Source organism: Nocardioides ginsengisoli, from assembly GCF_039537225.1.
GTDB lineage: Bacteria > Actinomycetota > Actinomycetes > Propionibacteriales > Nocardioidaceae > Nocardioides > Nocardioides ginsengisoli.
The window spans coordinates 172,589-229,098 of the sequence record NZ_BAABAC010000003.1 but is presented as its reverse complement, the minus strand read 5'-3'; the positions used below and the strand labels follow the sequence as shown (position 1 = coordinate 229,098).

The window sequence follows — 56,510 nt, the reverse complement described above, 5'->3', positions numbered from 1 at the left end:
GCGTGCGCTCGGCGCGGGCGGCGGGCGTCGATCCGGCGAAGACGTGGGACATCGCGACCGTCGCCGTACGGCCGGGATCGGGGCGTGGCGGCCTGTGCGCGGCCGCGCTCTACCACGGCATCGTGACCGCGGCCTTCGCCAACGACATCGAGTTCGTCGTGATGATCATGGACTCCTACGCGCGCCGCCTGCTGACCGGGCTGGGTCTGCAGACGCAGGTGCTGCCCGCGACGAACACGGGGGAGTACCTCGGGTCGGCGAGCAGCACGCCGCTGTGGGCCAACCTGCACCGGATGTTCGAGCGCCAGCGCCAGGAGGACCCGGACGCCTACCGGCTCATCTACCAGGGCATCGGGCTCGACGGCATCGCGCTGCCGACCGACTGGACCTGGCACCCGCCGGGCTCGCCCCGGCGGCGCCGAGGCGAGCGCTAGCAGCGGCGGCTACGCCTCGCGCCGGTGGTCGCCCCGCATCAGGCGGGCCATCGCGAAGGAGCAGAGCGCGAGCGCGACCATGCCGAGGCCGAGGAAGGCCATCTGGTCGACGCTGAACAGGTTGATGGCCAAGATCGCGAACCAGACACCCAGCACGTCCCCGCCGAACTGCGGCATGGCGGCGACGAGCAGCCCGATGAGCAGGGTGATCACACCGATCCAGACCACGGCGGCGGACGCGCTGCCGGGCAGGATGTTGTTGGCCCAGGTCGAGAGCGTGCCCTCCCAGGTCGTGCGGTCGGTGACGATATTCGCGAACATGTCGAGTCCCCACAGGATGGGGAGGACGGTCATCGTCGCCCAGAGAGCCACGCGGCTCTGGTGAGCGGCGTCGATGCTGCCGAAGTGCACCAGGTCGTGCATCTCCTCACGCATCTCGTGGGTCATGGTGTCCCACGCGTGGGTGCTGGCCATGGTCGGCCCCTTTCTCGAGCGGTCCCGTTGTAAGGGACATCAAGATTGACGGTAGACCTGGCGCGATCTTTCGACAAGACTCGTGTCTGCTAGAAGATCGGGAGAGGGGAGCGGCCATGGAGGAGACCTTCGGACGACGGGTGGCCCGCGTCGGCACCCTCGCCGATCCGGTACGACGTGCGCTCTACCGCTTCGTCGCCGAGCAGCCCGGCGCGGTGAGCCGCGACCAGGCCGCGACCGGGGTCGACGTACCGCGGCACACGGCGAAGTTCCACCTCGAGAAGCTGGTCGACGAGGGCCTGCTGGTCACCGAGTTCCGCCGGCTCACCGGCCGCACCGGCCCCGGCGCCGGCCGCCCCGCCAAGCTCTACCGCCGGGCGCATCGCGAGCTGACCGTCAGCGTCCCGAGCCGCCGCTACGACCTGGCCGGGCAGGTGCTGGCCGACGCGGTCGAGCGCAACCTCGGCGGGACGCCGATGCCCGCCGCGCTCGCCGACGCGGCGCAGGCGGCGGCCGACGCGGTCGCCGTCGAGGGCGGCTTCCTCGACGCGCTGGCGCCGCTGGGCTACGAGCCGCGCCCGGCCGACGACGGCGGTGCGGCGCTCACCAACTGTCCGTTCGACCGGCTCGCGGCCGACCACCGGGGGCTGGTCTGCGGCGTCAACCGGACCTTCCTCGCCGCGCTCGCCACCCGGTGCGGCGCCGAGACCGAGCAGGTCGATCCGGAGCCGGGCTGCTGCGTGCGGGTCGCGCGACACGGCTAGCCGATCGCGACACCGCAACCCCTCCGAAACAGCCCGCCACTAGGCTGCGGCCATGGGTAAGCAAGAGGACTTCGTTCTCCGCGCTCTCGAGGAGCGAGACGTCCGGTTCGTGCGGCTGTGGTTCACCGACGTGCTCGGGTTCCTCAAGTCGGTGGCGGTCGCGCCGGCCGAGCTGGAGGGCGCGTTCTCCGAGGGCATCGGCTTCGACGGCTCGGCCATCGAGGGCTTCGCCCGCGTCTACGAGGCCGACATGCTCGCGCTGCCCGACCCCACGACCTTCCAGATCCTGCCGTGGCGCAGCATGGAGGGGCCGGCGACCGCGCGCATGTTCTGCGACATCGTGATGCCCGACGGGTCCGCGTCGTACGCCGACCCGCGCAACGTGCTCAAGCGGACGCTGAGCAAGGCGGCCGACCAGGGGTTCACCTTCTATACGCACCCCGAGATCGAGTTCTACCTGTTCAAGGACGAGCCGCAGCCGGGCGTCGAGCCGGTGCCGATCGACCGCAGCGGCTACTTCGACCACGCCGCCCACTCCCACGGCTCCGACTTCCGCCGCGAGGCGATCACCATGCTCGAGGCGATGGGCATCTCGGTGGAGTTCAGCCACCACGAGGGCGGCCCGGGCCAGCAGGAGATCGACCTCCGGTACGCCGACGCGCTCACCACCGCCGACAACATCATGACCTTCCGCACCGTGATCCGTGAGGTCGCGCTCAACCAGGGGATCTGGGCGACGTTCATGCCCAAGCCCTTCACCGAGCACCCCGGCTCCGGCATGCACACCCACCTCTCGCTCTTCGAGGGCGACCAGAACGCCTTCTACGAGGCGGGCGCGGAGTACCAGCTCTCCAAGACCGGGCGGCAGTTCATCGCCGGCATCCTGCGCCACGCCAGCGAGATCAGCGTGGTCACCAACCAGTGGGTCAACTCCTACAAGCGGATGATGTTCGGCGGCGAGGCGCCGTCGTACATCTGCTGGGGCCACAACAACCGCTCGGCGATGGTCCGGGTGCCGATGTACAAGCCGCTCAAGGGCCAGTCGACCCGGATCGAGCTGCGCTCGGTCGACTCCGCGTGCAACCCCTACCTCGCCTACGCCGCCGTCCTGGCCGCCGGGCTCAAGGGCATCGAGAACGACTACGAGCTCCCGCGCGAGGCCGAGGACGACGTGTGGGCGCTCACCGAGCGCGAGCGCCGCAGCCTCGGCATCGAGCCGCTGCCCAAGAACCTCAACGACGCGATCACCATCGCCGAGCACTCCGAGCTGCTCGCCGAGACGCTGGGGGAGCAGGTCTTCGACTACTTCCTGCGCAACAAGCGGGCGGAGTGGGACGAGTACCGCGGCCAGGTCTCGGTCTTCGAGCGCGACCGCATGCTGCCGGTGTTGTAGGGCACCAGGGACGAGCGTGAACCGCGCCAGCCAGCGCACCGAGCTGCTCCGTCTCGGCTTCGTCGACCTCGATGCGGCCCAGGCAGGGCTCGAGCAGATCGGTGCCGGGGCGGGCGAGCTGCTGCCCTATCTCGGGCAGAGTGCCGACCCGGACGCCGCGCTGCGGGCGCTGTGCCGCCTCGCCGACGCCGTCGACGACCGGGCCGAGTTGCTCGACGCCGTCCGCGACGACGAGGGTACGGCGATGCGCCTGCTCCGCGTCCTCGGCGCGAGCGCCGCGCTGGCCGACCATCTCGGCCACCACCCGGAGCAGTGGCGCGAGCTGACCGACCCGACGCTCGGGTCGACCCGGCCCGCGGCCTGGGCGATGCGCGCCGCGCTGCTCGACGCGGTCGCCGGGAAGCCGGACCGGGAGGCGGTCGACGCGCTGCGCGTGGAGTACCGCCGCCAGCTGCTCCGGCTCGCCGCGCGCGACCTGGCCCACGACCTGGCCGTCGACGACGCCGCGGCCGAGCTCGCCGATCTCGCCGCCGGCACGCTCGACGCAGCGCTCGTGGTGGCGCGCGAGCGCATCGGCGCCGACGCGGACGCCGTCCGGCTGGCGGTCGTGGCGATGGGCAAGTGCGGCGGCCACGAGCTCAACTACGTCTCCGACGTCGACGTGATCTTCGTGCACGAGGTCGTCGATCCGGACGCCGACGACCAGGCGCTCGCCTCCGCCGCGAGGGTCGCGGCCCGGCTCGCGGCGCAGTTGATGCAGGTCTGCTCCGACCACACCGCCGAGGGCACGATCTGGCCGGTCGACGCGGCGCTGCGCCCCGAGGGCAAGGCCGGTCCGCTCAGCCGCACGATCGCCAGCCACCGGGCCTACTACGAGCGCTGGGCCGAGCCGTGGGAGTACCAGGCGCTGCTCAAGGCGCGCGCGGTCGCGGGCGACCTCGACCTGGGCCGCGCGTTCGTGGCGATGGTGCAGCCGATGGTCTGGTCGGCGGCCGATCGCGAGGGCTTCGTCGACGCCGCACGCGCGATGCGACGGCGGGTCCTCGATCACATCCCGGCCAAGGAGGCCGACCGCCAGCTCAAGCTGGGCGCGGGCGGGCTGCGCGACGTCGAGTTCGCGGTCCAGCTGCTGCAGCTCGTGCACGGCCGCGCCGACGAGCGGATCCGGCCGCCGACGACGCTGAGCGCGCTGGCCCGGCTCACCGAGAACGGCTACGTCGGCCGCGAGGACGGCGAGTCGCTGCACCGGGCCTACGCCTTCCTGCGCCAGCTCGAGCACCGGATCCAGCTCCACCGCCTGCAGCGCACCCACGTCGTACCGTCGGACGAGGCGGCGCTGCGCCGGCTCGGCCGCAGCCTCGGCTTCCTCAAGGAGTCGGAGAAGCGGCTCGACGACACCTGGGGGCACCACCGGCGCGAGGTCAGCCGGCTGCACCAGAAGATCTTCTACCGGCCGCTGCTGTCCGCGGTCGCGCGGATCGCGTCCGACGAGGTGCGGCTGTCGTCGGAGGCGGCCGGGGCGCGCCTCGCCGCCCTCGGCTACGCCGACCCGCAGGCCGCGCTGCGCAACCTGGAGGCGCTGACCGCCGGGGTGTCCCGCACCGCCGTCATCCAGCGGACGCTGCTGCCCGCCATGTTGCAGTGGTTCGCCGAGTGCCCCGACCCCGACGGCGGGCTGTTCGGCTTCCGCCGGATCAGCGAGACCCTCGGCCGGACGCCGTGGTATCTCTCCACCCTGCGCGACGAGGGCGAGGTCGCCGAGCGGCTGGCCCATCTGCTCGCGACCTCCCGCTACTGCACCGACCTGCTGGAGCGCGAGCCGGCCGGCGTCCGGCTGCTCGCGGGCGACCTGGCGCCGCTGGCGTCGGAGGCGATGCTCGAGGAGATGCTCGCGACCGCCCGACGTCAGGACGGCGCGGAGAAGGCGGTCCGCGCGGTACGCGCCGTACGGCGTCGGGAGCTGCTGCGCATCGCCGCCGGCGACGTCCTCGGCCTGGTCGACGTGGCCGACGTCGGCTTCGCGCTGACCCGGCTCACCGACGCCACCTTGGAGGCGACGCTCGAGGTGACCGCGCGCTCGGTGGCCGCGCAGCGCGGACTCGAGGAGCCGCCGACCCGGCTGGCGGTGATCGCGATGGGGCGCTACGGCGGCTTCGAGCTGTCCTACGGCAGCGACGCCGACGTGCTCTTCGTGCACGACCCGGTCGAGGGCGCCGACCCGCAGGCGGCGTCGTCGTACGCGCGGGCGGTGGCGGAGGAGCTGCGCCGGGTGCTCGGCGCGCCCGGGCCCGACCCGGCGCTCGTGGTCGACGCCGACCTGCGTCCGGAGGGGCGCAACGGCCCGCTGGCGCGGACCCTGGAGTCCTACGCCGCCTACTACGCGAAGTGGTCGCACGTCTGGGAGGCGCAGGCGCTGCTGCGCGCCGACGCGGTGGTCGGCGACGCCGGGCTGCGGGAGCGGTTCACGGCGCTCATCGACCCGCTGCGCTATCCCGAGGGCGGGCTGACCGACGAGGACGTCCTCGAGGTCCGCCGGATCAAGGGGCGCGTCGACAAGGAGCGGCTGCCGCGCGGCGCCGACCCGGCGCTGCACCTCAAGCTCGGGCGCGGGGGACTGGCCGACATCGAGTGGACGGTCCAGCTGCTCCAGCTGCGCTACGGCGCCGAGATCGAGGGGCTGCGGACCGCCCAGACGCTGGCCGCGCTGACCGCCGCGGCCGAGGCCGGGCTGATCGCGCACGAGGACGCCGAGACGCTCGGCGCGTCGTGGCGGATGGCCTCGCGGGTGCGCAATGCGCTGCTGCTGGCGCGCGGTCGGCCGGGCGACCAGTTCCCGCGCGGCACGCTGGAGCGGCGCGCGGTCGCCGGGATCCTCGGCTACCAGCTGTCCGAATCGGACAGGTTGCTGGACGACTATCTACGCGCCAGTCGGCGGGCGCATGCCGTCGTCGACCGGGTGTTCTGGGAGTGAGAGCGGCGTCATCACCGTTCGGGTGCGACGCTCCTTCGCCCAAGTCGCCCGAACGTGCGCTCGGTATGCCATGATGGGCGCAGTCGGGCCGCGACCGACCCCCCCCAGAGGTCGCGGCCCGGCTGCTTTTTTGCACCCTTGATGTGATTGACTTAGGTAATGCAAACCTTAGTTCGGACGCCGGGCCGGCCGGCCGCCGTCCTCGTGGGGGTGGGCGTGCTGCTCCTGGCCGCCGTCGCGCTGAGCCTGGCGCTGGGCGTCCGGGGGATCGCGCTCGGTGACACCTGGCATGCCCTCGTCGACCCGGTCGCGGGCAAGGTCGACCATGAGGTGATCCGCGGCCAGCGGGTGCCGCGGACCGTCATCGGCGTCCTCGCCGGCGCCGCGCTCGGACTCGCCGGCGCGCTCAGCCAGGCGATCACCCGCAACCCGCTGGCCGACCCCGGCCTGCTCGGCCTCAATGCCGGCGCATCGCTGGGGATCGTGATCGCGGCGACGGCGTTCGGCGTGCTCAGCCCGATGGGCGCGATCTGGTTCGCCTTCCTCGGCGCCGCGATCGCCGCGGTCGTCGTCTTCGCGATCGGGCACGGCCGGCCGGTGCAGCTCGCGCTCGCCGGGGCGACCGTGTCGGCGCTCCTCGTGCCGGTCTCGAACCTGCTGCTCTTCCGCGACCTCGATGCCTTCAACCAGCTGCGGTTCTGGGCGGTCGGCGCGCTCGCCGGACGGGACGCCGACGCCGTCGCCGCGCTGTGGCCCTTCCTGCTGGTGGGCGTGGTGCTCGCGGGCTTCGTCGCGCACCGCCTCAACGGCCTCGCGCTCGGCGACGACGTCGCGGCCGCGCTCGGGCAGAGCGTCGCGGCCACGCGGGTGCTGTCGGGTGTCGCGATCGTCTGCCTCGCCGGTACGGCGACCGCGCTCGCCGGCCCGATCGCCCTCGTCGGCCTGGTCGTCCCGCACGCCGCGCGGCGGCTGGTCGGCACGGACCACCGCTGGGTGATCCCGCTGTGCGCCCTGCTCGGGCCGATCCTGCTCGTCGCCGCCGACGTCATCGGCCGGCTGGTCAAGCAGGACGAGCTCGAGGCCGGCGTCGTCGCCGCCCTCATCGGCGCGCCGGTGCTCGTCGCCGTGGCGCGCGGCCGACGGGTGGCGGGCCTGTGACCGCGCTGCCGGTGGCCTCGGCCGGCGTCGCCCGGCTGCGGAGACTGCGGCGCCGCCAGCGGGCGCGGGCGTCGGCGGTGGTGGGCGTCGGCGCCGTCGCGTGCCTGGCGCTGGTGCTGGTCGGGCTGAACCTCGGGATGGCCGGCGTGCCGCCGCAGCGCGCGCTGCCCGCGATCTTCGGGGTGGGCGACCGGTTCGACCTGCTCGTCGTACGTCAGCTGCAGCTGCCGCGCGGGCTCGCCGCGGTCCTCGCGGGCGCGGCGTTCGGGCTGGCGGGCGCGCTCTTCCAGTACACGCTGCGCAACAGCCTCGCGAGCCCCGACATCCTCGGCATCTCCGGCGGCGCCTCGCTGGGGGCGATCACCGCGATCGTCGGGTACGGCGCCAGCGGGCTCGCCGTCACCGGGTCGGCGCTCCTCGGCGGACTCGGCATCGCGGCCGCGATCTGGCTGCTGGCCTGGCGCGGGGGACTGCACGGCACCCGGTTCGTGCTGGTCGGCGTCGGGCTGTCGTACGTCTGCGCGTCGCTCGTCTCGTGGCGGCTCTCGGAGGCGGATCTACGCGAGGGCGGGACCGTGCTGCTGTGGACGGTCGGCAGCGTCTCGGACATCCGCAACGAGATGCTCGGCCTCCTGGCGCTCGGCGTCGGCGTGCTCGGCGTCCTCGCGTTGGTCGCGGGGCGACAGCTCGCGCCGCTCGCTCTCGGCGACGAGCACGCGCACGGCCTCGGCGTCGCGCCCAACCGGGCGCGGGCGCTCGCCCTGCTCGCCGGCGTCGGCCTGGTCGCGCTCGCGACCGCGGTCGCCGGGCCGATCGCCTTCGTCGCCCTGGTGGCGCCGGCGATCGCCCGCCGGCTGGTCGACGACGGGGGGCCGGCGCTGCTGCCGTCGGCCGCCGTCGGCGCCACCCTCACCCTCGCGTCCGACGTCCTCGGACAGCTCGCGCCGTTCGGTCTCGCCGCCCCCGTGGGCGTGGTGACCGGCCTGGTCGGCGCGCCGTACCTCCTCTGGCTGCTTGCCCGCAGCGAACGAAAGGCCACCGCATGAGCACCGCGATCACCGCGTCCGGACTGTCCCTCGGCTACCGCGGCCGGACCGTCATCGATCGGCTCGACCTGGCGCTGCCGCCGGGGAAGGTGACCGCGATCGTCGGGCCCAACGCCTGCGGCAAGTCCACACTGCTGCGCGGACTGGCCCGGCTGCACCCGCATCTCGCGGGGACGGTGACCATCGACGGGCAGGACATCGGCCGGCTGCCGCGGCGCCGGCTCGCGCGGCTGGTCGGGGTGCTGCCGCAGTCGTCGATCGCGCCGGACGGCGTCCGGGTGGCGGAGCTGGTCGGGCGGGGCCGGTTCCCGCACCAGGGCTGGTTCGGTCGGCACTCGAGCGACGACGACGCCGTCGTCCTGCGGGCGCTGGAGGCGACCGGCGTCGCGGACCTCGCCGAGCGGCGGCTCGAGGAGCTGTCGGGCGGCCAGCGGCAGCGGGTCTGGATCGCGATGGTGCTGGCGCAGGAGACCAGCGCGGTGCTGCTGGACGAGCCGACGACGTACCTCGACGTCACGCACCAGCTCGAGCTGCTCGACCTGCTCGCGGACCTCAACGCCGAGCGGGGGACCACGGTCGTCATGGTGCTGCACGAGCTCAACCACGCGGCGCGGTACGCCGACTACATGGTCGTGATGTCGGCCGGGCGGGTGGTCGCCGAGGGCGCTCCGGGCGACGTCCTGACCGTCGCGTCGGTGCGCGACGCCTTCGGCCTGGACGCCGAGGTGATCTCGGACCCGGTGACCGGCGGGCCGCTCGTCGTACCGAAGGGGCGTCCGCGGACCGGGGCGCTCGCCATCCTCTGATCGTACTTGATTAGGATAGGCTCACCTAACCAAACGAGATGAGGAGAGACGCGTGCGCACCACACGTGCCTTCCGCCGGCTGACCGCGATGGTCGCCGGCGCGGCCGCGGTCATGGCCCTGGCGGCCTGCGGCCAGGAGAACGACGACAAGGCCGAGGGCGGGACCACCACCGTCAAGGCGACGGACAGCTTCCCGATCACGATCGAGAACGCCTACGGAAAGACCGTGATCAAGGAGGAGCCGACGCGGGTCGCGACCTGGGGCTGGGGCTCCACCGAGGCCTCGATCGCCGCCGGCGTCTACCCGGTCGCCGTCGCCGAGCAGATCTGGACCGTCGGCAAGGGCAACCTGCTGCCGTGGGTCGAGCAGGCCTACGACAAGGCCGGCGTCGCCCACCCGACCCTGCTCGCCGACGACGGCTCCGGCGCGACCGTGCCGTACGACGAGTTCATCGCCGCCAAGCCGGACCTGATCCTGGCGCCGTACTCGGGGCTCACGCAGGAGCAGTACGACACCCTCAGCAAGATCGCGCCCGTCGTCGCCTTCCCCGACGGCCCGTGGACGACGCCGTGGGACGAGACGATCAAGATCACCGCGACCGCACTCGGCCGCAGCGCCGAAGGCGACCGGATCCTCGCCGACATCGACGACTACTTCGCCGCCGAGCGCGCCGAGCACCCGGAGTTCGAGGGCAAGACCCTGGCCGGCATCTGGGCCGAGCCGAACAAGCTCTCGCTCTACACCGCCCGCGACCCGCGCATCGGGATCCTCACCAAGCTCGGCTTCCAGGTCGCGCCGAGCGTCGACGAGCTCGACACGTCGGACGGCGGGTTCTTCTACGAGATGAGCTATGAGAAGGCGGACCAGATCGACGCGGAGGTGGTGATCACCTACCACGAGACGCCGGAGTCGGCGGCCGCGATGCTGAAGGACCGCAAGGCGCTGGCGATCCCCGCCCTCGCCCGGGGTGCGGTGGCGCAGATGGTCGGGCGGGAGAACGTGTCCTCCGTGTCGCCGCCGACGGCGCTGAGCTTCGCCTGGGAGAACGGGCTGCCCGCGCTCGTCGACAAGCTGGCGGCGGCGGTCGAGGGCGCCGAGGGCTGACGTTCGCCGACCCGGCAGAAACTGGCTCGCGAAACGCACCGACCCGGCAGAAACTTCTGCCGGGTCGGTCATCGGCGGGGATGGCATCAACCAGGTTCATCGGATCCGCGCCGATCAGCCCCGGGCCGCCCTCTCGTGGCTGGTCGTGCTGGGTTCGTGACTCAACCATCCACCGTTCGGGCGAAATCGGCGCTTCGAGGTCGATTTCAGCGCGAACTGTGGATGGTTCGGTGCCCGCCGGCCCGCGCCCCCGCAATTCCCGGGGCCGAAGGGATGCGATGGGCGACCGAACCGCGATGATGGAGCCATGACCAGCTTCGCTGAGCCCGTCGTCCTGCGCCGCGGGGGCACCGCGGCGGATGCGCCCGTCGTCGTCCTGCTGCATGGGCGCGGTGCGGATGAGATGTCGATCATGGCGCTGGCCGACCACCTGCCGGCCGGCCCCGAGTACGTCGCCGTGCGGGCGCCGATCGCCGAGGGCGGGGGCTTTGCGTGGTTCGCCAACCGGGGGATCGGGCGGCCGGTGGCGGAGTCGCTGGCCGAGACGATGAGCTGGTTCCGGGAGTGGCTCGACGCCGAGCTCCCGGCCGGCCCCGACGGCCGGAAGGTCGTGCTGGTCGGGTTCAGCGGGGGAGCGGCGTTCGCGGGCGGCCTGATCCTCTCCGACCCGAGCAGGTACGCCGGCGTCGCGATCCTCTACGGCACCTTGCCCTTCGACGCCGGGGTGCCGATCACCCCGGGCCGCTTGACGGACACGCCGATGTTCGTCGCGCAGGGCGAGACCGACACGGTCATCCCGCGCGAGCTCCTCGACGCGACCTGGCACTACCTGACCACTGACGCCCACCCGAGGACGGCGACCTGGCGCGAGCCCGGCGGTCACCTGCTGACGGCCGAGGCGGCGGCGGCCCTCAACGCGTGGCTCACCGCCGTCCTCGGCTGAGTGGGCTGAGTGGGCTGAGTGGGCTGAGACGGCCGAGTCGGCTGGGGTCAGCGGTCGCCGTCGGGGTAGATGCTGCGGGTCTCGGCCCGCTCGTAGGTGCGCGGCAGGTGGTCGCGCACGTAGATCTTCGGCAGCGCCTTGGCGACCGACAGTGCCACGTAGATGACCGTGTTGATCGCGACGAAGGCGGCGAGGACGCCGAAGGCGTGCGTGCGGACGAGGGACTCCGGGAACAGGATGCCCAGGGTCGAGACGAGGGTGCTCATGCGTCCACCTTCACGCCGGTCGGGGTCTGGACGACGTGCTTCCACGTGGCGGTGCGACCGAGGGACATGTCGACGATCCCCTTCAGGTAGACCAGGTCGAGGTAGAGCGCGTAGGCGAGCTCGGGGAAGAGCGTCGCGGCGAGCAGGCGGGCGCGCCAGCCGCCCCGCCACACGGTGACGATCCGTTCGACGGTGAAGACCAGGCCGGTGCCGAGCCAGAACGGGAACCACACCCACGTGTCGAACGACAGCGCCATCAGCGCCATCAGCAGCAGGTAGGCGCCGAGCGCGATCACGCCGTAGCCGATGCCGAGCTGCTGCGCCCAGTACCGGAAGGTCGCGGGCCGCATGCCGTACTCGCCGAGGTTCTCGAGCGCCCCGCGCTGCCAGCGCAGCCGCTGCGCCCACAGCGAGCGCCAGGTCGGCATCACCTCGGTGACGACGGTGCAGTCGGACGGCGAGATGACCAGGCCGCCGAGCGTCTTGAGCGCGAGCGTGATCTCGTTGTCCTCGGTGAGGACGAGGGTGTCGTAGACGTCGCCGGGTACGCCGGGCAGGATCCGGCCGCGCTCGGCCGCGACGGTGCGCAGCGCGCGCGGACGGAAGACCGTCGCGGTGCCGGTGAGGACGAACACGCGGCCGCGGCGGCGGCGGAGGTCGCGGGCGTAGCGCGTGTACTCGTTGCGCTGGAACTGCCCGATCAGGCCCTTGCCCTCCTCGCCGTAGAAGAGGCCGCCGATCGCCATCAGGGCGCGGTCGGAGATCATCCGGCGGACGGCGGACTCCAGGAAGCCCGCGTCGAGCACGGTGTCGGCGTCCATCACCATGACCAGGTCGTTCTCGCCCTGGGTGGGCAGGATCCGGGACAGCGCCTGGTTGAGGCCGCCGGCCTTCTTGTGCACGTTGTCGACCGTCTCGAAGACCTCGGCGCCGCCGAGGCGGGCGAGGTCGGCGGTGTCGTCGGTGCAGTTGTCGGCCACGACGATGACCCGCTCCGGCGGGCGCGACTGCGCGAACAGCGACGCCAGGGTGGCGCGGATGCTGGCCGCCTCGTTGTGGGCCGGCACCAGCACGGTCAGCGTGACGTTGCCGTGGAAGACGCCGCGCGTCTCGGCCATCACGTGCTTGGGCGACAGGGGCAGGCCCTCGCCGTCCTCGCTGCGCCGGGCCCGGTTGGCGATCCGCCGCTCGAGGACGGCGACGCCGGCGGCGAACAGCAGCGCCAGGCCGGCCGCGGCGGCGAGCGTCGGCATGCTCGGCGCCTCGGTGTCGTACAGCAGGTGCCAGGCGCCCAGAACCAAGCCGTCGGCGGGCTGGTCGGACTTGCCGGGAGTACCCGACACCGACCACCACAACAGGGCCGCTCCCACGGCCGCCGTACCGAAGATGAGCAGTCCCACTGCTCGTTGCAATCCGCGCACGTGCGCTCCTCCCACAGATCTCCCGAGATGGACCATAGGGGTGATGCGGGGCCGACCGTGCTTCTTCGGTCGACACCTGACCGATCGACAGCGGGACCCAGGACGTACGTCCCGAATGTCTCCGATCCGCACGGGTGGTGCCGAAGGGAGGGTCACGCCCGGTCTGCTGCCGGGTCGCAGGTCCGGGACGGAGGTGGGATGAAGACGCGAGCGAAGGGCCTCGCGGTGCGACGCACCATCCTGGACGCCGTCCCGTTCAGCGTGATCGTCACCGACGTCCGCGGCCGGATCCGCGACGTGAACCCCGCGGCCATCGACCTCCTCGGGTACGACGCCGACGAGCTCCTCGGCGCCCCGCTGACCGCCATCGACGGCATCGAGCGCGCGCGCTACCACGACGGGACGCCGGTCCTGGTCGAGGTGACCGGCGACGACGCCGAGTGGGTCTACCGCCGCCGCGACGGGACGCTCGCGCCCGTGCAGGAGTCCGTCGTCCCGCTGGAGGACACCGAGACCGGCGAGCCCGGCTTCCTTGTCGTCGCCTACGACATCACCCACCGGCTGGAGGCGCGGCAGCGCGTCGAGCACCTGGTGACCCACGACAGCCTGACCAACCTGCCCAACCGCACTTTGCTCGTCCGCCACCTCGAGCGGGCGCTGGAGCGCGCGTCGGCGGAGGACAGCCAGTTCGCGCTGGTGCTGCTCGACCTCGACCACTTCAAGCGGGTCAACGACTCGCTCGGTCACCACATCGGCGACGAGCTGATCCTCGTCGTGGCCGAGCGCCTGCTCGCCTGGACCCGCTCCGGCGACCTGGTCGCGCGGGCCGGCGGCGACGAGTTCGTCATGGTGCTGCACGACATCCGGCCCGGGCCCGAGCTCGACCGGCGCCTGGAGCAGCTGATGGTCGACGTCCTCGCTCCCGTCATCGTGCACGGCTACGAGCTGGTCGTCACCGGCAGCGTCGGCGGCACCTGCTTCCCGGTCGACGGCGCCGACCCGGTCACCCTGCTCAAGCACGCCGACATCGCGATGTACCAGGCCAAGGGCGCCGGCCGGAACGTGCTGCGCTGGTTCGAGCCCTGGATGGTCGAGGAGAACGACGGCCGGCTCGCGCTGTCGGCCGCCCTCCGGCAGGCGCTCGAGGTGGGCGAGCTCTCGCTGGCCTACCAGCCGCAGATCGACCTCGCGACCGGCGAGGTCGTCGGCATCGAGGCGCTGGTGCGCTGGATGAGCCCGGTGCTCGGCCCGGTGCCGCCCGACCAGTTCATCCCCGTGGCCGAGGACGGCGGCCTGATCGTCCCGCTCGGCGGCTGGGTGCTCCGTACGGCGTGCCAGGGCCTGGCGCGCATCCAGGAGGAGCTCGGCCAGCCACTCCGCCTGGCCGTCAACGTCTCGCCACGCCAGCTGCGGGGGAGCGCGTGGCTGGAGGAGGTCGCCGCGGCCGTCGTCGCCGCCGGCATCGAACCGTCCCAGCTGGAGGTCGAGATCACCGAGGGCCTGCTGCTCGAGGACCGCGGCGACGTCGTCGACATGCTCGACGCGCTGCGCTCGATCGGCGTGACGATCGTGGTCGACGACTTCGGCCGTGGCTACAGCAGCCTCGCCTACCTGACCCGCTTCCCGATCGACAAGATCAAGATCGACCGCTCGTTCATCCAGGAGATCACCCGCGCCGACACCGACGCGGCGATCGTCGACGCGATCATCGTGATGGCGCACGCGCTCGGCATGACCGTGGTCGCGGAGGGCGTCGAGACCGAGGTCCAGGAGCGCTACCTGCGCGAGCGCGGCTGCGACGAGGTGCAGGGCTACCGCTACAGCCCGGGCGTCCCCGCCGACACGCTGCCGATGGTGGCGCGGGCGCTCTCGCGCCAGCAGTCCTCGTAGCTCTTCGACAGCCCCAGCACCGCCGTCCCGATGAGACGAGGGACGAGGGGGACGGGTCAGACGAGGGGACGGCGCAGCCGGCGGCGCAGCCGCATGTCGGCGAGCCACAGGTTGAACGGGAAGATCCGCAGCGGCCGGGGGAGCAGCCGCTCGAAGCGGCGCTGCTTGCGCGGGCTCCAGGCCAGCCCCATCGCCTCGCGGAACAGCGGCGGCAGGAAGCCGGTGGTCACGAAGACGAGGAAGGGTGCGAGCAGGCGGAGGGACCGCGGGAAGTTCTGCAGCGTCGTCAGCCGCATCAGGTACGACGCCACGGCCGGGTCGATGTCGACCGGATCGCTCGAGCCGGTGCCGCTGCCGACCGGCCCGCTGGAGGAGCGGGTCGACGTCGCGGTGACCTGGTTCCTCGGCTCGATCACGCCGGAGCGCGCGACCTACCTGACGGTCCAGGCGGCCGAGGGCGTCGGTGAGGACGCCGAGGTGCGGGCGATCCTCGACGACGCCCAGGACCTCGCCGCCCGGCGGGTGCTGCAGATGGTGGGTGTCGACCCCGAGGGTACGGCGGCGCTCGCCACCGTCCGCGCGTACGGCGAGCTGGCGCGCGGCGCGATCCGCGAGTGGACCCGCGGCGGGGCACTCACCCGCGACCAGGCGCACCTCCTGCTGCGGGAGGCGCTGCTGGTCATCGTGCGGAGCGTGCTGCCGCGCCTGTGAAGGTCCGTGCGCGGGCGGCGCGCTTGGTCTCGTACATCCGGTGGTCGGCCCGCGCCATCAGGCTGCGCGGCGTGCTCGACCGGTCGGAGACGGCGCAGCCGACGCTGGCCGTGATCCGGTCGTACGGCGCGTCGCTGGCCAGACCGTAGGGCCGGGCGACGGCGCGGCGGATCCGCTCGGCGTACATCTCGAGCTCGGCGGGGTCGCCGACGTCCGGGCACATCACGACGAACTCGTCGCCGCCGAGCCGCGCGACGGTGTCGGTGGGCCGGGTCTCCTGGACCAGGCGCCGGGCGATCTCGCCGAGCAGCAGGTCGCCCTCGTCGTGACCCCAGGCGTCGTTGACCAGCTTGAAGCCGTCGAGGTCGAGCATCAGCACGCCGACGGTGCCGGGGGCGCCGTGGGCCAGGGCCGCCTCGAGGCGCTGGTTGAGCAGGGTGCGGTTGGCGAGGCCGGTCAGCGGGTCGTGCAGCGCGAGGTGGCTCAGCTCGGCGATGAGGGCGTTGCGCGAGTCGCGGAAGAGCGCCATCGCCAGGACGACGAGGGTCAGGCTGCCGACCATGCCCTGGGCGAGGACCGCCTGCTGCTCCGGCGGCAGGCCGTGCAGCGCGCCGCGGTCGAGCAGCGTCGCGGCGACGATGGACGCGCCGCCGATGCCGGTGAACACGGTGCTGGTGGTGGTCGAGTAGCGCAGCGCCACCCACAGCGCCGGCAGCATCACGGCGAAGGCGATCGGATGGCCGGGGTTGAACCAGTACACCCGGCCGAAGACGACGGCGGTGACGACCGCGCAGGCGAGGGTCTCCGCGATCCACGCGCCGGTCCACCGCGGACGGCGCCACTGGGCGTCGCGCAGCCGGAGCACGATCGCGACCCCGGTGAGCGCGGTGACCCCGTTGCGCACCGCGAAGAGGGCGAACGTCTCGGGCAGGTCGCCGTGTCCGACAGAGGCGAGGAAGGCGATGGAGAGCGTCGCGGCGACGACGGTCCCGGCGCTGACCGCGACGACCAGCCGGGCCAGATCGGCCGGCTCGCGCAGGACGACGCTCGGGCGCCCGCGGGCCAGCACCTCGCTGGTGACCGCGGCCAGGGCCATGTTGACCCCGGCGAACCACACGGCGACGGCCGGCTCGGCGTCCGTCCCCAGCACCACGGCGATGTTGACGCCACCCATGAGCAGCCAGTTGACGGCGGCCCGGCGGCGCGACAGGCCGCGGAGGTAGAGCGCCCAGAGAACGCCGACCGCGGCGGCCGGCCAGACGAGCGAGATCTGCGACTCCTCCAGCCGGGTGGCGCGGCCGAGCAGCACTGCCGCGGCGTCGGCTGCCGCGAAGCCCACCGCAGGGAGTCCTGCGTGGACGAAGCGACGTACCACGGCGGTGCTCCTATCGGTCTTTCCGGGGACAACGGTCTCATCGACCGGAACACGGGAGATCGAAGGAGTTCTGCCCGGGGCGCTCGGCCCCGGGCAGCGGTCAGCACTCGATGACGTTGACGGCGAGACCGCCGCGCGAGGTCTCCTTGTACTTCGTCTTCATGTCGGCCCCGGTCTCCCGCATGGTCTTGAGCGCCTTGTCGAGGCTGACCTTGTGGGAGCCGTTGCCGTGGATCGCCAGGCGGGCCGCGTTGATCGCCTTCACCGACGCGATCGCATTGCGCTCGATGCACGGGATCTGGACCAGACCACCGACCGGGTCGCAGGTGAGGCCGAGGTTGTGCTCGATGCCGACCTCGGCGGCGTTCTCGACCTGCGGGGGCGTGCCGCCCAGCACCTCGGCGAGCGCGCCGGCCGCCATTGCGCAGGCCGAGCCGACCTCGCCCTGGCAGCCGACCTCGGCGCCCGAGATGGACGCATTGGTCTTGGCCAGGATGCCGATCGCCGCACCCGTGAGCAGGAAGCGGACGATGCCGTCGTCGACCTGCTCGGGCGGGCGGCCCGTCGCGACGAAGCGCACCCAGTAGTGCAGGACGGCGGGCACGATGCCGGCCGCGCCATTGGTCGGCGCGGTGACGATCCGGCCACCCGACGCGTTCTGCTCGTTGACCGCCAGCGCGAACAGGTTGACCCAGTCGATGACGTCGAGCGGGTCCTCGCTGCCGCGCTCGCAGAGCTTGGCGTAGAGCTCGGGGGCCCGCCGCGGGACCTTGAGCCCGCCCGGGAGGACGCCCTCCTGGTGGCAGCCCTCCTCGACGCACTCGGCCATCACCCGCCAGATCTCCAGCAGGCCCGCGCGGACGTCGGCCTCGCTGCGCCAGGTCAGCTCGTTGGCCATCATCACGTCGGACACGCGCATGCCCTCGCGCTCGCAGACCGCGAGCATCTCGCCGCCCGTGGTGAACGGGTAGGGGAGGACCGTGTCGTCGGCGACCACGCGGTCGGCACCGGCCGCCGCCTCGTCGACGACGAAGCCGCCGCCGACGGAGTAGTACGTCCGCGCGCGCAGCTCGGCGCCCGCGTCGTCGTAGGCGGTGAAGATCATGCCGTTGGGGTGGGCAGGGAGCGACTGACGCCGGTGCATGACGACGTCGTCGTCCTCGAAGTGGACCACCTTCGCGCCGGCGAGGTTGAGCTCGCGGCGCTCGAGGATCGCCGCCACGCGGGCGTCGTACGTCGTGGTGTCGGTGGTTGCCGGGTCGTCACCCTCGAGTCCGAGGATGACGGCCTTCACCGAGCCGTGGCCGTGGCCGGTCGCGCCGAGCGAGCCGAACAGCTCGGCCTTGACGCGCGCGACCCGAGGGAGCTCGCCGTCGGTGGCGAGCCCCTCGGCGAAGATGCGCGCGGCACGCATCGGGCCGACCGTGTGCGAGGACGACGGCCCGATGCCGATCGAGTAGAGGTCGAAGACACTCAAAGCCATGAGGATCAGGCGCTCCTGAGTTCCATAGCTCGACGGTACAACCGTCCGGCACGGTAGGAGGAGCGCACGAGCGGTCCGGAGAGTACGCCGCTGAACCCGATCTCCTCGGCCTCGGCCTCCAGCTCGACGAACTCCTCGGGCTTGACCCACCGCTCGACCGGGTGGTGCCGGACCGACGGCCGCAGGTACTGGGTGATCGTGACCAGCTCGCAGCCCGCCGCGTGCAGGTCGCGCAGCGCCTGCGACACCTCCTCGCGGGTCTCGCCCATGCCCAGGATCAGGTTCGACTTCGTCACCAGGCCGAAGGCGCGGGCCTGGGTGAGGACGTCGAGCGAGCGCTCGTAGCGGAAGCCGGGGCGGATCCGTTTGAAGATCCGCGGCACCGTCTCCACGTTGTGCGCCAGCACCTCGGGCCGCGACGCGAACACCTCGGCCAGGAGCTCCGCCCGGCCGTTGAAGTCGGGGATCAGGTTCTCGACACCAGTGCCGGGATTGAGGTCGTGGATCGCGCGGACCGTCTCGGCGTACAGCCAGGCGCCGCCGTCGGCGAGGTCGTCACGGGCGACGCCGGTGATGGTGGCGTACTTCAGGCCCATCGTCCGCACCGACTCCGCGACCCGCCGGGGCTCGTCGCGGTCGAGCGGCTGGGGCTTGCCGGTGTCGATCTGGCAGAAGTCGCAGCGTCGGGTGCACTGGTCGCCGCCGATGAGGAAGGTGGCCTCCTTGTCCTCCCAGCACTCGAAGATGTTGGGGCAGCCGGCCTCCTCGCACACGGTGTGGAGGCCCTCCGACTGCACCAGCTTCTTCAGCCCGCGGTACTCCGGGCCCATCTTCGGCTGGACGCGGATCCACGACGGCTTGCGCTCGATCGCCGTCTCGGCGTTGCGCACCTCGAGCCGGAGGAGCTTGCGCCCCTCCGGCACGACGGCGGTCACGAGAGCTCCGGGTAGAGCGGGTGTGCCGCGGCGAGGGCCGCGACGCGCTCGCGCAGCTTGGCGGCCACGCCCTCGTCGTACGACGGCTTGAGCGCCTCGGCGATCACGTCGGCGACCTCGGCGAAGGCCTCGGCGCCGAAGCCGCGGGTGGCGAGCGCCGGCGTGCCGATCCGCAGGCCCGAGGTCACCATCGGCGGGCGCGGGTCGAACGGGACGGCGTTGCGGTTGACGGTGAGGCCGATCGAGTGGAGCCGGTCCTCGGCCTGCTGGCCGTCGAGCTCGGAGTCGCGCAGGTCGACGAGCACCAGGTGGACCTCGGTGCCGCCGGTCAGGACGGAGACGCCCGCCTCGACGACGTCCGGCCGGGTGAGCCGCTCGGCGAGGATGCGTGCGCCCTCGAGCGTGCGCTCCTGGCGCTCCTTGAACTCCGGCGAGGCGGCCATCTTGAAGGCCACCGCCTTGGCCGCGACCACGTGCTCGAGCGGACCGCCCTGCTGGCCGGGGAAGACCGCGCTGTTGATCTTCTTCGCCAGCTCGGCCTTGCTGAGGATGACGCCGCCGCGCGGGCCGCCGAGCGTCTTGTGCGTCGTGGTGGTGACGATGTCGGCGTGGGGGACCGGGCTCGGGTGCAGGCCCGTGGCGACCAGGCCGGCGAAGTGGGCCATGTCGACCATCAGGTAGGCGCCCACCAGGTCCGCGATCCGGCGGAACTCGGCGAAGTCGAGCTGGCGCGGGTACGCCGACCACCCGGCCACGATCAGCTTCGGCCGGTGCTCGAGCGCGAGCCGCTCGACCTCGGCCATGTCGACCCGGAAGTCGGTGTCGTCGACGTGGTAGGCGACCACGTCGTAGAGCTTGCCGGAGAAGTTGATCCGCATGCCGTGGGTCAGGTGACCGCCGTGCGCGAGGTCGAGGCCGAGGATCGTGTCGCCCGGGTCGAGCAGGGCGAACATCGCGGCGGCGTTGGCCTGCGCGCCGGAGTGCGGCTGCACGTTGGCGGCCTCGGCGCCGAAGAGCTCCTTGACCCGATCGATCGCGAGCTGCTCGATGACGTCGACGTGCTCGCAGCCGCCGTAGTAGCGGCGGCCGGGGTAGCCCTCGGCGTACTTGTTGGTCAGGACCGAGCCCTGCGCCTCCATCACGGAGACGGGGGCGAAGTTCTCCGACGCGATCAGCTCGAGCGTGCCCTGCTGCCGGGCCAGCTCGGCGGTGATCGCCGCGTGGACGTCGGGGTCGAAGCTCGCGAGCGACTCGTCGAGCATCCGCTGCTGGCTCATCAGTCCTCCAGGAGGGCTTGGTAGCCGGCGGCGTCGAGCAGCTCGCCGGTCTCGGTGACCTTGACGACGAACAGCCAGCCCTCGCCGAACGGGTCGCTGTTGATCAGGCTCGGGTCGGCGTCGACGGCCGCGTTGACCTCGACGATCTCGCCGGTGACGGGGGCGTAGAGGTCGCTGACCGACTTGGTCGACTCGAGCTCGCCGCAGGACTCGCCGGCGGTGATGGTGGCGCCGACCTCGGGGAGGTCGACGTAGACGACGTCGCCCAGGGCGTCGGCGGCGTAGGCGGTGACGCCGACCTTGGCGTTCTCACCGTCGACGGCGATCCACTCGTGCTCGGCGGTGTACTGGAGGTGCGTGGGGTTGCTCATGATGGTCTCCTGGAAGTCTCAGCGGTTGCGGTTGTAGAAGGGGAGCCCGACGATCTCGGCGTCCTCGAGGGTGCCGCGCAGCGACACGGCGAGGCGGGTGCCGACGGCCGCGAGGGACGGCGGCACGTAGGCCATCGCGATCGGCCTCTCCAGCGTGGGGGACGGCGACCCGCTGGTGACCTCGCCGACCTCGGCGCCGGTGGCCGGGTCGACGACGGCGTAGCCGGCGCGGGGGGAGCGGCGGCCCGACGAGACCAGCCCGACGAGGACCCGCTGCGGGCCCTCCTCCTTGCGCCGCGCGAGCGCGTCCTGGCCGACGAAGCCGTCGGGCTTGTCGAGGACGACGACTCGGCCGAGGTTGGCCTCGAAGGGTGTGATGTCGCGGTTGAGCTCGTGCCCGTAGAGCGGCATGCCCGCCTCCAGGCGCAGCGTGTCGCGGCAGGCGAGGCCCGCGGGGATCAGGCCGTGCGCCTCGCCGGCCTTGCTGAGCGCGGCCCAGATCGCGGCGGCGTCGGCGGGACGGCAGTAGACCTCGAAGCCGTCCTCGCCGGTGTAGCCGGTGCGGGCGAGCAGCACGTCGATGCCGGCGAGCGTGCCCGCGTCGATGGCGTAGTACTTCAGCGACGGCACGTCGAGCTCGGTCAGCTCGGCGACGATCGCCGCCGAGGCCGGGCCCTGGACGGCGAGGAGCGCCCACTCGGCGGAGGTGTCGCGGACCTCGACGTCGTACTTCTCGGCGCGGGCGGCGATCTCGGGCGCCACGACCGCGACATTGCTCGCGTTGGCGACGACCATGAAGTGCTCGTCGGCGAGGCGGTAGACGACCAGGTCGTCGATGATCCCGCCGTCCTCGGCGCAGATCATCGAGTAGCGCGCGCGGCCCACGCCGATCGCGGACGGCCGGCCGACCAGCGCGAAGTCGAGGGCGGCGCCGGCGCCGGGGCCGGTCAGCTCGATCTCGCCCATGTGGGTGAGGTCGAAGAGCCCGGCCTGGGTGCGGACGGCGCGGTGCTCGGCGGTCTCGGAGCCGTAGCGGACCGGCATCTGCCAGCCCGCGAAGTCGGTGAACGACGCACCGAGCTCGCGGTGCACGTCGTGCAGCGGGGTGAGCCGCGGGGTCCCTGAAGGGGTCGTGGTCATGTGGGAGGCTTCCTCGTGGAGAGCACGGCTGACGCCGCACTCGTGGCTGGGTTGCCTCCCCGCTCTGTCATCGCTACCTGAGAGCTTCACCGTCCGGTCGGACGGCTTGCACCGTGGGTGCGGGCCGGTGGATCCGGTCCGACTTTCCAGAGTTCGCCTCGTCCCAGCGGTCAGGGGTGCCTGAGAGATTCTTGGGGAGATTTGCTCCTTCGGCGCTCCGTCCTCGTGGGTCGGAGACTCTCCCGCTGGGGTTCGAACAGCGCGATGTGGAGTTGTGAGGGGGAGCATACGGCATCCGGGCGTCCGCGCACGTACGATCTGCCGGTGCATCACCCCGACCCCGCGCCGCTGACCCGGATCGACCCCGACGAGCTGGCGATCACCCTGAAGGTCCTCGCGCAGGTCCCGCAGCTCGACCCCGACCACGACGACGTGCGCACCATGAAGCGCGCCGCGTCGTACATGTACAAGCTGATCAAGAAGCAGCGGCGCGCCGAGATCCGGATGGAGCGGCAGCGCCACGACCAGGACATCATCGAGCTCACGGCGACCGGGTCGAAGATGCGCATCGACGACGAGACCGCCGGCATCCCGCTGGTCTCGACGGCGAAGGGGGCCTTCGCGGGCGAGCTGCTCACCGCGCGCGGGTGCTACATCTGCAAGGAGGACTTCACCCTTGTCGACGCCTTCTACCACTGGCTGTGCCCGCGCTGCGCCGCGATGAGCCACGCCAAGCGCGACCAGCGCACCGACCTCACCGGCAAGCGTGCGCTGCTGACCGGCGGCCGGGCCAAGATCGGCATGTACATCGCGCTGCGGCTGCTGCGCGACGGCGCGCACACCACGATCACGACCCGCTTCCCGAAGGACGCCGTACGGCGGTTCGCGGCGATGGACGACTCCGCCGACTGGCTGCACCGGCTCAAGGTCGTCGGCATCGACCTGCGCGACCCCACCCAGGTGATCGCACTGACCGACGACGTCGCCGCCGACGGACCGCTCGACATCATCATCAACAACGCCTGCCAGACCGTACGACGGCTCCCGGGCGCCTACTCCCACCTCATCGACGGCGAGAACGCGGCCCTGCCGAGCGCGGAGTCACTGGGCGTGAAGGCGCTGCCCGAGATGGTCACCTTCGACCGGATCTCCGAGGCCCACCCGGCCGCCATCGCCGGCGCGCTGTCGACCACCGCGGTCGCCCACCACGACGGCGAGTCGGCCGAGGCGGCGCTCGCCGCCCACAACGCGGCGTCCCTGACCGCGCTCGCGCTCAAGGCCGGCAGCGCGTCGCTCGAGTCGCACCTCGCCGGCACGGCGATCGACGCGGGCGGCCTGATTCCCGACGTCCAGACCAACAACTCCTGGACCCAGGTGCTCGACGAGGTCGACCCGCTCGAGCTGCTCGAGGTGCAGTTCTGCAACTCGATCGCGCCCTTCCTCATCAACTCGCGGCTGCGCCCCGCGCTGCGGGCGGCCGTGCAGGCCGGCGCGCGCCGCGCCTACATCGTCAACGTGTCGGCGATGGAGGGGCAGTTCTCCCGTCGCTACAAGGGCGCCGGCCACCCGCACACCAACATGGCCAAGGCCGCGCTCAACATGATGACCCGGACCTCGTCGGGCGAGATGTTCGAGACCGACAAGATCCTGATGACCGCCGTCGACACCGGCTGGATCACCGACGAGCGGCCGCACCACGAGAAGCTGCGCATCGCCGCCGAGGGCTGGCACGCCCCGCTCGACCTGGTCGACGGCGCGGCGCGCGTCTACGACCCGATCGTGCGCGGCGAGGCCGGCGAGGACCTCTACGGCTGCTTCGTGAAGGACTACGAGCCCTCTCCCTGGTGATCCCTCACACACCGCACCTTGTGTTGCGGTGCGTCACGGGTGGACGATGCGGGACGCAGATCGCGCCAGCCACTCGGGGCCGGCGCTCACCGAGGAGGGTGTGCATGACCCAGGTGGAGGGCGCCCATTCGGCGCTGGATGCGGAGCAGGTCGGCTACAAGCAGACGCTCGGCCGACGACACGTCCAGATGATCGCGATCGGCGGCGCGATCGGCACGGGGCTCTTCCTCGGCTCGGCGTCGCGACTGCACAGCACCGGACCCGCGCTGCTGTTCAGCTACGCCTTCGTCGGCGTGATCGCCTACTTCCTGATGCGGGCGCTGGGCGAGCTGGTGCTGCACCGGCCGACGTCCGGCGCGTTCGTGTCCTACATGCGGGAGTTCTACGGCGAGGGCGCGGCCTACATCACCGGCTGGATGTACTGGCTCAACTGGGCGCTGACCGGCATCGCGGAGCTGTCCGCGGTCGGGCTCTACATGCAGTACTGGTTCCCCAACCTGCCGGCGTGGATCACCGTGCTCATCGCGCTCGCGGTGGTGCTGGCGATCAACCTGCTCTCGGCGCGGGCGTTCGGCGAGTTCGAGTTCTGGGCGGCGATCCTCAAGGTCGCGGCGATCGTGGTCTTCCTCGTCGTCGGCCTGGTCGTGGTGGTCGGGACGTTCGACATCGGCGGCCACCAGGCCGGCGTCCAGAACCTCTGGAGCAACCCGGGCGGCTTCTGGCCGGCGTCCGGCGGCTTCAACTGGTACGGCCCGATTCTGGTGATGTCGGGCGTGATCTTCGCCTACGCCGCGATCGAGATGGTCGGTGTCGCCGCGGGCGAGATGGAGGACGCCCAGCGTGAGGTGCCGAAGGCCGTCAACGCGGTCATCATGCGGATCGGCGTGTTCTACTGCGGGTCGATCCTGCTGCTGGTCTGCATGCTGCCGACCTCGGAGTTCGTCGCCGGCATCAGCCCGTTCGTGACGGTCTTCGACCGGCTGGGGCTGAACTGGATGGGCGCCGCGATCCAGGTGATCCTCATCGTCGCCGCGATGTCGAGCCTCAACTCCGGGCTCTACTCCACCGGCAGGGTGCTGCGCAGTCTCGGCATGTCCAAGCAGGCGCCCGGCTTCACGCTCAAGATGAGCGCCTCGGGCGTGCCGTGGGCGGGCATCGCGATGACCTCGGTCGTCTACGTCTTCGGCGCGCTGCTCAACGCGCTGGCGCCCGACGCCTTCGAGATCGCGCTCGAGGCGGCCGCGATCGGCGTGATCTTCACCTGGGCGTCGATCTTCCTGTGCCAGATCCGGCTGCGGCGGCTCACCGACCGGGGGGTGATCCCACCGAGTCCGTTCCCCGCGCCCTGGTCGCCGTGGACGTCGATCGTCGGGCTGGTGTTCCTGGCGCTGGTGGTCGTCGGCATGGCGATCTCGGGGTGGCAGGCGTCGCCATACTTCTGGCACAAGACGAACTTCATCGTCGTGGTCATCGGCATCCCGGTGATCGCGCTGGTGCTGTGGGTCGGCTGGCTCGTCGTCCGGCCCAATGTCGTCGCCGACACCGGCGGGCGGATGCAGTCGGTGTGGACCGACGACGGCCCGCGGTACGTCGACGAGGAGCCGTTCCCGGTCGGCGGGGAGATCGAGGCATGAGGACCACCGTCATGCGGACCGCGCTCGCGACCGCGCTCGCCGTCCTGGCGACGACCCTGGCCGCGTGCGGCAGCGACGGCGAGATCAAGTCGCCTGACCTGGTCAAGGGCGCCCACGCGGGCGGCAAGCTCACCATCGGCATCTCCTTCGACGAGCCCGGCGTCGGCTTCAAGGACGGCGACACCTACCGCGGCTTCGACGTCGACACCGCGACCTACGTGGCCAAGGCGCTCGGCGTCGCCGCGAAGGACATCACCTGGGTGCGCGCCGACCCCGAGGACCGGGCGCGGCTGCTCGAGAGCGGGGAGGCCGACCTGATCGTCGCGACCTACTCGATCACCGACCAGCGCAAGCAGGAGGTCTCCTTCGCGGGGCCCTACTTCGTCGCCCACCAGGACCTGCTGATCCGGCGCAACGACACCGACATCACCGGGCCGGAGACGCTCAACGACCGCACCCTGTGCTCGGTGACCGGTACGACGTCGTCCGACTACGTCCGCGCGCACTACAAGGGCCACATCACGCTCAAGGAGTACCCGCGCTACTCCCAGTGTGTGAGCGCATTGCTCGCCGGCAAGGTCGACGCGGTCACCACCGACGACCTGATCCTCGCCGGCTACGCCGCCGAGAGCCGCTACAAGGGCAAGCTCAAGGTCGTCGGCAAGGGCTTCACCGACGAGCGCTACGGCATCGGCGTCAAGAAGGGCGACCAGCAGCTCGTCGACCAGGTCGACGAGGCGCTGAAGCAGTACGTCGACGACGGCTCGTGGGAGGCGGCGCTGAAGCGGTCGGTGGGCGACTCGGGCTACGACATCCCCGGCCCGCCGACGCCGGGCACCGCCTGACCCGTGACCGTGGACGTCCTGGCGACCCTCGCGACGACGCCGCCGTTCGACCAGCTCACCGACGCCGAGCGCCGCGACCTGGCTCGCGGCGCCCGCGTCGAGCAGCACGCCGACGAGGTGGTGCTGCTCGACGCGTTCACGGCGATGCCGCGGCACGTCTTCGTCATCGTGTCGGGGAAGGTCGACCTGTGGGTCGAGCCGGAGGGCCCGTCGGAGGCGCCGGACCTGGTGCTCGGCCCGGGTGACGTCTTCGGGCTCGACGCCACGCTGACCGGGCGGGCGATCGGGCCGCTCGCGGTGTCCTCCGGTCAGGTGCAGGTCATCCGGCTCTCGGCCGCGAAGGTCTCCGAGCTGCTCGCGGGCGACCGGCCCGTCGTCGTACCGGACCGTCTGGCCGGGCCGCCCGCCTCGGAGTCGCCGGCCTATGTCGTCGTCGACGAGCTGGTCATCAGCGAGCCGGTGATCGTGGCGCCGGCCGACCGGGTCATCGACGTCGCGCGCACGATGACCTCGGCCAACCACGGCTACGCCGCCGTACGGCTGCCGCAGGGGTGGGGGATGATCACCGACCGGATGCTGCGTGAGCGGGTGTTGGCGGGCGACGTCCGCGCCACCACGCCGGTGGGCGAGCTGGTCGTCGCGGAGACCCCGAACCAGGTCGTGAGCGGGTCGTCGGCCGCGGAGGCGCTGATCGTGCTGCTCGACCGGCGCGCCGACTATGTGCTCGTCGTCGACCGCGACGGCTCGCTGCGCGGCTCGGTCGAGCCGCGGGACTTCATGGTCTCCTCGACCACGGCGGGGGTGTCGCTGCACGAGCAGCTGCGCCGCGCGGGCAGCGTGGAGGAGCTGCAGACCCGGGCGCGCGGGATCCCCGGCGTCCTGGCGACGCTGCTCGACGGCGGGCTCGCGTCGGGCAAGGTGATCACGGTCCACACCGCGATGCTCGACACGACCGTACGACGCATGGTCGAGCTGATCTTCGCACGCCACCCCGCCCTCGACCCGGATGCCTTCACCTGGCTCTCGCTCGGCAGCAACGGTCGCGGCGAGGCGGTGCCGAGCTCCGACATCGACTCCGCGGCGGCCTTCGACGACGCGGTCACGGCCGACGACATCGTGCGCTACCGGCTGGCCTTCGGCGAGATCGCCGACGCGCTCGCCGCAGCCGGCCTGACCGGCGACCAGCACGGCGCCACCGCGGCCCGGCCGCTGTTCTCGCGGACCAACGCCGCTTGGCGCGCGGCGGGGGAGCAGTGGCTAGCCGCGCCCGCCAGCAACAACGGCGCGATGATGACCTCGCTGCTCGTCGACGGCCGCCCGATCTACGGCGACCCGGGGCTGCCCGCGGTGGCGCAGGTGTTCGCGGGGCTGCGCCGCCACCCCGGCACGATGCGGCTGCTGCTGCAGGAGTCGCTCTCGCGGCGCGCCCGGATGCGCGTGATCCGCGACCGGCGCGACTTCGACCTCAAGTCCCACGCGCTGCTGCCCATCGTCAACCTGGCCCGCTGGGCCGCGCTCAGCGTGGGCTCCTCGGCGCTGCCGACGACCGAGCGGTTGCGCGCCGCGTCGGGGACGACGGTCCTGCCGACCGCGCAGGCGCTCGCGCTGGTCGAGGTGTTCGAGGTGCTGCAGCGGCTGCGGCTGCGCCACCAGCTGCGGCAGATCGAGCAGGGCGAGGCGCCCAGTGACCGGGTCGACCTGCAGGCGGTCTCGGCGATCGACCGCAGCATCATCAGCCGCGCGGTCCGCGAGATCGCCGCCGTCCAGCGCCGGATGGACAATGTCGCGCTGTACGACGACCCGGAGTCGTGGGGCCGATGACGATCGCGGTCATCGGCGATGTGGGCGGCCACGCCGCAGCGCTCAGGGACGAGCTCGCGCGGCTCGGCGTGCCGGACGACGGCCGCGGGCCGATCCCGGCCGACCTGACCGTCGTCCAGGTGGGCGACCTGGTGCACCGCGGGCCGGACTCGGAGGAGGTCGTCCGCCAGGTCGACGGCTATCTGCGACGCCAGCCGGGGCGGTGGGTGCAGCTGATCGGCAACCACGAGGCCCAGTACGTGCGGCCGCGGGCCTTCCAGTGGTCGCCCGCGCTCGACCCGTCGGCCTCGGACCGGGTGCGGTCCTGGTGGCGTGAGGGGCTGATGCGCCCGGCGGCGGCGCTCTCCGTCGACGGCGAGTCGTTCGTGGTCACGCACGCCGGGATCACGGCGCCCTTCTGGCGCGACGTACTGGGCGCGCCGACGTCCGCCGCGGAGATCGCGGCCGCCCTTGCGGCGCTGGCGCGCGCCGACGCCCCGGCGCTCTTCCGGGCCGGTTGCATGCTGCAGGGTCGCGACGCCGACCCGCTCGCCGGGCCGCTGTGGGCCGCCGCGGCGACCGAGCTGACGGCGTCCTGGATCGGCGCGGAGCTCCCCGTCAGCCAGGTCCACGGGCACTCGTCGGCGTACGACTGGGAGTCGAAGGCATGGCGCCTGCCGGCCGACCTGGTGGCGGACGCGCGCCTCGACGAGGACGCGAAGCACGTGACCGTCGTCCTGCCGGGCGGGCGGATCGTGGGCGTCGACCCGGATCACCGCGCCACGGCGCGCACGCCGTGGAGGGCGTGGGTTGTGTCTGGAGGGGTGCTGGTCCCTGCGGGTTGAGGTCCGCGCGGTGCCAGGTTTGGTTATCGATGGCGTGGTGGCGCGTCGCTGTGGTTGAGGTGGGTGGTTGCGGCTCGCTGTCGGCCAGCGGTTGTTGCCGGTACACCCCTGTCCAGCGGTGGGTAGGTGAGTGCGCTGCTTTCGTGACTCATGTTCGGAGTGGGTGGGGGTGGGTGCCGCGGTGGTCGACCTGCCAGGTGAAGCCGTTGGGGCTGGTCCACTGATAGGTGCCCGGCTTCGTGACCTCGTAGCGCCAGTGGCTGTGGGTCTTGGCGCGGTGGTGGCGCCGGCAGAGCGGGACGAGGTTGCAGGGGCAGGTGGGGCCGCCTCGGCCGTGCGGTCGCGCATGATCAAGGTCGCACGAGCGGGCTTTGCGGCCGCAGTGGGGGAAGCGGCAGGTGTGGTCGCGGAGCTCGACGCTGGTGCGGTGGCGGTCGGGGATCTCGTACGACGTCACCGGGATGTGCTCGGCGAGGTCGATCACCGGTCGCACCACCACGGTGGTCGCCGATCCCAGCCATTCGCGGACCTGCTCGGCGCTGATGGGCCGGTCGTTCCACCGGGCGACGGGGTTGTCGCCCGAGAGCGTGGTGTCGGTGATGTGGACGTTGATCGTCGCTCGCCGAGCCGGCGCACCCTCCAGATCAAGCATCAAGTCGGCCCGGGCCAGTTCGCCGACGGCCTGGGAGCGGCGGACGTCGAGGGAGGCCGCGCTGCCCAGGCTCCCCAGCAGCGTGGCGCGGCGGGCGATGGCGTCGTCGAGGTCGTGGGCGTCGGCGGCGTCGAGCAGGCCGGAGATGGACGCCTGGCCGTTGCTGTTGGGCTCGTCGATGTCGACGTAGCGCTGGTCGGCCGCGGCCGCGCGCTCGGCCTCGGCGCGATCGGGGTCGAACCGGAGGATCGCCTCGGCGATCAGCCGGTCGAGCTGGGCCCAGCCGACGCCGGAGGCGTTGAACAGGTTGCGATCGACGAACGCAGCCGCCTCGGCGGAGAGCGGGCCGACCATGTCGGAGATCCGCTCGGCCCGCCACGGCGCCAGGCGTCCGGCCATGACGGCGGCCCACACGTGGGGCAGGCGCCAGGCGCAGCCCACGATCCGCCCGACGTAGGCGCGGCCGCCGTCGGGCGAGCGACCGAGGACGGCCACGAGCTCCATGAGCGCGAACTCCGAGACCAGCGGGGCGCCGTCGCCGGCCAGGGGCAGGCCGGTGTCGATGAAGCCCTCGCGGACCGTGGCCGCGCCCTCGACGCCTTCGACGATGTTGTCTTCGGCCCAGGTGACGATGTCGGCCCACTCGCGGATGAGCGAGGCGTGGCGGACCTCGGCCTCGGCGCGCAGCCGGGTCAGCACCGGGGCGGTGCTGGTGGCGGAGGCGGTGTCGCGAGGCATACCCCTACCCCAACATGTTGAGCCCCTCGTGGCTAGGTACCTGGGTAGGAATTGCCGCACTTTTTCCGCAGAAAACCAGGCGAATCCAGCCACTGCCCGCCTCGCTTCGCCCGCTCGCGACGCGACCGATGGCCCGGCATGACCTAGGGTCGTGACCATGGCCGAGGAGATCCCCGCGATCGCGCCCGACGTACCTCCGACCGGCGCCGGCTGCGTCGACTGCGACGCGGCCGGCGGGTGGTGGGTCCACCTGCGGCGATGCGCGGCGTGCGGCCACATCGGCTGCTGCGACAGCTCGCCGGCGCAGCACGCGTCGGCGCACTTCCGCGGGAGCGGGCATCCGATCGTGCAGTCGTACGAGCCGGGCGAGGACTGGTTCTGGGACTACGCCAGCGAGGACTACTACGCAGGCCCCGAGCTCGCCGCTCCCACCAGCCATCCCGACGACCAGCCGGCGCCGGGGCCGCGCGGGCGGGTGCCGCAGAACTGGCGCGAGCTGATCCACTGATGCTGCCAGCGTTGCTCCTGGCGCTGGTGGTCGCGGTGACGCCGTCGCCTGCGCCTCCCACGCCGCTGCCGGGTGGCGTCGACGTCGACTACCAGCTCGGCGGCGCCGTCGCGCCCGCCCCCAACGTCGGGGTCGTCGTCCGCGACCGCCGGGCCGCGCCCGCTCCCGGCCGCTACAACGTCTGCTACGTCAACGCCTTCCAGACCCAGCCCGACGAGAGCCGCCTCTGGCGCCGCCACCGCGCCCTCGTCCTGCGCGACGGCGGCCGCCCGGTCGTCGACTCCGCGTGGGGCGAGTGGCTGCTCGACATCCGCACGCCGGAGCGGCGGCAGCGGCTGGCCCGGATCGTCGAGCGCTGGATCGACCGCTGCGCCCGCGACGGGTACGACGCCGTCGAGCTCGACAACCTCGACTCGTTCACCCGCAGCCACGGCCTGATCCGGCCCCGCCACGCCCGCCGCTACGCGCGGCTGCTCACGGCGCGCGCCCACGCCGCGGGCCTCACTGTCGGCCAGAAGAACTGGGCCGAGCTCGACGGGCGGCGGATCGGCTTCGACTTCGCGGTGGCCGAGGAGTGCGGACGGTACGACGAGTGCGGCGCCTACGTGGCGTCGTACGGCGACCGGGTGCTCGTCATCGAGTACCGCCGCCGCGACTTCCGGCGCACCTGCGCGGCGTACGGCGACCGGCTCGGCGTCGTGCTGCGTGACCGCGACCTGACGCCACGAGGCGTCCGCTCCTGGTGCTGACCAGCTCAGACGAGGGTGACCTCGACCGGGACCGGATGGCGCAGCGTATGCCCGACCGGTGAGCTGGCCAGCACCTTCGCGTGGAGCTCTTCGAGCGCCGTACGCGGTGCGGGGGAGTCGATGGTGACCGTCGCCTCGATCCGGTCGAAGCCGGCGTGGCCCTCGGCGAGCCCCAGGAAGACCTGGAGGTCGAGGTCGCCGCGCAGGTCGACGCGGAGGTCGCGCAGCTCGATGCCGGCAACGGTCGCGTTGGCGGCGTAGCCGACCGCGAGGCAGTTGCCCAGCGCGCCGAGCAGCTGCTCGACGGGGTTGGGCGCCGTGTCGCCGCCGCCGAGGGCGGGCGGCTCGTCGGAGGGGATGGGCGCGAAGCCGCGGACCGTGGCGGTGGAGGTGAAGGCGCCGTCCCAGGTCACGTGCGCGGCCCAGGTCGTCCGGGCCCGGGCGGGCTCGTCGCGGACGGCGGCGACGAGGCCGCCGACGGCGTCGAGGTCGACGCCGTTGAGCTGGGTGCGGAGGGAGGTCATGGCATTAACTCTAGTGATTCGCTCATATTCGGGAAGGGGGTTCGCGAGACGCTCGCGCGGTGCCCGGCGAGACCTTGCGCGGCCCGGTGGCCCTTGTGCGATCCCACGACGCGGCCGGCCCGGATTGGAGGTTCCGTCGATCCCGCCCGCCCTGTGAGCACGCTCACCATGGAGCGAACCTGCTGACTGCACGAACAGTCAGGAGCCGACCAAGGAGCAGCCATGGCAGCGAACCCCGACGTCTCGACCGCGATCGAGCAGCACGGCGTCGACACCATCCCGGACGCCGACCGGAACGGCCGCCCGCGCGACGTCGTCGGCATCCTGGTCGGCTCCAACCTCTGCCTCGGCGTCGTCATCTTCGGCTGGCTGCCCGCGACGTTCGGGCTGAGCTTCTGGGAGAGCGTGACCGCGCAGGTCTTCGGCACGCTCGCCGGCTGCCTGCTGGTGGCGCCGCTCGCCCTCGTCTCCTTCCGTACGGCGACCAACCTGTCGACCAGCAGCGGCGCGCAGTTCGGCGTCCGAGGCCGGCTGATCGGGTCGGCGATCGGCCTGCTGCTCTCGCTCGGCTATGCCGCCCTCACCGTCTGGACCGGTGGCGCGGCGGTCGTCGGCCCGCTCCAGCGGCTGTTCGGCACACCGGACGGCGACGGCGCGTACGCGGTCGGCTACATCGTGCTCGCGGTCGGCGCCGTCCTGGTCGCCGTGTTCGGCTACCGGCTGCTGACCCGGCTCAGCTCGTTCCTGGCCGTGATCATGACCGCCCTGATGCTCGCCGGCGTGATCGCCTTCGCCCCGACCTTCGACCCGGCTCCGGTGCTCGGCAGCGGCTACCTGCTGGGCAGCTTCTGGCCCACCTGGCTGCTGGTCTTCGTCGCCGTCGGCATCTCCGGCCCGATCGCGTTCATCACCCTGCTCGGCGACTACACCCGCTACGTCTCGCCCACCCGCTACTCGCAGCGGCGGGTGCTCGTCGCGTCGACCGGCGGCATGGTGGCCGGCGTCCTCATCGCCCAGCTGTTCGGGACGTTCACCGCGTTCGCCACCCGCAACGCCGACGACTATGTCGGCGGCCTGGTCGCCGCGGCGCCCGCGTGGTTCCTGGTCCTGCTGCTCATCAACGGTCTGCTCGGCACGGTCGGCAACGCCGGCGTACTGCTCTACTCGATGGGCCTCGACCTCGACGCGATCGTGCCGAAGGTGAGCCGCGTCCAGTCGACCACCGTCGCCTGCCTGGTCTCCACGGTCCTGGTCTTCGTCGGCTACTTCCTCTGGGACGCCGCCGACGCGGTCACCGCCTTCGTCCTGCTGATGACCGCGGCCGGCACGCCGTGGGCGGTCATCACCCTGATCGGCTTCCGCCGCTCCCGAGGGCTGTACGACGGCGACGCGCTCCAGGTCCTCAACCGCCGCTCCCGCGGTGGCGCCTACTGGTACACCCACGGCTTCTCGATCCCCGCCGTCGTCTCCTGGGCGATCGGCACCGCGGTCGGGCTGCTGTCGGTCGACACCACCATCTGGCACGGCCCGCTCATCGAGCTGACCGGCGGCATCGACGTCAGCCCGCTGCTGGCCGGACTCGCGGGCGGCCTCGCCTACCTGGTGCTCGGCAACGACAAGGCGCCGGTCGAGCCGGCCGCGCCGGAGGGTGCCGCCGCCGAGGCGTCCGCTCTCCTACGATGAGCCCGTGCTGGTCGAGGAGCTGGTCCGCGACCCCGAGCTCGAGCTGCGCGTCGAGGTCGAGGGCAACCTCGGCCTCCCCGTGCGCTGGGTCCACATCATCGAGGTGGCCGACCCCGGCCGCTTCCTGCGCGGCGGCGAGGTGGTCCTCACCGCGGGGGTGTGGCGCACGAGCGGCCTGACCGCCGAGCAGTACGTCGCCCGGGTGGCCGAGGCCGGCGTCGCCGCGCTCGGCTACGGACTGGTCAGCGCCGACGAGTCCTGGCCCGACGACGTCGTCGTGGCCGCCCGCGCCCACGGACTCACCTGCTTCGTCGCCCCGGTCTCCACGCCCTTCGTGGCGATCGTCGAGCGCTTCGTCGCCACCAAGCGCAGCGAGTGGGAGGCGCCGCTGCGCCGCCAGCTCGACCACCACGCGGCGATGGTCTCGGCGTTGCGGGCCGAGCGCGGCGTCGGCTCGGTGCTGCGGGTGCTGAGCCGGCTGCTCGGCCGGCCGGTGGCCCTGCGCGCGCAGGGGGCGGTCCACGGCGAGCGGCCCGAGCCGTCGTACGAGGTGGCGGTGATCGGCTCCGGCCTCGCCGACGCCTCGCTGCTCCTCCCCGAGGAGATGGCCGACCTCGACGTGGGCCTGCAGGCGGCGGTCTCGACCGCGATGCCCTTCCTCGCGCTGGAGCTCGAGCGGGAGCGGGCGATCCGCGCGACCGAGCAGCGCTATGCGCTGGAGGTCCTGGACTGGATCGAGTCCGGCGTCGGCGACCGGGCCGCCATCGTCCAGCGCCTCGAGCTGCTCGGGATCCCGGCCGACGCGGCGGTCGCCGCGCTCGTCGTCCGCGGGATCGGGGTCGCGGACGTCGAGGCGCTGGTCGAGCCCGGCAGCCTCGTGGTCGAGCGGCCGGGCGAGGTGGTCGTGGTGGCCGCGCAGCCGCCGGCCGTCGTACCGGAGGGGCTGACGGGCTATGTCGGCGTCGGTCGCCGCGGCCCGGCCGACGACCTGCGGGTGAGCATCCTCGAGGCGCGCAAGGCGGTCGAGACGCTGGAGGCGCGCGGCCGACCCGGGTGGCTCTCGCACGACCAGCTCGCCAGCCCGACCCTGCTGCTCGACCTGCAGGACCCGGCCCTGCTGCGCGCCACCGGCGCCGCCGTCCTCGGTCCGCTCGTCGCGGCCGACGCCGAGCGGGGGAGCGACCTGCTGCACACGCTGACCGCGTTCCTCGACCACGGCGGCCGCTGGCAGGAGACCGCCGACGCGCTGCACGTCCACATCAACACGCTGCGCCACCGGCTCAAGCGGGTCGAGGAGCTCACCGGCCGCAGCCTGGCGTCGACCGCCGACCGGGTCGACCTGTTCCTCGCGCTGCGCGTGCACCGCTGAGGCGGGCGGTCAGAGCTGGTGCTCCGGCACCACCGCGACGGTGGTGTGCGCCCGCTCGACGACGGCGGAGGCGATCGACCCGGTGACCAGACGCCCGACCGAGTCGAGCGGATGGCGGCCGACGACGACCAGGTCCCAGGCGGCGGAGCGGCCGCCGAGGACCTCGTCGACGAGTCCGTGCGTGACGCGCAGGGCGACCGGGACGTCCGGGTACTTCTCGGAGAAGCCCGCGACGGACTCGGCGAGCAGCAGGTGGGCGTCGTCGCCCTCGCCCAGGTCGAGGTCGTCGACTCGCACGTTGCGCAGGCCGGCCACGGCCGCGACGACGTCCCACACGCAGTGGACGACGGTGAGCGGCAGGCCGCGTCGCGACGCCTGGTCGAAGCCGAACGCGATGACCGACAGCGACTCGGGCGTCCCGTCGGCGCCGACGATGACGCCCTCACCGACGTGGTCCTCGGCGCGCGGACGGCAGACCACGACCGGGCACAGCGCCAGCCGGCTGACCGCCGCGCTGACCGAGCCGAGCAGCATGCTGCGGACGGTGCCGCGGCCACGGGAGCCGAGCACCACCAGGTGCGCCTCGCGGGAGAGCTCGACCAGGATGCCGCGCGGGTCGCCGGCGGCGGTGAGGCCGGTGACCTCGACGTCGGGCGCGGCCGTGCGGACCCGCCGTACGGCCTCGGTGTTGATGCGGTGGACGTCGCCCTCGTCGGCGGTGACCACGACGACGGGACGGCCCTCGAGGCCGGCCTGCTCGGCGGCCCAGAGCAGCGCGCGGTCGGCGTGCTTCGAGCCGTCGGCGGCCACGACGATGCTGCCGGGGGTGACGGGGTGGGCCATGACGTCAGCTCCTCGATGTCGGGTCGGGCGACGGATCCGACTGGGGGACGACGGCGACCACGGTCCGCGCGCGCTCGACGACGGTGGTCGCCACGGCGCCGGACAGCAGCCTCAGGACGGTGTCGACCGGGTGCCGGCCCACGACGACCAGGTCCCAGGCGCTGCTGTCGGCGGCCAGGCACTCCTCGGGCAGCCCGCGGGCGAGCAGCTGCTCGACGCTCACCTCGGGGAACTTCGAGGCCATGCCCGCAACGCTCTCCGCGAGCAGCAGCCGCTGCTCCTCGAGCCCCTGCGTGTCGGCCGACACCTCGACGGGCAGGTGGGCCGTGGCCAGCTCGTCCCACATCGCGTGGACGACGGTCAGCGGCAGCCGGTGCAGCGACGCCTGCTGGAAGGCGAACTCGATGACGGGCAGCGACTCCGCCGTCCCGTCGGCGCCGACCAGGACGCCGCGGTAGGGCTCGCCGGTCCGGCGGCGCTCCGGGCGGCAGACGACGACGGGGCAGGCGGCGTCGCGGCTGACGGCCGCGCTCACCGAGCCCAGGACGGTGCTCCTGAAGACGCCACGGCCGCGTGAGCCGAGCACGATCAGGTGCACCCGGCGGGAGAGGTCGACGAGGACCTGGCGCGCGTCGCCGACGCGCACCGCGGTGGCTACGTCGAGTCCGGGGTGGAGGTGCTCGGCGACCGCCCGGGCAGCCTCGGCGACGGCGCGGGCGTGGTCGACCAGGTCCGGCGTCACCACCGGGACGCCGGGTGACCCGGTCGCCGTCACGATGGTCAGCGGACGACGCTCGAGGAAGGCCTGCTCGGCGGCCCAGCGCAGCGCGCGGTCGCCGTCCTCGGATCCGTCGGCGCCGACGACGATGCTGCCCGGGTCGATCTGCTCAGTGGTCATGGCCCCAGCCTCCTGTCGCCGGCGGCCGGGCGACACGGGCCGCGGCCCCGGAACCGGCGGGACCTTCGGCCCCTGCGCCCAGGCCGGGAGTCAGCTCGGGAGTCAGCTCGGGGGTCAGCTCCACGGTGCGGTCGACCAGGTCGAGGCCGGCGTCGGCGTGGGTGATCCACAGCACCGAGCGGCCGCGCCGTCCGGTCAGGAGCTCACGGGCGAGCGCCACCGCGGTCGCGTGGTCGAGATGGGCGGTCGGCTCGTCGAGGACGAGGACCGGCTGCTCGGCGAGCAGCGAGCGGGCGACGCCGATCCGCGCGCGCTCGCCGCCCGAGACGGCCGCATGGCCGGCGCCGACCCAGGTGGCCAGGCCGTCGGGGAGGCTGTCGAGCCAGGGACCGAGGTGGGCGCGCCGCAGGGCGTCCTCGACCTCGGCGTCGGTGGCGCCGGGGCGGGCCAGCCGGACGTTCTCGGCCACGGTGGTGGCGAAGACGTGCGGGTGGTCGTCGACCAGGCCGACCCGGCGGCGTACGTCGTCGAGCGAGAGGTCGTCGAGCCGCTCACCGCCGAGCCGGGCCTCGCCCGCGCTGGGATCGAGGAAGCGCAGCAGGACGGCGGCGACCGTGCTCTTGCCCGAGCCCGACGGACCGACGAGAGCGATCCGGTCGCCCGGCGCGAGGTCGAGCGAGACGGGTGCCGTCTGGGGAGCCCGCACCTGCCAGCGCGCCCGCATCGCGTCGAGCACGACGTCGTCGCCGACGGTGGTCCGGAGTCCGGGGCGGTCGGCCACCGCGGGCTCGACGCGCTCCAGTGCACGCAGCCGCTCGTCCGCGGCGGCGGTGCGGACCGCGAGGACGCCCGCGTCGGCGCAGGGGAGCGCGACGTCGGTGAGAGCGAGCGGCAGCAGCACGAGCAAGGCCATCACCGGGCCCGACACGCCACCGGCGGTGAGCGCGGTCCCGGCCACGGCCGCGCCGCTGCCGAGCAGCAGCAGGCCGCGGGCGGCCGTCAGCCATGCCGCGCCGACGGAGCTCGCCCGCCCCATCCGGGCGCTCGTCGCGGCGACCTGGTCGGCGACGGGAAGGGTCCGCTGCCACATCCGCAGCTCGTCGGCGACCTGGACCGCCTCGACCACCCGCGTCGAGAGCTCGGCCCGCAGCCCGACCAGCGCCTGCTCGGCGCGCCGCGCGCCGTGCCGGCTGACGAGGAACGCGACGCCGGCGAGCGTGCCGTAGGCGGCGACGATCAGGCCGGCCACCGGGTGCAGCAGCCCCGCCACCGCGGTCGCGAGCAGGGTCACCAGGGCGACCTGGACCAGGGGCAGCCGGACCCGCAACTGCCGGTCGACCACGCTGTCGACGTCGTCGACGATCGCGCTCAGGGCGTCGCCGCGGCGGTGGCCGAGCCGGGCCGGGACCAGGGGGACCAGCGCCTCGTAGACCTCCACCCGCCGCCGCGCCAGCAGGCGCAGCGCGGCGTCGTGGGAGCGGAGCCGCTCGACGTACCGCAGGACCGGACGGGCCAGGCCGAACGCCCGGACCCCGACCACCGCGACCAGCAGGGTGAGCACGGCCGGACGGGTCGACGCCTGGACGATCAGCCAGCCCGCGGTGGCGGTCAGCGCGACGCCGGACGCGGAGGCGAGGGCGCCGATCACCGCGGCGCCCGCGAGCGTACGGCGCGCTGCGGACGTGGCCTCCGGTGCGATCTCCGGCGCGGCGGGAGCGGCGGGCGCGGCCGGAGCCACCGACCGCGTGGACGGCGCGGGCGACGGCAGCGGCGCCGCCAGCTCCAGCCGTCGGTCGGCCAGCGCGACCAGCCGCGTCCGGTGCGCCACCACGATGACACTGCTGCGCCGGCCGAGCCCGGCGATGGTGTCGGCGATCACCTGCTCGGTGAGGTCGTCCAGGTGCGCGGTCGGCTCGTCGAGCAGCACCCACGGCCGGTCCGCGAGCACCACCCGCGCCAGGGCGAGGCGGGCGCGCTCGCCGGCGGAGAGGGTGGTGCCGTCCTCGCCGAGCGGGGCGTCGAGACCGCCCGGCAGCGCCCGCACCCGCTCCTCGAGCGCGACCTCGCGCAGCGCCGCCCAGATCCGCTCGTCCGAGGCGTCGGGCCGGGCGAGCCGGAGGTTGTCGGCGATGCTGCCGGCGACGAACTGCGGCTGCTGCGGCAGCCACGCGATCTGCGCCTGCCAGGACGGTCCACCGACCACCACGCCGCCGGACGCGATGGTGCCGGTGGTGAGCGGCCTCAGGCCGGCGACGGCCGCGAGCAGGGTGGACTTGCCGCAGCCGGACGGCCCGGTCAGTGCGGTGATCCCTCGTGCGGGGACGAGCGCGGAGACGTCCCGCACCGCCGGCACGCTCCGGCCGGGATAGGTGACGCCGACACCGTCCAGCACCAGGGGCAGGTCGCGCGGCGCGGCGGCGTCCACCTCGTCCGCCGGTACGGCGAGCAGGTCGTGGGCCGCCTCGAAGGTGGCCGCTCCTTCGGCGGCGGCGTGGAACTCCGCGCCCACGCGCCGCAGCGGCCAGTACGCCTCCGGCGCCAGCAGCAGGACGACGAGTGCGGTGTGCAGGCCGAGCCCGCCCGCCGCCAGGCGGACGCCGACCGTGACCGCGACGAGCGCGACCGAGAGCGTCGCCACCAGCTCGAGCACCGCGGACGACGCGAACGCGATCCGCAGCGTCCGCAGAGTCGCGCGCCGGTAGCGGTCGGTGATCGCGGCGATCCGGCGGCTCTGCGCGTTCGCGCGCCGGTAGGCGACGAGCGTCGGCAGCCCGCGGACCACGTCGAGGAAGTGGCCCGACAGCGAGGCCATCGCCCGCCACTGCTCCGCCGCGCGGTCGCGGGTGGCCAGGCCGACGAGGGCGCCGAAGACCGGCACCAGCGGGAGCGTGGCGAGCACGATGCCGGCGCTGAGGAGGTCCTGGGTGGCGATCGCGACGACGGTCAGCGGCGGCAGCACGGCGGCGACGACGAGGGTGGGAAGGTAGCGGGTGAGGTAGGGCTCCGAGGCCGCGACGCCGCGAGTCACCAGGACGGCGAGCTCGCCGTCGTCCGTCCTGCCGGGGCGCTCCAGGAGGGCGCGCAGCAGCCGGTGTCGCAGCACCGTGCCCACCGTCGCGGCCGCCCGGGTGGCGCAGAGATCGCCGACCGCGCCCGCGACCCCGCGCAGCGCGAGCAGGACGACGACGGCCAGCCCCCAACCGAGCACGTCGGCGCCACGCAGCACCGCGACGATCAGCCCGGTGACCGCCCATGCCTGGGCGATCACCAGCAGCCCGCCGGCCACCCCGGCGGCGACGACGCCGCCGAGGGCGGCCCGCGCCGGGACGAGGAGCCGGCGCAGCCTCGGGTCCGCGGGCCTCATCGCGCCGACGCGAGCTCTGCGGTGGGGATGTGGTGCGTGGCGATCCGCTTGCGGAACACCCAGTAGGTCCAGCCCTGGTAGAGCAGCACCAGCGGCGTGAAGATCACCGCGGTCACCGTCATGATCCGCAGCGTGTACGACGTCGCGGCCGCGTTGGTGGTCGTCAGGCTGGCCCCGTCGGCCAGCGTGGTCGGCATGACGTCGGGGAAGAGGGCGAGGAAGAGGCCCGCGACGGCGAGCGCGATCGCGACGAAGGTCCCGACGAAGGCCCAGCCTTCGCGGCCGGCCCGGGCCGCGAGTCCGCCGCCGACCAGCGCCACGGCGGCGACGACGAAGGCGACCGCGGACCCGACGGATCCGTGCTGCGCCTGCGTCCAGCCAAGGAAGGCGACGGCGAGCACCGCGGTCACCGCGACCGCCCGGACGCCCAGGCGACGGGCCCGGTGCCGGATCTCCCCGTCGGTCTTGAGCGCGATGAACAGCGCGCCGTGGGTGACGAAGAGCGCGAGCGTGGTGAGCCCGCCGAGCAGGGCGTAGGGGTTGAGCAGTCCGACCAGCCCGCCGACGTACTCGAGGTTCCGGTCGATCGGGACGCCGCGCACGATATTCGCGAACGCCACGCCCCACAGCACGGCGGGCACGAGCGACCCGACGACGATCACCTGGTCCCAGCGCCGCTTCCAGCGGTCGTCGGGGCGCTTCGCGCGGTACTCGAAGGCGAGCCCGCGGACGATCAGCGCCACCAGGATCACCAGCAGCGGCAGGTAGAACCCGCTGAACAGGGTGGCGTACCACTCGGGGAAGGCGGCGAAGGTGGCTCCGCCGGCGACGAGCAGCCACACCTCGTTGCCGTCCCAGACCGGGCCGATCGTGTTGATCATGACCCGGCGCTCGGTGTCGTCGCGGGCGAGCACCGGCAGCAGCATGCCGACGCCGAAGTCGAAGCCCTCGAGGGCGAAGTAGCCGATCCAGAGGACCGCGATGAGGATGAACCAGACGGTGGTGAGCTCCATGACGATGTCTCCTCGCGGTCAGTAGGCGAAGGCGAGGGGACGGTCCCCGCCCTGGTCGGCCCCTGCGGGGACGTCGGGCGGCAGCTCCTCGGCGCCCTTGCGGATCCAGGTCAGCATCAGCCGCACCTCGACCACCGCCAGGACGCCGTACACGGCGGTGAGGGTGAGCAGCGAGATCCACGCCTCGGTCGTCGTCAGCCCCGGTGACACCGAGTGCTCGGTCGTCATCAGGCCGAAGACGGCCCACGGCTGGCGGCCCAGCTCGGTGAAGATCCAGCCGAAGGAGTTGGCGAGCAGCGGCAGGAACGGCAGCGCGATCGCGGCCGCCAGCACGGCCCGGCCCTGGGGTGTCCGGCCCCGGCGGGTCACCCACAGCACCCAGGCGGCGACGGCCATGCCGGCCATGCCGAGGCCGATCATCAGACGGAACGTCCAGTAGGTCAGGGGGATCACCGGCGTGTAGTCGCCGGGGGAGTAGTAGGTCGCGCCGGGGTCGGCGCCGTAGGTCGCGCGGTACGTGGCCCGCAGGTCGTCGATGCCCTTCACCTCGCCGTCCGTCGTGCCCGTGGCGAGGAAGGAGAGCAGGTCGGGGATCTTGACCGAGAAGGTCTCGTGCCTGCCGTCGAGCGTGCCGAGCTGGAAGACGGAGAAGGCCGCCGGCGCCTCGGTCGCGTAGAGGCCCTCCGCGGCCGCCATCTTCATCGGCTGGACCTCGGTCATGACCTTGCCCTGCAGGTCGCCGCTGACGACGACGCCGAGCGCAGCGACCAGGACGATCCAGGCCCCGGTGCGCACGGCGGGCCGGTAGACGGCGCGGTCCTCGTCGGTGCGCGCGCGGCGCAGGTGCCACAGCGCGATGCCGACGACGAACGCGGCGCCGGTCAGGTAGGCCGACAGCACCACGTGCGGGAAGGTGACCAGCTGGACCTTGTTGAAGAGCACCGCCGCGAAGTCGTTCATCTCCGCGCGGCCGGTGTGCGGGTTGAAGGCGTAGCCGACCGGGTGCTGCATCCACGAGTTGGCGGCCAGGATGAAGTACGCCGAGAACAGCGTCCCGACGTGCACGAGCACGATGCAGGCCGCGTGCAGCTTGGCCGGCAGCCGGTCCCAGCCGAAGATCCAGAGGCCGAGGAAGGTCGACTCCAGGAAGAAGGCGAGCAGGCCCTCGATCGCGAGCGGTGCCCCGAAGACGTCGCCGACGAAGCGGGAGTAGTCGCTCCAGTTCATGCCGAACTGGAACTCCTGCACGATGCCGGTCACCACGCCGATGGCGAAGTTGATGAGGAAGAGCTTGCCGAAGAACTTCGTCAGCCGGAGCCAGCGCTCGTCGCGCGTCCGCAGCCAGGTGATCTCGTAGCCGGCGATGATCGCCGACAGTCCGATCGTGATCGGCACGAACAGGAAGTGGTAGACGGTCGTGATGGCGAACTGCCATCGGGCGATGTCGGTCGGGTCCACGAGGGCTCCTGGCAGAGGTGGGAGGCTGACGCGTCCACGCTAGGGACGGCGCCACCGGCCCACCCACGGCCGGATTCCCCGTGCTGACGGGACTTTCGGCCCCCGGATGACGGACGTCAGACCTGCAGGACGTCGGCGAGCGGCCGCCGCGGCGTGCGCGGCAGCCCGCGTCGCCCGATCGCCTGCCAGCCCACGCGGAGCAGCAGGTGCGGCTCGAACGCGCGGCCGAGCACGCTGCGGCCGATCTCCCTGCGGATGCTCTCCACCTCGATCGGCTGGCTCATCGGGACGACGGACATCCCGGCGCGCGTGGCCTCCAGCCAGATCGCGCTCATCGCCTCGCCGGTGCGCAGCCAGCTGCCGACGTCGTCGCCGTGGCCCCCGAGCACGATGACCCGGTCGCCGCCGTGCAGCACCAGCCGGGTGTCCTCCAGGACGCCGGGGCGGAAGCGCGAACGCGCCTGGAGCGGCTCGGGGTCGTCGGGCAGCAGGTCGAGCGGGATGCCCTCAGGAGTGGCGCGGTCGATCCAGCGGTCCTGCTCGTCCTGCCGGTCGCGGTCGATCTCGAGGAACGTCAGCGCCCGGTTGGCGAGCAGCTCGAGCCGGAACCGGTCGCCGTCGTCGACGAGGGCCTGCGCACGCACGCCCCACGGGGCGGCCAGCCGGCACAGGTCCTCGAGCCGGTCCTGCGGGACCGGCCACGCGGTGAACCGGCGCCGGTCGGTGCACCGGGTACGCAGCAGGTCGATGTCGCCGCGCTCGATCGCGTGGTGGCCGCGCCGGGTCACGACGACGTCGGCGAGCAGGGTCTCGTCGGGGTCCGGGGGCAGCCGGACGACGGTCGTGTCCCAGCCGAGAGCGCGCGCCGCGAACTGCAGGTGGTGCAGCGCGGCGCCGCAGCTGATCGTCAGGTTGCGGCCGCGCGGGTCCTCGGCCGGCAGCCGGCGCCGGAGGTCGGCGCTCAGCGAGAGCCGGCCGCCGTCGTACCGCCACCGCCAGGGCTGGGTGTTGTGGACGCTCGGGGCGAGGCAGGCGAGCGACACCAGGCGCTCGACCACTGCGGTCGGCGCCGCCTCGATCTGGGACAGCCGGGGTGTGCTCATCGTCGCCTCCTGTGCCACTCGGCGTCTCCAATGTGCGGGGTAGCCGGTGGGTGCGACAGGGCCGAAGGTCCTTTCCTGGAAGGTGTCCGGTCCCGGTCCGTTGCGGGGCCGCCCGGGGCTACCGTGGATCCCGTGAGCGACGTGACGGGCGAGACCTCGCCGCAGATCCGGGTCTATCTCCTCGACGACCACGAGATGATCCGGCGCGGCATCCGCGACCTGCTGGAGACCGAGCCCGACATCGTCGTGGTGGGGGAGTCGGACTCCGCCCAGGAGGCCGCCCGCCGGATCCCGGCCCTGCGGCCCGACGTCGCCATCCTCGACGGCCGGCTGCCCGACGGCTCCGGCATCGACGTGTGCCGTGACGTCCGCTCGCAGGACCCGTCGATCCGGGCGCTCATCCTGACGTCGTACGACGACGATGACGCGCTGTTCTCGGCGATCATGGCCGGCGCCGCGGGCTACGTGCTCAAGCAGGTGCGCGGCAACGACCTCGTCGACATCGTCCGCCGCGTCGCCGCCGGCCAGTCGACGCTCGACCCGTCGGTGACCGCGCAGGTGCTGGAGCGGATCCGTACCGGCCCGCCGGTCGACAAGCAGCTGGGCTCACTCACCGATCAGGAGGGCCGGATCCTCGAGCTGATCGGCCAGGGGATGACCAACCGGCAGATCGCCCGCGAGATCCACCTCGCCGAGAAGACGGTCAAGAACTACGTGTCCTCGCTGCTCGCCAAGCTCGGCATGACCAGCCGCACCCAGGCGGCGATCTACTCGGTCAGGAACGCGCCGCGCTCGGACGGCTGACCCGCCGTCCCGCCACCTGCCGCGGCGTGATCCGCAGCCCGAGCGTGCGCGGCCCGGTCACCCACGGCGTCGGCGCGTCGGAAGCGATCCGGTCGCGGGTGCAGCGACCCTGGACGAGCACGCTCCAGCCCTCGTGCGCGAGCCCGTCGAAGTCGTCGACCTCGAACGCCACGTCACGGTCGGCGCAGTCGCGCGCCATCAGCGAGTACGGCGACGTGCGGATCACCAGGTCGCCGTCCTCGACGGCGAAGTTGACCGGGATCACCGAGACGCCCTGCGCCCCCGACCACGCGATCCGGCCCACCGGGCGGGAACGGAGGTGGTCCCAGCACTCGTCGTCGCTCAGCGTGATCAGCCTTCCGGGCTGGACCTCGGACATCGGCATCGGGACCACCTCCTCATCGGGGACGTCTCCATCCTCGGCACGCGCGCCGCGTGGGGGCAGGTCCGTGGGTCCCGGGTCCTCGGGCCTTTGTGCCCGTGCCGTCCCGCCGGACCGGCCCGATGCCCTAGCGTGGCGCTCGTGAACCTCGACGAGGTCGAATTCGAAGAGCTCGTCCGCGCGGTGCTCGACCGGATGCACGGCGCGCTCGACCAGCAGGCCAGGCTGCAGCTCCTGCTCGACGCGGTGGTCACCATCTCCGCCGACCTGAGCCTCGACGGCGTGCTCTCCCGGATCGTCGCCATCGCGTCGCGCCTCGCGGACGCCCGGTACGCCGCGCTGGGCGTGCTCAGCGCCGGGCGCCAGCGCCGGCTCCGCACCTTCGTCCACCACGGGATCTCCGACGAGCTGGCCGCCGAGATCGGCGACCTGCCCACCGGCCACGGCCTGCTCGGCCTGATCATCGACCGGCCGGAGCCGCTGCGGCTGCACGACATCGCCGAGCACCCCGAGTCCTACGGATTCCCGCCGCACCACCCGCCGATGAGCTCCTTCCTCGGCGTCCCGGTGCGCATCCGCGACCGCGTCTTCGGCAACCTCTACCTGACGGAGAAGGCCGGTGGCGGCGACTTCACCGCCGAGGACGAGGAGATCGTCGTCGCGCTCGCGGCCGCAGCGGGCGTCGCGATCGAGAACGCCCGGCTCTACGAGGAGGCACGGGTCCGCGAGCAGTGGGCGCGCGCGACGGCCGAGATCGCGCCCGCGCTGGCGACCGCCGACCCCGACCGGCCGTCGTACGGCGTGCTGCTGGAGCGGGCGCGCGAGATCGCCCGTGCCGACGCCGCCTGGGTGTCGGTGGGCGAGGACGACGGGCCCGACGAGCCGCTCGACGGCCCGGTCCTGGTGGTCCCCTTCTCGCCGTCGACCGGGCTCGCGGGGACGCTCTCCCTGGGGTGGCGGGCCGAGCACGAGGACCGCTTCCACACCCTCGACGCGCAGCTGGTTACGACCTACGCCGAGCAGGCCGGTCTCGCGCTCCAGCTCGCCGAGGCGCGGGAGGACCAGCGCCGGCTCGCGGTCTTCGAGGACCGTGACCGGATCGGGCGCGACCTGCACGACCTGGTGATCCAGCGGCTGTTCGCGGTCGGGCTCGGGCTCCAGGGCACGACCCGGATGGTCGAGAAGCCGGAGGTGGCGGCGCGGCTGGAGCAGGCGGTCGACGACCTGGACGCGACGATCAAGGACATCCGGCGCGCGATCTTCGGGCTGAGCAGCCTCGAGTCCGACGGCGACGTCCAGGCCGAGGTGACCCGGCTCGTGGACCGGGCGGCGTCGACGCTGAAGTTCCGTCCGTCGCTGACCTTCGAGGGGCCGGTGCGGACGCTCGTCCCGGACGACGTCGTACCGGACCTGCTGGCGGTGCTCGCCGAGGGCCTGTCCAACGCCAGCCGGCACGCCGACGCGCGGTCGGTCGAGGTGGTCGTCGCGGCCGGCGACCGGATCGTGCTGACCGTGCGCGACGACGGCCGGGGCATGGCCGACGACACCGTGGAGAGCGGGCTCGCCAACATCCGCGCCCGCGCCGAGCAGCGCGGCGGGACGCTCGTCATCGACTCCGGTGCGGGTCGGGGTACGGCGCTGGTGTGGTCCGTGCCGCGCGCAGCGTCGCCCCGATGACCGCCCGCGTCTCCGCCGGGTCGATCACGTCGTCGATCTCGAACACCCGTGCCGCGTTCAGCGCCGCGGCGTGCGTGCGCTGGACGGCGGTCAGCTCGGCGACCCGCGCCTCGCGCGCCTCCTCGGGCAGCGCGGCGAGCTCGTGCGCCATCGCCAGTCGGACCGCGCCCTCCAGGCCCATCGGCCCGAGGTGGGCGTCGGGCCAGGCGACGGTCAGCAGCGGGCGCTGGGTGCTGCCGCCGAGCATCGCCTGCGCGCCGAGGCCGTAGCCGCGGCGCAGGACGACACCCACCAGCGGCTGGGTGAGCCGCGCCCCCGCGGTGACCATCCGCGAGGCGTGCCGGACCAGGCCGGTGCGCTCCGCGTCCGGCCCGACCATGAAGCCGGGGGTGTCGACCAGCGACACCACCGGCAGCCGCCAGCGCTCGCACAGCTCGAGGAAGTCGGCGGCCTTCGCAGACGCGTCGGACGTCAGCGCACCCGCCAGGTGGGTGGACTGGTTGGCGACGATCCCGACGGCGACGCCGTCGATCCGCGCGAGCGCGGTGACCAGCTCGGGCGCCCAGCCGGCGCGGAGCCAGGTGACGCTGTCGGTGTCGGCGAGCTGCTCGACGACGGGGCGGACGTCGAAGGCCTCGCGGTCGTTGGCGGGGAGCATCGCGCGCAGCTCGTCCTGGTCGCCGCCTTCTCCGCCGGAATGGGGCGGCTCGAGATACGACAGCAGCTGCCGGACGACGGCGACCGCGTCCTCCTCGTCGTCCACCACGACGTCAAGGACACCGTTGGCCGCCTGCACCTCGACCGGGCCGATCTCCTCCGGCGCGAACTGTCCCAGCCCACCGCCCGCGATCATTGCCGGCCCGGCCATCCCGAGGTTGGCGTCGGGCGTCGCGACCCGCAGGTCGGCGCACCCGGCGAGGACCGCATTGCCCGCGAAGCAGCGCCCCGACACGACCGCGATCCGCGGCACCACGCCCTCCAGTGCACCCCACAGGGCGAAGGACCCGACGTCGAGCCCCGACACGACGGGCAGGTCGACGTCGCCGGGACGGCCGCCTCCGCCCTCGGTGAAGAACACCGTGGGCAGCGCCATCCGCCGGACCAGCTCGATGAGACGGTCGGACTTGCGGTGCCCGCGCATGCCCTGCGTGCCGGCCATGACCAGGTAGTCGTAGGACAGGACCGCGACCGGGCGCCCGTCGATGCGCGCCGTCCCGCCGATGATCCCGTCGGCCGGCGCCTCGACGACCAGCTCGGCGAGGTCGCGCCGCTGCTCCTGGGCGGCGGTGACGAAGCGCCCGTACTCGACGAAGGAGCCCTCGTCGACGAGGTCGGCGATGTTCTCGCGCGCCGTACGACGCCCGCGACCGTGCCAGCGCGCCACCTTGTCGGGCCGCGCCGCGTCGGTGGTGAGGAAGCGGCGCGCGAGCACCTCGGTCAGGCCCCGTGCTGGCTCGTCGGTCACCCGGCCATCATGGCGCAGCGGGGCCCGGGTCCCCGTGGCGATGGACGACCTTCCACCCGTCCGGCTCACGGCGATAGACCTGCGTGACGCGCAGGCTGTAGGTGCGGTCGACGTCGTCGACCCGCGCCCGGGTGTGCTCGCGGTGCACCGTGTAAGCGAGGTCGCCGCTCACGTCCGCCGCGACCAGCTCGATGTCGGCGTCGATGCTCGCGCCGAACGTCGCGGCCAGCCGCTCGAACACCTCGCGGACGGCGGCGGGCCCGCTCGCGTCGTACCAGGCGCCGAAGAGGGTCACCGGATCCCGGCGAGCCCAGGTGCGGTCGCGTGGTCCCGCGTCGCCGCCGTGCAGCGCGACCTCGGCGGGCCGCCAGGTCGTCGCGAACCAGTCGAGGAACTCCTCGCGTGCGTCCATAGCGGCATCACAGACCCGCGCCCGGGCAGTCGTCAAGGGTCTCAGGCTCGCCCCGCCGACGCCGGGTCGCCGGTCAGCACCCGCAGCGCCAGCTGGGTCGTCGCGTCCATGTTCAGGTGCCCGACCACCCGCTCCACGCGCGCGATGTCGAGCGGGAGCAGCCCCGGCGTGCCGGGGATGTCGGGCGTGAGGCCGAGGTCGAGGTCGGTGCGGCCGGCCATCATCCGCACGTTGAAGTCGAAGGTGTCGCGCGCACCCGGCGCGCTGAGCCGCTTGACGACGGTCGCGCCGATCCGGCGGCCGCCGGTCTCGGCCGCCCAGGCGTCGAGCGCCGCGATCACCGAGCGGCCCTCGTCGTGCTCGACGTCGGCCCAGATCTCCTGCATCGAGCCGACCTCGGTGAGGAGGGTGGCGGCGGTCTTCTCGCCGATGCCGGGGACGCCGGGCAGGTTGTCGCTCGCGTCGCCGCGGACGGCGGCGTACTCGAGGTAGCGCTCGGCGGGCACGCCGTACATGACCTGGAGACGGGCCGGGCTGAGCAGCGGCGAGCCGTTGATCCCGCCGTCGATGAGGCGCAGCACCTGCGTGTGCTCGCTGATGTGGGCGAAGGAGTCGCGATCGGACGTGATGATCACGCAGTTCCAGTCGTTGCGCCGCGCCCACTCGGCGGCCGAGGCGTTGACGTCGTCCGCCTCGAGGCCCGGGGGAGTCAGCGTCGCGAGGCCGAGCGCGTCGAGGAGCGCGCCGGCGCGGTCGAGCTGCTCGACCAGCTCGGCGTCCTTCTCCGCCCGGCCCGCCTTGTAGTCGGGATAGGCGTCCCGGCGGTAGGACGCCGTCCGGTCGTCGAGCCCGAAGATCACGGCGTCCGGTGCGAAGGCGTCGATCGACTCCAGGATCTGCCGCAGCATCCCGTGCAGCGCCCACGCCGGCCGCCCGGAGCGGTCGCGGTGCCGCGTGTGGGCGCGCGCGTGGTGGTTGCGGTGGAGCAGGGACGGCGCGTCGACGGCGAGCAGCAGCCGGCGCGGCCGGTCGGGGACGGCGTGCATCAGGCCTCGCGGCCGTAGAGCGGCGAGTCCTTGCGGGAGACGACGTCGAAGCGCTCGGCGGCGGACAGGGCGCGGAACGGGTCGAGCATCTCGAGACCGTAGCCGCTCACCTCGACTCCGTCGAAGGCCGGGACGACGGAGTGCACCACCTGGTCGTCGTAGACGTGCAGGAGGGTGAACGTCTGGTGGGCGTCGACCCCCGACAGCAGCCGCCGGTCCGGCGCGAGCTCGGAGGTGTAGCAGGTCGCGGACGCGACCGAGACCGGGACGCCGGCGAAGGTGGAGTACGACGTGAAGTGGAAGTGCCCGCCCAGGATCCCGCGGACGTCGCTGCCCGCGACCAGCTCCGCCAGCCGCCGCTGGTCGTGCAGCTCGATCAGCTCGGCCAGCCGCAGCATCGGCACCGGGATGGGCGGGTGGTGCAGCGCGAGCAGCGTCCCGTGCGGCGCCGGCTCGGCCAGGACGTCGGCCAGCCAGGCGAGCTGGTCGTCGGACAGTTCGCCGTGGTGCCAGCCGGGGACGCTGGTGTCGAGCGCGACGATCCGCAGCCCGGCGACGTCGTGGACCCGGTCCTGCGGGGCGTCGCTGTCGACGTCGAACAGCCCGCGCGCATAGGCCCGCCGGTCGTCGTGGTTGCCCATCACCCAGACCACCTCCGCGCCGAGCTCGGCGGCGACCGGCTCGACGATCTCCCGCAGCCGCGCGTACGCCTCGGGCTCGCCGCGGTCGGCCAGGTCGCCGGTGAACACCAGCGCCTGCGGGGCAGTGGGGACCCGCAGCAGCCGTCGCAGGGCGCGCTCGAGATGGGCGGCGGTGTCGATCACGCCGTACTGCAGGCGGTCGGCGAGCAGGTGCGGATCGCTGAGGTGGGCGACCACGTGGGTCGGGTCCGGGTACTGGCCGAGGGGCTCCACGGCAGAAGCGTAGGCGCGCTAGGCTTCGAACATGCGTTCGGTACGACGGGCGGCCGAGGCCCAGGAGGCGCTCCCGCTCGACCTGCCCGCGCCCGAGCGGGCGGCCAGGCGCCCGACGCCCGCCCCGACGCCCACCGCGAAGGGCGCCACGAAGGACGCCACGAAGGACGATCGTGGCGACCACCGGATCCGGCTGCGCAACGACGCCCTGGCCTCCCGCGGCTGGCCGGCCGGCACCGAGCTGCTGGTGTCGGCCGACCGCCGTCCGCGGCGCGGCGAGGTGGCGCTGGTCCGCGAGGGCGGACGGCTCAGGATCGGCGTGCTGGAGGTGCAGTTCGGGCGGTCCGTGCTGCGCACCGACCACGGCGCCACCCTGCTGGGGTCGTCGGCCCGGATGGTCGGCGTGGTCACCGTGGCCGGGGCGCCGCTCGAGGGGATGCCGATGGCAGTCTTGGGTCCATGAGCCCCGACCTGCTGCTGTCCCGCCGCGACGTCGACTTTCTGCTCCACGAGTGGCTGCGGGTCGCCGAGCTGTGCGAGCGGCCGCGCTATGCCGAGCACGGGCGCGAGACCTTCGACGCCGTACTCGAGCTGTCGGCGGAGCTCGCCGCCGAGCACTTCGCGCCGCACAACGCGCTGAGCGACGAGAACGAGCCGCGCTTCGACGGCACGACGGTGACGATCATCCCCGAGGTCGGGAAGGCGTTGAAGGCGTTCGCCGACGCCGGTCTGATCGGCGCCGGGATGGACGAGGAGGTCGGCGGCGGGCAGCTGCCGCGCGTCGTCCAGCAAGCGTGCTTCGCGTGGTTCCAGGCCGCGAACATCGCCACCTCGGGCTACCCGATGCTGACCATGGCCAACGCCAACCTGCTGCTCGCCCACGCGTCGGCCGAGCAGGTCGAGCGCTTCGTGCCGCCGATGCTCGACGGGCGCTGGTTCGGGACGATGTGCCTCTCCGAGCCGCAGGCCGGCTCGTCACTGGCCGACGTCGCGACGCGGGCGGTGCGCCAGCCCGACGGGACGTTCCGGCTGTTCGGCAACAAGATGTGGATCTCCGGCGGCGACCACGAGCTCGGCGACAACATCGTCCACCTGGTCCTGGCGCGGGTCGAGGGCGCCCCGCCGGGCGTCAAGGGGCTGTCGCTGTTCGCGACGCCCAAGTACGTCGTCGGCGCCGACGGCGAGCGCGGCGAGCGCAATGACGTCGTCCTGGCCGGGCTCAACCACAAGATGGGCTTCCGCGGCACCGTCAACACGGTCCTCAACTTCGGCGAGGGCGTCCACCGGCCCGGGGGAGCGCCGGGCGCGGTCGGCGAGCTGGTCGGCGACGAGGGCCGCGGCCTCGCGGTGATGTTCCACATGATGAACGAGGCGCGGATCGGCGTCGGCGCGGGCGCCGTCGCCCTCGGCTACACCGGCTACCGCCGGGCCCTCGACTACGCCCGCACGCGCGTCCAGGGGCGCCCCCTCGGCGCCAAGGACCCCGCCGCCGGCCCGGTGCCGATCGTCGAGCACGCCGACGTGCGCCGGATGCTGCTCGCCGCGAAGTCGTACGTCGAGGGCGGCCTCGCCCTCGTCCTGCGTGCCGCGCTCCTCCTCGACGACCAGCTCACCCACCCGTCCAACGACGAGCGGGCGCGAGCGGGCGCGCTGCTCGACGTCCTGACGCCGATCGTGAAGAGCTGGCCCTCCCAGTGGTGCCTGGCCGCCAACGACCTCGCCATCCAGGTCCACGGCGGCTACGGCTACACCCGCGAGTACGGCGTGGAGCAGCTCTACCGCGACAACCGCCTCAACCCCATCCACGAGGGCACCCATGGCATCCAGGCCCTCGACCTGCTCGGCCGCAAGCTCGTGATGGACCGCGGCCGCGGCCTCCAGGTCCTCGTCGACGCGATCCGGGCGACCACGGCCCGGGCTCGCGCCACCGACCACGCCGACCTGACCGACGGGACCGACGTGACCGCCTATGCCGACGCCGTCGACGCCGCCCTCGACCGGCTCGCCGCCGCCGTCGCGACCGCCTGGGAGTCCGGCGAGCCCCGGACCTCCCTCGTCAACGCGGCGAGCGCGCTGGAGGCCGCGGGGCACGTCGTCCTCGCCTGGGTGTGGCTCGACCAGCTGGTCGCCGTGGCCGGCAAGGCGGGGGAGTTCTACGACGGCAAGCGGGCGGCCGGGCGCTACTTCCTCACCCACGAACTGCCGAAGGTCGGCCCGATGCTCGACCTGCTGGCGAGTGGCGACCAGCTGTTCAACGAGGTCGACCCGGGCTGGTTGTAGATCTCGCCGATGGTGGCGCCGTCGGCGGTCTTGATCAGCTCGACGTGAGTGGTGCCGCGGCCGGTGACGACGCGGGCGAGTCCGTGGGGCGTCTCCCAGCGGTAGGCGCCCTTGCCGAGTTGCCTCATCTTGTAGGCGAGGTGGGTCTTGGTGCGGTGTTCGCGGCGGGCGAGAGGGCGCGTCGTTGTGGTCGCCGGTCTGGCCGGGTGGGCCGTTCTGCTCGTAGGGGGTGGGGAAGACGTCGCGGGTCGTGCGCAGGAGGGTGCGGTGTCGGCACGCGGTGGGGTGCTCGTAGCCGTTGACCGCGTGGCCATGGTTGAGGTCGATCACGGGTTGGAGGGTGATGTCGCGCCCCTGCAGGAGTGCTTGGACCTGTTCGAGGAGCAGGGGGCCGATCCCTTCGGCGCGGGCGACGCCGTCACAGGTGCCGCCGAGGACGTCCGCGTGAAGGTGGATCACGATCGTGGCTGGCTTGCGCCGCGGCTTCGGCTGCTCGGGCTTCGGCTGGTCGGGCTTCGGCTGGTCGGGCTCGTCGGGGCCGCGGAGCAGGCGGAGCGCGGGGGCGGGGTCGGCGAGCAGCTCGGCGGCTTCGGCACGGAGCTGGTCGACCGTCTTGACGTCGTCGTCGGTGTCGTGGGTGGGGGAATGTTCGGCGGCGAGGAGCTCGGCGAGGTGGTGGATGGTCTCGTGGATGTTCTCGGCGCCGGCTGTGGAGAGTCGCAGGGTGAGGGCCTGGACGTCGGCTTCGGCGGTGAGCTCGTCGACGCGGTCGCCGGGTCGTTTGCGACGTAGCCAGACGCCCTTCTTGGCGGCGTCGTCGCGGATGCGTTGGCGGTGGGCGTCGGGGTCGGCCTCGATGACCTTGGCTTCGGCGATCGTGAGCAGGCGCGCGGGGGACTCGTCGGCGGCCTGAGCGACGGCGAGGTCGACGAGGGTGGCCTGCTCGCTGGCGAGCTTGCGCGACATCGAGGCGATCTTGCGGGCGACCCAGACCTCGACGTGCAGGTCGCGGACCGCAGTCCAGAGGTGGGGGAGGCGGTGGCGCAGGTCGAGGAGGTCGCCGGCGCGGTGGGTGGTGGCGATGACGCCGGCGTGGGCGGCGATGGCGAACTCGGCGAAGCACAGCTCGGACAAATCGGACGGCGTGGGGTTGGGTCTGCGGATCGATCGAGTGGAGGTCGCACCAGGCGAGGAGTCGCTCGGCGGCGGCGACGTCGGCCTGGCGTCGGGTGAGCACGCCGGACTCCTCGGCGGCCAGGACGGCTGCGGGGGAGAGATCGGCGGACTTCACCCACCCATGGTGCTCGAACATATGTTCGAATGCCAGCGTGGTGGCCTGGCTGCCGTCAGGCTCTGCGACGCGTCAGCACCCACGTCCGCGCCTTCTGCAGCCGCGGCATCAGGCCGTACATGACGATCGGGACGGCGATGGTCGCCAGCACGAGGGTGCGCGGCACCGTCGACAGGGAGTGCAGCCAGTCCGACAGCGTCAGGTTGAGGACGGTGAGTGTCGGGAACACGCAGAGCCAGATCATCAGTGCGAGCTGGTGCTTGGTCGGCGGGCCGATGGGACGGGCGTTCGGTTCGGTCACGGGGGATGCCTCTTCTCTTCGCGGGTGAGGGGACGAGCGTGCGACGCGCTTCCCCAAGACGGCAACCTTTGTTGCCGAAAGAGGGAAGCGTGCGGTTCGATGGAAGCGTGGCCGAGCCGAATGCACGCATCGCCGCGGCGCTCGACGAGGTCGGACCCCGTCTGCGTCGGCTCCGGTCGATGCGCGGCGTGAGCCTGACCGACCTCGCCCAGAGCACCGGCATCTCCAAGAGCACGCTGTCGCGCCTCGAGACGGGGCAGCGCCGGCCCAGCCTCGAGTTGCTCCTCCCGCTGGCCCAGGCGTACGGCGTACCGCTGGACGAGCTGGTCGGCGCGCCCCAGGTCGGCGACCCGCGGGTCCACCTGAAGCCGCACCAGGTCAACGGTCGGACCGTCATCCCGCTCAGTCGCCGGCCCGGCGGGGTGCAGGTGTGGAAGATCGTCATCCCCACCTCGAAGAACCAGGTCGAGCCGAAGGCCCACGAGGGCTATGAGTGGCTCTACGTCATCAGCGGCCGGCTGCGGATCGTGATCGGCCAGCACGACCTCGTGCTCGGCCCCGGCGAGGTCGCCGAGTTCGACACCCGGGTACCGCACTGGTTCGGCAGCGACGGCGAGGTGCCGGCCGAGGTGCTCTCCGTGCTGGGCAAGAGCGGGGAGCGGATGCACGTCCGCGCGCGGCCCAGGGCGGGAGAGCGCTCCCCGCGATAGGCCGCAGGCTCGATTCAGATCTGTTCGGTCCCTCTGACATGCTTGCCACCCCGCGCGCGCCGCGGGACTAGCAGTACGCACCACGAGCACGACGACCAGGGGACCCATGAGCGAGATCGCCGCCGAGCTGGCGCGGGTCAAGGGCGCCTTCGCGCAGCCCACGCTGACCCTGCTCCACCAGCGCCAGGCGCCGGTCGTCATCACGATCTTCCGGGCCGCCTTCGGGCGCAACAACCGGCCGATCCCGACCGCACGGCTGCACACCCAGGTCGAGGAGCACCTGGCCGAGATCCGGCAGGCGGGCGAGACCGATCTGCCGACGGGCAGCGGGCGCGACATCTGCCAGCGCTGGATGCGGGGGCAGTGGCTGGTCCGCTCGCTCGACGAGCGGGGCGACGAGGTCTACACGCTCACCTCGCACGCGCAGCAGGCGCTCGAGCTGGTCAAGAACCTGGCACGCGACCGGGCGACGCTCAGCGAGCACCGGATCACCACCATCTTGAGCACCGTCCGCCGCTTCAACTCCGAGGCCAACCCCGACCGCAGCGCCCGGGTGAGCCTGCTCAACGACGAGATCGCGCGGCTCAAGTCCGAGCGCGACCGGCTCGTCGACGGCGCCGAGATGATCAGCGCGACCGAGGACTACATGTCCGAGGGCTTCACCGAGCTGCTGTCGCTGATCTCGGCCCTGCCGAGTGACTTCGCGCGGGTCGAGGAGCGGTTCGCGACGATCCGCGGCGAGATCCTGGCGGCCTTCCGCGCCGAGGACCGGCCCGCGGGCGACGTCATCGACGACTACCTCGCACGCGCCGACGCGCTGATGACCGCCACCCACGAGGGGCGGGCCTTCGAGGGGGCGTTCGCGCTGCTGCGCGACGACGCGCTCGTCACCCAGCTCCGCGAGGACCTCACCGCCCTCCTCGAGCACCCGCTCTCCGAGGGCATCCTCGGCGAGGGCGACCGGTCCGAGCTGCGCGGCACGGTCAAGCTGGTCCGCGACGGCCTCGACCGGGTCCTCGCGCAGCGCAGCCGGGTCACGGCGACGCTCAAGGAGTACATCGTCTCCCACGACGCCGCGCGCGACCGCGAGCTCGAGCAGACGCTGCGCCAGGTCGAGTCCGAGCTGATGGGCTGGATGGCGATCACCGGCCCGCGGGCCACCCACGACGTGGCCCTGCTGCCCGGGCGAGCCGGTCTCGACCACCTGCGCGAGCGCTTCTACGACCCCGCCGACGACGTCCTGCCCGACCCGATCGAGGCGGCCGACCCCGCCGCCGCGCCGTCGCTGTCGCTGTCCGAGCTGATGGCGCAGGGCGGCCCGCAGCTGGCCTCCCTGCGGCAGCGGCTCGACGACGCGCTCCACGACCTGCTCCCGGCCGGCTCCCTGGGCG

General features: G+C 73.0%; 51 protein-coding genes and 2 riboswitches (2 of these 53 running past the window's edge). Of the genes, 27 read left to right on the top strand and 24 right to left on the bottom strand.

All coding sequences use genetic code 11. The features are described 5' to 3' along the window. Window positions 1–434: the 3' portion of a hypothetical protein gene (locus AB4880_RS01095; protein ID WP_367917350.1), read on the top strand. 271 nt of this gene lie to the left of the window's left edge; the window shows 434 of its 705 coding nt (coding positions 272–705); the start codon falls outside the window, past its left edge; the stop codon is at window positions 432–434. Window positions 435–443: 9 nt separating this feature from the next. On the opposite strand, the gene AB4880_RS01090 is transcribed toward AB4880_RS01095, so the two are convergent. Then, window positions 444–908 carry a hypothetical protein gene (locus tag AB4880_RS01090; RefSeq protein ID WP_367917349.1) on the bottom strand — a complete coding sequence of 155 codons (465 nt, stop codon included), beginning with the start codon at window positions 906–908 and terminating at the stop codon, window positions 444–446. Between the two features lie 116 nt (window positions 909–1,024). On the opposite strand from AB4880_RS01090, the gene AB4880_RS01085 reads away from it, so the two are divergent. The 8 genes from AB4880_RS01085 to AB4880_RS01050 all read left to right on the top strand — a co-directional run bounded on the left by AB4880_RS01085 (window position 1,025) and on the right by AB4880_RS01050 (window position 11,094). Next, complete coding sequence (locus tag AB4880_RS01085; RefSeq protein WP_367917348.1) at window positions 1,025–1,672, top strand: helix-turn-helix transcriptional regulator; 648 nt, start codon at window positions 1,025–1,027, stop codon at window positions 1,670–1,672. A gap of 52 nt (window positions 1,673–1,724) precedes the next feature. Then, window positions 1,725–3,065 (top strand): glutamine synthetase family protein, encoded by a 1,341-nt coding sequence (locus AB4880_RS01080; protein ID WP_367917347.1) that lies wholly within the window; start codon window positions 1,725–1,727, stop codon window positions 3,063–3,065. A gap of 16 nt (window positions 3,066–3,081) precedes the next feature. After that, the gene (locus tag AB4880_RS01075) at window positions 3,082–6,036 is read left to right on the top strand and encodes a bifunctional [glutamine synthetase] adenylyltransferase/[glutamine synthetase]-adenylyl-L-tyrosine phosphorylase (protein WP_367917346.1); all 2,955 of its coding nucleotides are present in this window, start codon (window positions 3,082–3,084) and stop codon (window positions 6,034–6,036) included. 159 nt (window positions 6,037–6,195) lie between these two features. Next, entirely contained in the window at window positions 6,196–7,194 is a 999-nt protein-coding gene (locus AB4880_RS01070) for a FecCD family ABC transporter permease (RefSeq protein WP_367917345.1), read from the top strand. After that, window positions 7,191–8,240 carry a FecCD family ABC transporter permease gene (locus tag AB4880_RS01065; RefSeq protein WP_367917344.1) on the top strand — a complete coding sequence of 350 codons (1,050 nt, stop codon included), beginning with the start codon at window positions 7,191–7,193 and terminating at the stop codon, window positions 8,238–8,240. The genes AB4880_RS01070 and AB4880_RS01065 overlap by 4 nt, the downstream gene beginning before the upstream one ends. Continuing rightward, the gene (locus AB4880_RS01060; RefSeq protein WP_367917343.1) at window positions 8,237–9,046 is read left to right on the top strand and encodes an ABC transporter ATP-binding protein; all 810 of its coding nucleotides are present in this window, start codon (window positions 8,237–8,239) and stop codon (window positions 9,044–9,046) included. The genes AB4880_RS01065 and AB4880_RS01060 overlap by 4 nt, the downstream gene beginning before the upstream one ends. Window positions 9,047–9,098: 52 nt before the next feature. After that, window positions 9,099–10,151: an iron-siderophore ABC transporter substrate-binding protein gene (locus tag AB4880_RS01055; RefSeq protein ID WP_367917342.1), complete on the top strand. Its 1,053-nt coding sequence runs from the start codon at window positions 9,099–9,101 to the stop codon at window positions 10,149–10,151. Between the two features lie 307 nt (window positions 10,152–10,458). Beyond that, window positions 10,459–11,094, top strand: coding sequence for an alpha/beta hydrolase (locus AB4880_RS01050; RefSeq protein WP_367917341.1), 636 nt, complete (start codon window positions 10,459–10,461; stop codon window positions 11,092–11,094). Between the two features lie 47 nt (window positions 11,095–11,141). Here AB4880_RS01050 and AB4880_RS01045 read toward each other — a convergent pair whose 3' ends face one another. Continuing rightward, window positions 11,142–11,360 carry a hypothetical protein gene (locus AB4880_RS01045; RefSeq protein WP_367917340.1) on the bottom strand — a complete coding sequence of 73 codons (219 nt, stop codon included), beginning with the start codon at window positions 11,358–11,360 and terminating at the stop codon, window positions 11,142–11,144. Continuing rightward, the gene (locus AB4880_RS01040; RefSeq protein ID WP_367917339.1) at window positions 11,357–12,760 is read right to left on the bottom strand and encodes a glycosyltransferase family 2 protein; all 1,404 of its coding nucleotides are present in this window, start codon (window positions 12,758–12,760) and stop codon (window positions 11,357–11,359) included. Before AB4880_RS01040 ends, AB4880_RS01045 begins: the two co-directional genes overlap by 4 nt. 219 nt (window positions 12,761–12,979) lie before the next feature. On the opposite strand from AB4880_RS01040, the gene AB4880_RS01035 reads away from it, so the two are divergent. Continuing rightward, window positions 12,980–14,671 (top strand): putative bifunctional diguanylate cyclase/phosphodiesterase, encoded by a 1,692-nt coding sequence (locus tag AB4880_RS01035; protein ID WP_367917338.1) that lies wholly within the window; start codon window positions 12,980–12,982, stop codon window positions 14,669–14,671. A 56-nt stretch (window positions 14,672–14,727) separates the two neighbouring features. Here the strand turns inward: AB4880_RS01035 and AB4880_RS01030 are convergent, their stop codons facing one another. After that, window positions 14,728–14,982 carry an oxygenase MpaB family protein gene (locus AB4880_RS01030; protein ID WP_367917337.1) on the bottom strand — a complete coding sequence of 85 codons (255 nt, stop codon included), beginning with the start codon at window positions 14,980–14,982 and terminating at the stop codon, window positions 14,728–14,730. A 10-nt stretch (window positions 14,983–14,992) separates the two neighbouring features. Here AB4880_RS01030 and AB4880_RS01025 point away from each other — a divergent pair, with 10 nt between their 5' ends. Next, entirely contained in the window at window positions 14,993–15,382 is a 390-nt protein-coding gene (locus AB4880_RS01025) for a hypothetical protein (protein WP_367917336.1), read from the top strand. Here AB4880_RS01025 and AB4880_RS01020 read toward each other — a convergent pair. From AB4880_RS01020 to gcvT, 6 genes are all read right to left on the bottom strand, one after another. Then, window positions 15,351–16,757 carry a diguanylate cyclase domain-containing protein gene (locus tag AB4880_RS01020; RefSeq protein WP_367917335.1) on the bottom strand — a complete coding sequence of 469 codons (1,407 nt, stop codon included), beginning with the start codon at window positions 16,755–16,757 and terminating at the stop codon, window positions 15,351–15,353. The genes AB4880_RS01025 and AB4880_RS01020 overlap by 32 nt on opposite strands. A gap of 100 nt (window positions 16,758–16,857) precedes the next feature. After that, window positions 16,858–18,240 (bottom strand): L-serine ammonia-lyase, encoded by a 1,383-nt coding sequence (locus AB4880_RS01015; protein ID WP_367917334.1) that lies wholly within the window; start codon window positions 18,238–18,240, stop codon window positions 16,858–16,860. Window positions 18,241–18,245: 5 nt separating this feature from the next. After that, entirely contained in the window at window positions 18,246–19,175 is a 930-nt protein-coding gene (lipA, locus tag AB4880_RS01010; RefSeq protein ID WP_367917333.1) for a lipoyl synthase, read from the bottom strand. Continuing rightward, the gene (gene glyA, locus AB4880_RS01005) at window positions 19,172–20,452 is read right to left on the bottom strand and encodes a serine hydroxymethyltransferase (RefSeq protein ID WP_367917332.1); all 1,281 of its coding nucleotides are present in this window, start codon (window positions 20,450–20,452) and stop codon (window positions 19,172–19,174) included. Before glyA ends, lipA begins: the two co-directional genes overlap by 4 nt. Further along, window positions 20,452–20,823: a glycine cleavage system protein GcvH gene (gcvH, locus tag AB4880_RS01000; RefSeq protein WP_367917331.1), complete on the bottom strand. Its 372-nt coding sequence runs from the start codon at window positions 20,821–20,823 to the stop codon at window positions 20,452–20,454. The genes glyA and gcvH overlap by 1 nt, the downstream gene beginning before the upstream one ends. 18 nt (window positions 20,824–20,841) lie before the next feature. Next, entirely contained in the window at window positions 20,842–21,963 is a 1,122-nt protein-coding gene (gene gcvT, locus AB4880_RS00995; protein WP_367917330.1) for a glycine cleavage system aminomethyltransferase GcvT, read from the bottom strand. Window positions 21,964–22,017: 54 nt separating this feature from the next. Continuing rightward, window positions 22,018–22,120, bottom strand: a riboswitch (glycine riboswitch). Further along, window positions 22,121–22,218, bottom strand: a riboswitch (glycine riboswitch). 69 nt (window positions 22,219–22,287) lie between these two features. Here gcvT and AB4880_RS00990 point away from each other — a divergent pair. The 5 genes from AB4880_RS00990 to AB4880_RS00970 all read left to right on the top strand — a co-directional run bounded on the left by AB4880_RS00990 (window position 22,288) and on the right by AB4880_RS00970 (window position 28,935). Beyond that, window positions 22,288–23,811 (top strand): SDR family NAD(P)-dependent oxidoreductase, encoded by a 1,524-nt coding sequence (locus tag AB4880_RS00990; RefSeq protein ID WP_367917329.1) that lies wholly within the window; start codon window positions 22,288–22,290, stop codon window positions 23,809–23,811. A gap of 104 nt (window positions 23,812–23,915) precedes the next feature. Then, a complete protein-coding gene (locus tag AB4880_RS00985; RefSeq protein WP_367917328.1) occupies window positions 23,916–25,445 on the top strand; it encodes an amino acid permease in 1,530 nt (509 codons plus the stop codon). Beyond that, window positions 25,442–26,290: a glutamate ABC transporter substrate-binding protein gene (locus AB4880_RS00980; RefSeq protein WP_367917327.1), complete on the top strand. Its 849-nt coding sequence runs from the start codon at window positions 25,442–25,444 to the stop codon at window positions 26,288–26,290. The genes AB4880_RS00985 and AB4880_RS00980 overlap by 4 nt, the downstream gene beginning before the upstream one ends. Window positions 26,291–26,293: 3 nt before the next feature. Then, complete coding sequence (locus tag AB4880_RS00975; RefSeq protein WP_367917326.1) at window positions 26,294–28,111, top strand: putative nucleotidyltransferase substrate binding domain-containing protein; 1,818 nt, start codon at window positions 26,294–26,296, stop codon at window positions 28,109–28,111. Next, window positions 28,108–28,935: a metallophosphoesterase gene (locus tag AB4880_RS00970; RefSeq protein WP_367917325.1), complete on the top strand. Its 828-nt coding sequence runs from the start codon at window positions 28,108–28,110 to the stop codon at window positions 28,933–28,935. The genes AB4880_RS00975 and AB4880_RS00970 overlap by 4 nt, the downstream gene beginning before the upstream one ends. Before the next feature lie 148 nt (window positions 28,936–29,083). Here the strand turns inward: AB4880_RS00970 and AB4880_RS00965 are convergent, their stop codons facing one another. Then, complete coding sequence (locus tag AB4880_RS00965) at window positions 29,084–30,325, bottom strand: HNH endonuclease signature motif containing protein (RefSeq protein WP_367917324.1); 1,242 nt, start codon at window positions 30,323–30,325, stop codon at window positions 29,084–29,086. Between the two features lie 157 nt (window positions 30,326–30,482). On the opposite strand from AB4880_RS00965, the gene AB4880_RS00960 reads away from it, so the two are divergent. After that, entirely contained in the window at window positions 30,483–30,833 is a 351-nt protein-coding gene (locus AB4880_RS00960) for a UBP-type zinc finger domain-containing protein (RefSeq protein WP_367917323.1), read from the top strand. Next, window positions 30,833–31,582: an endo alpha-1,4 polygalactosaminidase gene (locus AB4880_RS00955; protein ID WP_367917322.1), complete on the top strand. Its 750-nt coding sequence runs from the start codon at window positions 30,833–30,835 to the stop codon at window positions 31,580–31,582. The genes AB4880_RS00960 and AB4880_RS00955 overlap by 1 nt, the downstream gene beginning before the upstream one ends. A 5-nt stretch (window positions 31,583–31,587) precedes the next feature. Here AB4880_RS00955 and AB4880_RS00950 read toward each other — a convergent pair whose 3' ends face one another. Next, complete coding sequence (locus AB4880_RS00950; protein WP_367917321.1) at window positions 31,588–32,106, bottom strand: OsmC family protein; 519 nt, start codon at window positions 32,104–32,106, stop codon at window positions 31,588–31,590. Between the two features lie 222 nt (window positions 32,107–32,328). Between AB4880_RS00950 and AB4880_RS00945 the strand changes: the two genes are divergently transcribed. Continuing rightward, a complete protein-coding gene (locus tag AB4880_RS00945; protein ID WP_367917320.1) occupies window positions 32,329–33,789 on the top strand; it encodes a purine-cytosine permease family protein in 1,461 nt (486 codons plus the stop codon). A 4-nt stretch (window positions 33,790–33,793) separates the two neighbouring features. Then, window positions 33,794–35,158 (top strand): PucR family transcriptional regulator, encoded by a 1,365-nt coding sequence (locus AB4880_RS00940; protein ID WP_367917319.1) that lies wholly within the window; start codon window positions 33,794–33,796, stop codon window positions 35,156–35,158. 9 nt (window positions 35,159–35,167) lie between these two features. Here the strand turns inward: AB4880_RS00940 and AB4880_RS00935 are convergent, their stop codons facing one another. The 6 genes from AB4880_RS00935 to AB4880_RS00910 form a co-directional block, all read right to left on the bottom strand. Beyond that, window positions 35,168–36,001, bottom strand: coding sequence for a universal stress protein (locus AB4880_RS00935; RefSeq protein ID WP_367917318.1), 834 nt, complete (start codon window positions 35,999–36,001; stop codon window positions 35,168–35,170). A 4-nt stretch (window positions 36,002–36,005) separates the two neighbouring features. Next, window positions 36,006–36,899, bottom strand: a complete 894-nt coding sequence (locus AB4880_RS00930; RefSeq protein ID WP_367917317.1) for a universal stress protein — start codon at window positions 36,897–36,899, stop codon at window positions 36,006–36,008. Further along, entirely contained in the window at window positions 36,889–40,263 is a 3,375-nt protein-coding gene (gene cydD, locus AB4880_RS00925; protein ID WP_367917316.1) for a thiol reductant ABC exporter subunit CydD, read from the bottom strand. Before cydD ends, AB4880_RS00930 begins: the two co-directional genes overlap by 11 nt. Continuing rightward, window positions 40,260–41,276, bottom strand: a complete 1,017-nt coding sequence (gene cydB / locus AB4880_RS00920) for a cytochrome d ubiquinol oxidase subunit II (RefSeq protein ID WP_367917315.1) — start codon at window positions 41,274–41,276, stop codon at window positions 40,260–40,262. Before cydB ends, cydD begins: the two co-directional genes overlap by 4 nt. 18 nt (window positions 41,277–41,294) lie before the next feature. Beyond that, on the bottom strand, window positions 41,295–42,734 hold the full coding sequence (locus AB4880_RS00915) for a cytochrome ubiquinol oxidase subunit I (RefSeq protein WP_367917314.1): 1,440 nt from the start codon (window positions 42,732–42,734) through the stop codon (window positions 41,295–41,297). A 116-nt stretch (window positions 42,735–42,850) separates the two neighbouring features. Further along, the gene (locus AB4880_RS00910; RefSeq protein ID WP_367917313.1) at window positions 42,851–43,837 is read right to left on the bottom strand and encodes an Acg family FMN-binding oxidoreductase; all 987 of its coding nucleotides are present in this window, start codon (window positions 43,835–43,837) and stop codon (window positions 42,851–42,853) included. 132 nt (window positions 43,838–43,969) lie between these two features. On the opposite strand from AB4880_RS00910, the gene AB4880_RS00905 reads away from it, so the two are divergent. Continuing rightward, on the top strand, window positions 43,970–44,641 hold the full coding sequence (locus tag AB4880_RS00905; protein WP_367917312.1) for a response regulator: 672 nt from the start codon (window positions 43,970–43,972) through the stop codon (window positions 44,639–44,641). Here the strand turns inward: AB4880_RS00905 and AB4880_RS00900 are convergent. After that, window positions 44,613–45,026, bottom strand: a complete 414-nt coding sequence (locus AB4880_RS00900) for a pyridoxamine 5'-phosphate oxidase family protein (protein WP_367917311.1) — start codon at window positions 45,024–45,026, stop codon at window positions 44,613–44,615. The genes AB4880_RS00905 and AB4880_RS00900 overlap by 29 nt on opposite strands. A gap of 138 nt (window positions 45,027–45,164) precedes the next feature. Here AB4880_RS00900 and AB4880_RS00895 point away from each other — a divergent pair, with 138 nt between their 5' ends. Then, window positions 45,165–46,700, top strand: coding sequence for a GAF domain-containing sensor histidine kinase (locus AB4880_RS00895; RefSeq protein WP_367917310.1), 1,536 nt, complete (start codon window positions 45,165–45,167; stop codon window positions 46,698–46,700). Here the strand turns inward: AB4880_RS00895 and AB4880_RS00890 are convergent. From AB4880_RS00890 to AB4880_RS00875, 4 genes are read right to left on the bottom strand one after another with little or no spacing between them, the layout of a single operon-like run. Next, window positions 46,630–48,165: an acyl-CoA carboxylase subunit beta gene (locus AB4880_RS00890; RefSeq protein ID WP_367917309.1), complete on the bottom strand. Its 1,536-nt coding sequence runs from the start codon at window positions 48,163–48,165 to the stop codon at window positions 46,630–46,632. The two genes, AB4880_RS00895 and AB4880_RS00890, sit on opposite strands and share 71 nt — an antisense overlap. A 7-nt stretch (window positions 48,166–48,172) precedes the next feature. Beyond that, window positions 48,173–48,577, bottom strand: coding sequence for a YybH family protein (locus AB4880_RS00885; RefSeq protein WP_367917308.1), 405 nt, complete (start codon window positions 48,575–48,577; stop codon window positions 48,173–48,175). Window positions 48,578–48,618: 41 nt separating this feature from the next. After that, the gene (locus AB4880_RS00880; protein ID WP_367917307.1) at window positions 48,619–49,623 is read right to left on the bottom strand and encodes a 5'-3' exonuclease; all 1,005 of its coding nucleotides are present in this window, start codon (window positions 49,621–49,623) and stop codon (window positions 48,619–48,621) included. Beyond that, a complete protein-coding gene (locus tag AB4880_RS00875; protein WP_367917306.1) occupies window positions 49,623–50,537 on the bottom strand; it encodes a metallophosphoesterase in 915 nt (304 codons plus the stop codon). The genes AB4880_RS00880 and AB4880_RS00875 overlap by 1 nt, the downstream gene beginning before the upstream one ends. A 31-nt stretch (window positions 50,538–50,568) precedes the next feature. Between AB4880_RS00875 and AB4880_RS00870 the strand changes: the two genes are divergently transcribed. From AB4880_RS00870 to AB4880_RS00860, 3 genes are all read left to right on the top strand, one after another. Then, window positions 50,569–51,000 carry a hypothetical protein gene (locus AB4880_RS00870; protein ID WP_367917305.1) on the top strand — a complete coding sequence of 144 codons (432 nt, stop codon included), beginning with the start codon at window positions 50,569–50,571 and terminating at the stop codon, window positions 50,998–51,000. Next, window positions 50,997–52,817: an acyl-CoA dehydrogenase gene (locus tag AB4880_RS00865; RefSeq protein ID WP_367917304.1), complete on the top strand. Its 1,821-nt coding sequence runs from the start codon at window positions 50,997–50,999 to the stop codon at window positions 52,815–52,817. The genes AB4880_RS00870 and AB4880_RS00865 overlap by 4 nt, the downstream gene beginning before the upstream one ends. A 312-nt stretch (window positions 52,818–53,129) precedes the next feature. Beyond that, window positions 53,130–53,609, top strand: coding sequence for a hypothetical protein (locus AB4880_RS00860; protein ID WP_367917303.1), 480 nt, complete (start codon window positions 53,130–53,132; stop codon window positions 53,607–53,609). A 554-nt stretch (window positions 53,610–54,163) separates the two neighbouring features. On the opposite strand, the gene AB4880_RS00855 is transcribed toward AB4880_RS00860, so the two are convergent. Further along, a complete protein-coding gene (locus AB4880_RS00855) occupies window positions 54,164–54,409 on the bottom strand; it encodes a putative antibiotic biosynthesis monooxygenase (RefSeq protein WP_367917302.1) in 246 nt (81 codons plus the stop codon). A gap of 107 nt (window positions 54,410–54,516) precedes the next feature. Between AB4880_RS00855 and AB4880_RS00850 the strand changes: the two genes are divergently transcribed. Together AB4880_RS00850 and AB4880_RS00845 are read left to right on the top strand one after the other, a co-directional pair. Continuing rightward, window positions 54,517–55,119, top strand: a complete 603-nt coding sequence (locus tag AB4880_RS00850; RefSeq protein ID WP_367917301.1) for a helix-turn-helix domain-containing protein — start codon at window positions 54,517–54,519, stop codon at window positions 55,117–55,119. Between the two features lie 106 nt (window positions 55,120–55,225). Next, window positions 55,226–56,510, top strand: partial view of a DUF3375 domain-containing protein gene (locus AB4880_RS00845; protein WP_367917300.1) — the 5' portion only. 206 nt of this gene lie beyond the right edge of the window; 1,285 of the gene's 1,491 nt are visible here — the first part of the coding sequence; its start codon is at window positions 55,226–55,228; its stop codon lies off the right edge, out of view.

Coding starts and splice junctions, on each gene's coding strand:
- AB4880_RS01025 (WP_367917336.1), top strand. CDS start 14,993: ATGTCGACCGGATCGCTCGAGCCGGTGCCGCTGCCGACCGGCCCGCTG.
- cydD (WP_367917316.1), bottom strand. CDS start 40,263: ATGAGGCCCGCGGACCCGAGGCTGCGCCGGCTCCTCGTCCCGGCGCGG.
- AB4880_RS01090 (WP_367917349.1), bottom strand. CDS start 908: ATGGCCAGCACCCACGCGTGGGACACCATGACCCACGAGATGCGTGAG.
- AB4880_RS00900 (WP_367917311.1), bottom strand. CDS start 45,026: ATGCCGATGTCCGAGGTCCAGCCCGGAAGGCTGATCACGCTGAGCGAC.
- AB4880_RS00935 (WP_367917318.1), bottom strand. CDS start 36,001: ATGGCCCACCCCGTCACCCCCGGCAGCATCGTCGTGGCCGCCGACGGC.
- AB4880_RS00870 (WP_367917305.1), top strand. CDS start 50,569: ATGCGTTCGGTACGACGGGCGGCCGAGGCCCAGGAGGCGCTCCCGCTC.
- AB4880_RS01070 (WP_367917345.1), top strand. CDS start 6,196: ATGCAAACCTTAGTTCGGACGCCGGGCCGGCCGGCCGCCGTCCTCGTG.
- AB4880_RS01035 (WP_367917338.1), top strand. CDS start 12,980: ATGAAGACGCGAGCGAAGGGCCTCGCGGTGCGACGCACCATCCTGGAC.
- gcvT (WP_367917330.1), bottom strand. CDS start 21,963: ATGACCACGACCCCTTCAGGGACCCCGCGGCTCACCCCGCTGCACGAC.
- AB4880_RS00860 (WP_367917303.1), top strand. CDS start 53,130: ATGGTTGAGGTCGATCACGGGTTGGAGGGTGATGTCGCGCCCCTGCAG.
- AB4880_RS00885 (WP_367917308.1), bottom strand. CDS start 48,577: ATGGACGCACGCGAGGAGTTCCTCGACTGGTTCGCGACGACCTGGCGG.
- AB4880_RS00910 (WP_367917313.1), bottom strand. CDS start 43,837: ATGAGCACACCCCGGCTGTCCCAGATCGAGGCGGCGCCGACCGCAGTG.
- AB4880_RS00950 (WP_367917321.1), bottom strand. CDS start 32,106: ATGACCTCCCTCCGCACCCAGCTCAACGGCGTCGACCTCGACGCCGTC.
- cydB (WP_367917315.1), bottom strand. CDS start 41,276: ATGGAGCTCACCACCGTCTGGTTCATCCTCATCGCGGTCCTCTGGATC.
- AB4880_RS00965 (WP_367917324.1), bottom strand. CDS start 30,325: ATGCCTCGCGACACCGCCTCCGCCACCAGCACCGCCCCGGTGCTGACC.
- glyA (WP_367917332.1), bottom strand. CDS start 20,452: ATGAGCCAGCAGCGGATGCTCGACGAGTCGCTCGCGAGCTTCGACCCC.
- AB4880_RS01015 (WP_367917334.1), bottom strand. CDS start 18,240: ATGGCTTTGAGTGTCTTCGACCTCTACTCGATCGGCATCGGGCCGTCG.
- AB4880_RS00930 (WP_367917317.1), bottom strand. CDS start 36,899: ATGACCACTGAGCAGATCGACCCGGGCAGCATCGTCGTCGGCGCCGAC.
- AB4880_RS00970 (WP_367917325.1), top strand. CDS start 28,108: ATGACGATCGCGGTCATCGGCGATGTGGGCGGCCACGCCGCAGCGCTC.
- AB4880_RS01060 (WP_367917343.1), top strand. CDS start 8,237: ATGAGCACCGCGATCACCGCGTCCGGACTGTCCCTCGGCTACCGCGGC.
- gcvH (WP_367917331.1), bottom strand. CDS start 20,823: ATGAGCAACCCCACGCACCTCCAGTACACCGCCGAGCACGAGTGGATC.
- AB4880_RS00985 (WP_367917328.1), top strand. CDS start 23,916: ATGACCCAGGTGGAGGGCGCCCATTCGGCGCTGGATGCGGAGCAGGTC.
- AB4880_RS00980 (WP_367917327.1), top strand. CDS start 25,442: ATGAGGACCACCGTCATGCGGACCGCGCTCGCGACCGCGCTCGCCGTC.
- AB4880_RS00955 (WP_367917322.1), top strand. CDS start 30,833: ATGCTGCCAGCGTTGCTCCTGGCGCTGGTGGTCGCGGTGACGCCGTCG.
- AB4880_RS00945 (WP_367917320.1), top strand. CDS start 32,329: ATGGCAGCGAACCCCGACGTCTCGACCGCGATCGAGCAGCACGGCGTC.
- AB4880_RS01045 (WP_367917340.1), bottom strand. CDS start 11,360: ATGAGCACCCTCGTCTCGACCCTGGGCATCCTGTTCCCGGAGTCCCTC.
- AB4880_RS00880 (WP_367917307.1), bottom strand. CDS start 49,623: ATGCACGCCGTCCCCGACCGGCCGCGCCGGCTGCTGCTCGCCGTCGAC.
- AB4880_RS01085 (WP_367917348.1), top strand. CDS start 1,025: ATGGAGGAGACCTTCGGACGACGGGTGGCCCGCGTCGGCACCCTCGCC.
- AB4880_RS01080 (WP_367917347.1), top strand. CDS start 1,725: ATGGGTAAGCAAGAGGACTTCGTTCTCCGCGCTCTCGAGGAGCGAGAC.
- AB4880_RS00865 (WP_367917304.1), top strand. CDS start 50,997: ATGAGCCCCGACCTGCTGCTGTCCCGCCGCGACGTCGACTTTCTGCTC.
- AB4880_RS01050 (WP_367917341.1), top strand. CDS start 10,459: ATGACCAGCTTCGCTGAGCCCGTCGTCCTGCGCCGCGGGGGCACCGCG.
- AB4880_RS00960 (WP_367917323.1), top strand. CDS start 30,483: ATGGCCGAGGAGATCCCCGCGATCGCGCCCGACGTACCTCCGACCGGC.